At 69.3% G+C, this 57,671-nt stretch carries 48 protein-coding genes and 3 pseudogenes; 40 read left to right on the top strand and 11 right to left on the bottom strand.

Annotated elements, in window-relative coordinates:
* The first annotated feature begins 85 nt into the window (after window positions 1-85).
* From ABZ904_RS29030 to ABZ904_RS28985, 10 genes are read left to right on the top strand one after another with little or no spacing between them, the layout of a single operon-like run.
* Window positions 86-1,015 (top strand): conjugal transfer protein, encoded by a 930-nt coding sequence (locus tag ABZ904_RS29030; RefSeq protein ID WP_361826426.1) that lies wholly within the window; start codon window positions 86-88, stop codon window positions 1,013-1,015.
* Window positions 1,012-1,353, top strand: coding sequence for a hypothetical protein (locus tag ABZ904_RS29025; RefSeq protein WP_361826423.1), 342 nt, complete (start codon window positions 1,012-1,014; stop codon window positions 1,351-1,353). Before ABZ904_RS29030 ends, ABZ904_RS29025 begins: the two co-directional genes overlap by 4 nt.
* Window positions 1,350-1,904 carry a hypothetical protein gene (locus ABZ904_RS29020; protein WP_361826420.1) on the top strand — a complete coding sequence of 185 codons (555 nt, stop codon included), beginning with the start codon at window positions 1,350-1,352 and terminating at the stop codon, window positions 1,902-1,904. The genes ABZ904_RS29025 and ABZ904_RS29020 overlap by 4 nt, the downstream gene beginning before the upstream one ends.
* Entirely contained in the window at window positions 1,901-4,585 is a 2,685-nt protein-coding gene (locus ABZ904_RS29015; protein ID WP_361826417.1) for an ATP-binding protein, read from the top strand. Before ABZ904_RS29020 ends, ABZ904_RS29015 begins: the two co-directional genes overlap by 4 nt.
* Window positions 4,585-4,941, top strand: coding sequence for a hypothetical protein (locus tag ABZ904_RS29010; RefSeq protein ID WP_361826414.1), 357 nt, complete (start codon window positions 4,585-4,587; stop codon window positions 4,939-4,941). Before ABZ904_RS29015 ends, ABZ904_RS29010 begins: the two co-directional genes overlap by 1 nt.
* Window position 4,942: 1 nt before the next feature.
* A complete protein-coding gene (locus ABZ904_RS29005; protein ID WP_361826411.1) occupies window positions 4,943-7,621 on the top strand; it encodes a hypothetical protein in 2,679 nt (892 codons plus the stop codon).
* Window positions 7,622-7,656: 35 nt separating this feature from the next.
* Window positions 7,657-8,769 (top strand): NlpC/P60 family protein, encoded by a 1,113-nt coding sequence (locus ABZ904_RS29000; RefSeq protein WP_361826408.1) that lies wholly within the window; start codon window positions 7,657-7,659, stop codon window positions 8,767-8,769.
* Window positions 8,766-9,413 carry a hypothetical protein gene (locus tag ABZ904_RS28995; protein WP_361826406.1) on the top strand — a complete coding sequence of 216 codons (648 nt, stop codon included), beginning with the start codon at window positions 8,766-8,768 and terminating at the stop codon, window positions 9,411-9,413. Before ABZ904_RS29000 ends, ABZ904_RS28995 begins: the two co-directional genes overlap by 4 nt.
* On the top strand, window positions 9,389-12,010 hold the full coding sequence (locus ABZ904_RS28990; protein ID WP_361826403.1) for an ATP/GTP-binding protein: 2,622 nt from the start codon (window positions 9,389-9,391) through the stop codon (window positions 12,008-12,010). Before ABZ904_RS28995 ends, ABZ904_RS28990 begins: the two co-directional genes overlap by 25 nt.
* A gap of 17 nt (window positions 12,011-12,027) precedes the next feature.
* Window positions 12,028-12,921 (top strand): replication-relaxation family protein, encoded by an 894-nt coding sequence (locus ABZ904_RS28985; protein WP_361826544.1) that lies wholly within the window; start codon window positions 12,028-12,030, stop codon window positions 12,919-12,921.
* 110 nt (window positions 12,922-13,031) lie between these two features.
* Here ABZ904_RS28985 and ABZ904_RS28980 read toward each other — a convergent pair whose 3' ends face one another.
* Window positions 13,032-13,466, bottom strand: coding sequence for a DUF6415 family natural product biosynthesis protein (locus ABZ904_RS28980; RefSeq protein ID WP_361826400.1), 435 nt, complete (start codon window positions 13,464-13,466; stop codon window positions 13,032-13,034).
* A 151-nt stretch (window positions 13,467-13,617) separates the two neighbouring features.
* Complete coding sequence (locus tag ABZ904_RS28975; protein ID WP_361826397.1) at window positions 13,618-14,967, bottom strand: IS630 family transposase; 1,350 nt, start codon at window positions 14,965-14,967, stop codon at window positions 13,618-13,620.
* Between the two features lie 127 nt (window positions 14,968-15,094).
* Here ABZ904_RS28975 and ABZ904_RS28970 point away from each other — a divergent pair, with 127 nt between their 5' ends.
* Window positions 15,095-16,519, top strand: coding sequence for an IS701 family transposase (locus tag ABZ904_RS28970; RefSeq protein WP_361826394.1), 1,425 nt, complete (start codon window positions 15,095-15,097; stop codon window positions 16,517-16,519).
* A gap of 375 nt (window positions 16,520-16,894) precedes the next feature.
* A complete protein-coding gene (locus ABZ904_RS28965) occupies window positions 16,895-18,865 on the top strand; it encodes an AAA family ATPase (protein WP_361826391.1) in 1,971 nt (656 codons plus the stop codon).
* An 82-nt stretch (window positions 18,866-18,947) separates the two neighbouring features.
* Here ABZ904_RS28965 and ABZ904_RS28960 read toward each other — a convergent pair.
* Window positions 18,948-19,227, bottom strand: a pseudogene (locus ABZ904_RS28960) (helicase associated domain-containing protein); the annotation flags it as partial.
* Window positions 19,228-19,564: 337 nt separating this feature from the next.
* Between ABZ904_RS28960 and ABZ904_RS28955 the strand changes: the two are divergent.
* The 12 genes and pseudogenes from ABZ904_RS28955 (at window position 19,565) to ABZ904_RS28900 (ending at window position 30,939) form a co-directional block, all read left to right on the top strand.
* Window positions 19,565-20,167, top strand: coding sequence for a hypothetical protein (locus ABZ904_RS28955; RefSeq protein WP_361826388.1), 603 nt, complete (start codon window positions 19,565-19,567; stop codon window positions 20,165-20,167).
* A complete protein-coding gene (locus ABZ904_RS28950) occupies window positions 20,113-21,021 on the top strand; it encodes an ATP/GTP-binding protein (RefSeq protein WP_361826386.1) in 909 nt (302 codons plus the stop codon). The genes ABZ904_RS28955 and ABZ904_RS28950 overlap by 55 nt, the downstream gene beginning before the upstream one ends.
* A gap of 22 nt (window positions 21,022-21,043) precedes the next feature.
* The gene (locus tag ABZ904_RS28945) at window positions 21,044-21,751 is read left to right on the top strand and encodes an SAF domain-containing protein (RefSeq protein WP_361826383.1); all 708 of its coding nucleotides are present in this window, start codon (window positions 21,044-21,046) and stop codon (window positions 21,749-21,751) included.
* Window positions 21,751-22,578, top strand: a complete 828-nt coding sequence (locus ABZ904_RS28940; RefSeq protein ID WP_361826380.1) for a hypothetical protein — start codon at window positions 21,751-21,753, stop codon at window positions 22,576-22,578. Before ABZ904_RS28945 ends, ABZ904_RS28940 begins: the two co-directional genes overlap by 1 nt.
* Entirely contained in the window at window positions 22,568-24,055 is a 1,488-nt protein-coding gene (locus ABZ904_RS28935; protein WP_361826377.1) for a CpaF/VirB11 family protein, read from the top strand. Before ABZ904_RS28940 ends, ABZ904_RS28935 begins: the two co-directional genes overlap by 11 nt.
* Window positions 24,052-25,005, top strand: a complete 954-nt coding sequence (locus ABZ904_RS28930) for a type II secretion system F family protein (protein ID WP_361826374.1) — start codon at window positions 24,052-24,054, stop codon at window positions 25,003-25,005. The genes ABZ904_RS28935 and ABZ904_RS28930 overlap by 4 nt, the downstream gene beginning before the upstream one ends.
* On the top strand, window positions 25,002-25,886 hold the full coding sequence (locus ABZ904_RS28925; RefSeq protein ID WP_361826372.1) for a type II secretion system F family protein: 885 nt from the start codon (window positions 25,002-25,004) through the stop codon (window positions 25,884-25,886). The genes ABZ904_RS28930 and ABZ904_RS28925 overlap by 4 nt, the downstream gene beginning before the upstream one ends.
* A gap of 38 nt (window positions 25,887-25,924) precedes the next feature.
* Entirely contained in the window at window positions 25,925-26,152 is a 228-nt protein-coding gene (locus ABZ904_RS28920) for a hypothetical protein (RefSeq protein WP_361826369.1), read from the top strand.
* Window positions 26,152-26,580, top strand: a complete 429-nt coding sequence (locus ABZ904_RS28915; protein WP_361826366.1) for a TadE family protein — start codon at window positions 26,152-26,154, stop codon at window positions 26,578-26,580. The genes ABZ904_RS28920 and ABZ904_RS28915 overlap by 1 nt, the downstream gene beginning before the upstream one ends.
* Before the next feature lie 10 nt (window positions 26,581-26,590).
* Window positions 26,591-27,022: pseudogene (locus ABZ904_RS28910) on the top strand (TadE family protein); the annotation flags it as partial.
* Window positions 27,023-27,034: 12 nt separating this feature from the next.
* The gene (locus tag ABZ904_RS28905; RefSeq protein ID WP_361826541.1) at window positions 27,035-27,481 is read left to right on the top strand and encodes a Tad domain-containing protein; all 447 of its coding nucleotides are present in this window, start codon (window positions 27,035-27,037) and stop codon (window positions 27,479-27,481) included.
* Complete coding sequence (locus ABZ904_RS28900) at window positions 27,481-30,939, top strand: hypothetical protein (protein ID WP_361826363.1); 3,459 nt, start codon at window positions 27,481-27,483, stop codon at window positions 30,937-30,939. The genes ABZ904_RS28905 and ABZ904_RS28900 overlap by 1 nt, the downstream gene beginning before the upstream one ends.
* A 645-nt stretch (window positions 30,940-31,584) precedes the next feature.
* Here ABZ904_RS28900 and ABZ904_RS28895 read toward each other — a convergent pair.
* A complete protein-coding gene (locus tag ABZ904_RS28895; RefSeq protein WP_361826360.1) occupies window positions 31,585-33,444 on the bottom strand; it encodes a DUF2637 domain-containing protein in 1,860 nt (619 codons plus the stop codon).
* 464 nt (window positions 33,445-33,908) lie between these two features.
* Between ABZ904_RS28895 and ABZ904_RS28890 the strand changes: the two genes are divergently transcribed.
* The 8 genes from ABZ904_RS28890 (at window position 33,909) to ABZ904_RS28855 (ending at window position 42,060) form a co-directional block, all read left to right on the top strand.
* Window positions 33,909-34,685: a class I SAM-dependent methyltransferase gene (locus ABZ904_RS28890; protein ID WP_361826357.1), complete on the top strand. Its 777-nt coding sequence runs from the start codon at window positions 33,909-33,911 to the stop codon at window positions 34,683-34,685.
* Between the two features lie 5 nt (window positions 34,686-34,690).
* Window positions 34,691-37,336, top strand: a complete 2,646-nt coding sequence (locus ABZ904_RS28885) for an SUMF1/EgtB/PvdO family nonheme iron enzyme (RefSeq protein ID WP_361826538.1) — start codon at window positions 34,691-34,693, stop codon at window positions 37,334-37,336.
* Entirely contained in the window at window positions 37,333-37,599 is a 267-nt protein-coding gene (locus ABZ904_RS28880; protein WP_361826354.1) for a hypothetical protein, read from the top strand. Before ABZ904_RS28885 ends, ABZ904_RS28880 begins: the two co-directional genes overlap by 4 nt.
* Window positions 37,596-38,873 carry a hypothetical protein gene (locus ABZ904_RS28875; protein WP_361826352.1) on the top strand — a complete coding sequence of 426 codons (1,278 nt, stop codon included), beginning with the start codon at window positions 37,596-37,598 and terminating at the stop codon, window positions 38,871-38,873. The genes ABZ904_RS28880 and ABZ904_RS28875 overlap by 4 nt, the downstream gene beginning before the upstream one ends.
* A gap of 197 nt (window positions 38,874-39,070) precedes the next feature.
* Entirely contained in the window at window positions 39,071-40,321 is a 1,251-nt protein-coding gene (locus ABZ904_RS28870; RefSeq protein ID WP_361826349.1) for a helix-turn-helix transcriptional regulator, read from the top strand.
* 125 nt (window positions 40,322-40,446) lie between these two features.
* Window positions 40,447-40,653, top strand: a complete 207-nt coding sequence (locus tag ABZ904_RS28865) for a hypothetical protein (RefSeq protein ID WP_361826346.1) — start codon at window positions 40,447-40,449, stop codon at window positions 40,651-40,653.
* Window positions 40,650-41,147, top strand: coding sequence for a DUF6415 family natural product biosynthesis protein (locus tag ABZ904_RS28860; protein WP_361826344.1), 498 nt, complete (start codon window positions 40,650-40,652; stop codon window positions 41,145-41,147). The genes ABZ904_RS28865 and ABZ904_RS28860 overlap by 4 nt, the downstream gene beginning before the upstream one ends.
* A 244-nt stretch (window positions 41,148-41,391) precedes the next feature.
* Window positions 41,392-42,060, top strand: coding sequence for a hypothetical protein (locus tag ABZ904_RS28855; protein WP_361826341.1), 669 nt, complete (start codon window positions 41,392-41,394; stop codon window positions 42,058-42,060).
* Between the two features lie 154 nt (window positions 42,061-42,214).
* On the opposite strand, the gene ABZ904_RS28850 is transcribed toward ABZ904_RS28855, so the two are convergent.
* The 4 genes from ABZ904_RS28850 to ABZ904_RS28835 form a co-directional block, all read right to left on the bottom strand.
* Window positions 42,215-42,427, bottom strand: a complete 213-nt coding sequence (locus ABZ904_RS28850; protein WP_361826338.1) for a hypothetical protein — start codon at window positions 42,425-42,427, stop codon at window positions 42,215-42,217.
* Window positions 42,428-42,750: 323 nt separating this feature from the next.
* Complete coding sequence (locus ABZ904_RS28845) at window positions 42,751-44,190, bottom strand: ThiF family adenylyltransferase (RefSeq protein WP_361826335.1); 1,440 nt, start codon at window positions 44,188-44,190, stop codon at window positions 42,751-42,753.
* Window positions 44,187-44,570: a hypothetical protein gene (locus ABZ904_RS28840; protein ID WP_361826333.1), complete on the bottom strand. Its 384-nt coding sequence runs from the start codon at window positions 44,568-44,570 to the stop codon at window positions 44,187-44,189. Before ABZ904_RS28840 ends, ABZ904_RS28845 begins: the two co-directional genes overlap by 4 nt.
* Window positions 44,567-44,815 (bottom strand): hypothetical protein, encoded by a 249-nt coding sequence (locus ABZ904_RS28835; protein ID WP_361826330.1) that lies wholly within the window; start codon window positions 44,813-44,815, stop codon window positions 44,567-44,569. Before ABZ904_RS28835 ends, ABZ904_RS28840 begins: the two co-directional genes overlap by 4 nt.
* 171 nt (window positions 44,816-44,986) lie before the next feature.
* On the opposite strand from ABZ904_RS28835, the gene ABZ904_RS28830 reads away from it, so the two are divergent.
* The 3 genes from ABZ904_RS28830 to ABZ904_RS28820 all read left to right on the top strand — a co-directional run bounded on the left by ABZ904_RS28830 (window position 44,987) and on the right by ABZ904_RS28820 (window position 47,587).
* Window positions 44,987-45,352: a hypothetical protein gene (locus tag ABZ904_RS28830; protein WP_361826327.1), complete on the top strand. Its 366-nt coding sequence runs from the start codon at window positions 44,987-44,989 to the stop codon at window positions 45,350-45,352.
* Window positions 45,349-46,461, top strand: a complete 1,113-nt coding sequence (locus ABZ904_RS28825; RefSeq protein WP_361826324.1) for a HigA family addiction module antitoxin — start codon at window positions 45,349-45,351, stop codon at window positions 46,459-46,461. The genes ABZ904_RS28830 and ABZ904_RS28825 overlap by 4 nt, the downstream gene beginning before the upstream one ends.
* 85 nt (window positions 46,462-46,546) lie before the next feature.
* Entirely contained in the window at window positions 46,547-47,587 is a 1,041-nt protein-coding gene (locus tag ABZ904_RS28820; protein WP_361826321.1) for a hypothetical protein, read from the top strand.
* Window positions 47,588-47,595: 8 nt separating this feature from the next.
* On the opposite strand, the gene ABZ904_RS28815 is transcribed toward ABZ904_RS28820, so the two are convergent.
* The gene (locus ABZ904_RS28815) at window positions 47,596-47,961 is read right to left on the bottom strand and encodes a hypothetical protein (protein WP_361826318.1); all 366 of its coding nucleotides are present in this window, start codon (window positions 47,959-47,961) and stop codon (window positions 47,596-47,598) included.
* Window positions 47,962-48,131: 170 nt separating this feature from the next.
* On the opposite strand from ABZ904_RS28815, the gene ABZ904_RS28810 reads away from it, so the two are divergent.
* The 4 genes and pseudogenes from ABZ904_RS28810 (at window position 48,132) to ABZ904_RS28795 (ending at window position 50,409) form a co-directional block, all read left to right on the top strand.
* A complete protein-coding gene (locus ABZ904_RS28810; RefSeq protein ID WP_361826315.1) occupies window positions 48,132-48,347 on the top strand; it encodes a hypothetical protein in 216 nt (71 codons plus the stop codon).
* Between the two features lie 213 nt (window positions 48,348-48,560).
* A pseudogene (locus tag ABZ904_RS28805) lies at window positions 48,561-48,704 on the top strand (tetratricopeptide repeat protein); the annotation flags it as partial.
* 212 nt (window positions 48,705-48,916) lie between these two features.
* Window positions 48,917-49,282 (top strand): hypothetical protein, encoded by a 366-nt coding sequence (locus tag ABZ904_RS28800; RefSeq protein WP_361826312.1) that lies wholly within the window; start codon window positions 48,917-48,919, stop codon window positions 49,280-49,282.
* Window positions 49,279-50,409, top strand: coding sequence for a caspase family protein (locus ABZ904_RS28795; RefSeq protein ID WP_361826309.1), 1,131 nt, complete (start codon window positions 49,279-49,281; stop codon window positions 50,407-50,409). Before ABZ904_RS28800 ends, ABZ904_RS28795 begins: the two co-directional genes overlap by 4 nt.
* A 998-nt stretch (window positions 50,410-51,407) precedes the next feature.
* Here the strand turns inward: ABZ904_RS28795 and ABZ904_RS28790 are convergent.
* A complete protein-coding gene (locus tag ABZ904_RS28790) occupies window positions 51,408-53,027 on the bottom strand; it encodes a protein kinase (RefSeq protein WP_361826306.1) in 1,620 nt (539 codons plus the stop codon).
* A gap of 409 nt (window positions 53,028-53,436) precedes the next feature.
* Window positions 53,437-54,054, bottom strand: coding sequence for a hypothetical protein (locus tag ABZ904_RS28785; RefSeq protein WP_361826303.1), 618 nt, complete (start codon window positions 54,052-54,054; stop codon window positions 53,437-53,439).
* Window positions 54,055-54,832: 778 nt separating this feature from the next.
* Here ABZ904_RS28785 and drmD point away from each other — a divergent pair.
* On the top strand, window positions 54,833-57,598 hold the full coding sequence (gene drmD / locus ABZ904_RS28780; RefSeq protein WP_361826300.1) for a DISARM system SNF2-like helicase DrmD: 2,766 nt from the start codon (window positions 54,833-54,835) through the stop codon (window positions 57,596-57,598).
* Window positions 57,599-57,671 lie beyond the last annotated feature (73 nt).

The raw sequence follows: 57,671 nt of genomic DNA, 5'->3' as shown, positions 1-57,671 counted from the left end.
TCGGGGGTTCGTGGTCGGTGGTCGGGTCGGGGCCGACGGGTTTTCTCAAGGTCAGCAACATCCGTTCTGACCTGGGAGTTTCACCATGTCCCCTGGCAAGCAGGCCTCACGAAGCGAGGCCGCTGCTCCGATGGCGGCCGGCGCCCGGCTGGAGGCGATGCGCCACCGCGTACGCCTCTCCCGCGTGGCGGTCTGGACCGTCATCGCGGCCGGCCCCATGGCCCTCGTTGTCGCCGTCGCCTCTACCCCGGCCACGGTCGCGGCCGCCCCCTCGGCCAAGCCCACCGCCGTGCGCACCGCGTCCGCTGCCGACCCGGGCGGCTATGCGCAGGTGTTCCTCGGCGCGTGGCTGCGCAGCAGTGCCAACGACGCGACGACTGCGCAGGCGCGGCTTGCGCAGTCGATGGCGCCGGACGTCGAATTGCCCGACCCGGCCTCCGATGCGCAATCGGCACCGGAGTCTGTGACAGCGGTGCGCAGTGCGCAGCACGGCGTCGGCGCGTGGGCGGTGACAGTGGCTGCGCAATACGTCGACGGCTCGGTGCGGTACTACACGGTGCCGGTGGCCGCCGACAGCGCGAGCTCCTCGTTCACGGTGACCGGTGCGCCCGGCGTGGTGGCCGGCCCGGCCCGGGCCGAGGTGTCCAAGTCGGCGTACGGCGTGAGCGTCCCGGAGGGTGATCTGTCCTTGGCCATTGGGGAGTTCCTCGCCGCCTACCTGACAGGAGTCGGCGAGGTCGACCGCTACCTCGCGCCGGGGATGAAGCTCACCGCCGTCTCCCCCGCCCCGTATACGGCGGTCACCGTCCAGCAAGTGTCAGCAGTGGAGGAGGCCGCGGCCGCCGCCACGGTGCCCGGCGATGGCACGGCGGTGCGTGTCCTCGCCCGGGTGGAGGCCCAGGATGCCGGCGGTCGGTGGCCGCTGGCCTACGAGCTCACGCTCAAGGCCCGCTCTAGCCGGTGGGAAGTCGCGGCACTGGGGTTCGGAATTGCTCAGGACGGTGGCGTCCGATGAACACGGTGCACAGCCTGATGCTGGCCGGACAGCTGGACGACCTCGGCAACTCGTGGATCAACATGTTCAAGCAGTGGGCGACCAACGGCCTAAAGGCCGGTCTCGTCGTCCTCGTCGTCGTGATCATGATCCAGAAGTTCAGCCTCAGGGCCGGGATCGGCGCCCTGCTGCTGATGATCATCGCGCTCGGGCTGTACAACTCCCGCGAGAGCCTCGCGAACATGTTCGAGGACGAGGTGAAGAACCCGGCCAAGGGCGCATCCGCCACCCCGGGCATCGTCCAGTCCGACCCTCCGACTTCCCGTGACCACTCACCGGGCGCCGGAGGCCGGCTGTGACCGCGACCGCGGCACGGGTGAGCCGCTTCTACACCTCAGCCCGCCGCCACCCCTGGGTGCTGGGCAAGGTCGCCGACTGGAAGATCCCCCTCGGCCCCTACACCCCCGCACAGATCGCCCTCGCCGTCGGCGGCGGCTTCCTCCTGATCAAGACCATCGGCTGGTGGTCGTGGACGGGGCCGGTCCCCATCATCGCGTGGCTGCTGGCGATCTGGGCAGTGCGCCGGCCGAAGATCCGAGGCCGAGCCCCGATGCAGGCCGCGTTGGGCTGGGTGCTGCTCGGCCGGCAGCCGAGCGGAGGGCGGATCGGCGGGCGAGCCGCCCGCGACCACGCACCTCACCCGCTGCTCGGCAGCTTCACCATCGAGGGCGCGGCCACGCCCGAGCCTGCCCTGAAGGCCGCACCATCCCTCGCGGCTCGGCAGCGTGCGCCTCGGACGCCACACCCAAGCCCGGCTGGCCCGACCGCTGCTCCCGCGATGCCGGTGGGTCCGGTGTCGGGTGTGCAGCAGCTGCTCGCGCTCGCCCAGCGGGCCGGGGGTGCGCGGTGAGGGTTCCGATCCGTCACATCGCCGGGCACCTGGTGTGGTCGACGCAGGGCAGCGTGTGGGCCCTCTACCGCCTCCACCCCGGCCCAGACGCACAGGGACGCCGCGAGGAGACCGTCCAGGGCACCCACGTGCCCGCCGCCGTCCGCGACGAACAGCTCGCCAAGATCACCCGCTTGGTGCGCTCCCTGTCCGGAGCCCCGCGTCTGTTCGGGCTGTGCGCACAAGTCGACCCAGGTGAGATCGCCCTCAAGATGATCGAGGGCATCGAGCCCGCGGAACAGGCACCCGGCACGGGCCGGCACCCGTGGGTGGAAAACGTCGAGGCCACCCTGGACCTGCTGGACGACCAGGAGATGCACTGCCGCACCCTGTGGCTGGCCGTACCCCTGCAGGCCGAGGCAGGCGGCCTGCAGGTGTCGGCGTCCCTCGGCGCGGCGTGGGCCGAACTCGCGCCGATGCTGGGCATACGGCCGGCACCGGTGGCCCGGCGCGAGGTGAGCACGTATCGGGAGCAGGCCTTGCGGGTGGAGGCTGCGCTCGTCGGCGGTATCGCTTTCCGCCCCGCCCGTCCGGCGGAGATCGTGTGGATGATCCAGCATGCCCTCCACCGAGGTCTGGCGGAGCCGCTGCTGGCCGAGGCCGAGATCAGTGAGTTGTACGGCGGGCAGATCCAGGGCGGCGTGCTGCGCTCCCCCAGCTACGCCGACCTCGGCCAGGTCCGCTTGCAGGAAGGCGGCATCGACCCCGACGTCGACGACGTCGCTGACCTCAAGAGCGCGGGAGAGATCACGCGGTCGGGTCGCACGGCCTGGTGGCGGCTGAAGGCCGGCTCGCCGCTGGGGCGGCGCTGGCTGCAGGTCGAATCCGACACCGGGGTTGGCTACCAGGCGCAGTTGGCGCTGGCCGAGTGCCCGCCCGCGGTCAGCCAGGACGCCGCGGACCTGTTCGCTCAGCTGGAGATGCTCGACTTTCCCGTCGACTACACCGTCGACCTCACCTTGGTGCCGGCGGAGAAGGCCCGCGACCAGGTGCGGCGCAAGAAGAACGAGTTGGTCGACCAGGCCGACCAGTACGACGCCCGCCCCACCGGCATGCCCGCCTCGCTCGGCGAGGCCGCCCGCGACCTGGGCGAGTTGGATGCTCGCCTGTCTCGCACGTCGGTCGAGGTCGAGGTGCAGTCGGTGACCGTGCTGACGGTGTGGGGGCCGACCGCCGCCGTCTGCGACGCCCGGGCCCGGGCCCTTGCCGCGCTGCTCGGCGGCGCCGACTACCGGGCGGTACGCCCGGCCGGACTGCAGGAGGCCCTGTTCACCCTCGGCCTGCCCGGCACCGTACGGCCCGGCGTGGTACGGGAATTCACCCAGCACCAAGTCTCCGAAGACTGGGCGCTCGGCGGCGCCTTCACCACCGCGGAGGTCGGAGACCCGGGCGGGATGTTCCTCGGTATCGACCTGGACAGCGGCACCACCCGCCCCGTCATGATCAACGTGGCGGATGCGCCCAAGGTCGACGCCTCCGCGTCGATGGGCATCGTCGGGGATCTCGGGGCGGGCAAGAGCGTCCTGCAGAAGCTCATCGCGGAAGCAGTGTGGGCACGTGGTGGCTGCGCGATCTGCATCGACCGCACCCCGGTCCGCGAGTGGGCGACCTTCGCCCGCACTGCGGCCAAGGGCCGCGTCCAGATCATCGACGCCGCCCAGGCCGAGGTGTCCATCGACCCGCTGAGGATGTTCGACGGGCCCGAGGGCCGCCACTACGCCTTGTCCTATCTCACCCTGCAGCTCGGCATCGGCCCGATGAGCACCAGCGGCGAGGTCCTCCACCATGCTGTCGAGCAGGCCGCGGTTGGCCCACGGCCGTCCATGCACCGTGTGCTTGAGGTCCTCGAGGAGATGGCTACGCGCGAGGCGGGTAAGCGGCAGAATGCCGCGACCACCCTCGCCGGCCTCATCAGGGTCGTCGCCACCAACTCGCTGGCGAGGATGGTGTTCGACCCGACGCTGCCGCCGGTGCGGCTGGACGCGTCCAGCGCCTCCGACATGATCGTGATCACCACGACAGGGCTGAAGCTGCCGCCGAAGGCTGCGTTCGACAAGCCGGAGGTCCTGCAGCAGCAGCCACTGGAGGCGCTGATCGGACGCGCGGTGCTCTACCTGATCGCCGCACTCGCCCGGCAGACCGCGTTCGAGGACCCCGAGCGGTTCACCGCGGTGGTCCTGGACGAGCTGTACTGGCTCACCAGCTCAGCCGAAGGCACAGCCCTCGTCCACGAGATCCTCCACGACGGCCGCAAACACGGCGCCGGGCTCCTGGCGGGCTCGCACGACGCCGAGGAACTCGGCCCTGACCGCGGCCTGATGGCCTACCGGGCACTCGCCCGCACCACCGACCGCGAACGCGCCCGCCGCGGCCTGGAGTTCGTCGGACTCGACCCAAACGACCCAGAGCTTGTGCGGCTGGTGGCCACCGGCCTGTCCCCGGTCGGCCAGAAGGGCCGGGAGGGCGAGTTCCTGCTGACCTGCCCCAGGCAGAACACCGGCCGCATCAAGGTCTCCATCCCCCGCATTCCGCGCATCACCACCTCCATCACCACCACGCCAGGACGCCGCACGAGCGCTGCCCCGCCCTCCGCGCCCGTTGCCGATGAGGCCGTGGGTGCCGGTCGGAAGGAACCTGTCTGATGACCACGTCTTCCTGGGACCGCTCCCGGCGCGTCGCCGCCGCAGCGAGCGCCCTCGTCGTGATCGCCGTCGTGGCTGCCGCAGTCGTTCTCGCCCTCGGGGTGGGCGTGCCGGAAGCGTGGTGGCCGCACACCGGACGGGCCTTCGCCGCCGACGCCCGCCCCGCAGGCGATGATCCATGTGGCCTGATCGTGGGCCCGGCCAAGGCCTACTGCGAGCGCGGCGCCGCGAGCTCCGCATCCACCGGCCAGCAGGACCTGTCCGGTGCAGCGTGGAGGCTGGTGCCTGCCGGCGCAGGCGTGGGCGCTCTCGTGCTGTGGCGGCTGCGGCCCTCCGCTGGGCAAAGGCGGCACTGACGTGTTCCGTCCAGACCGCGCGACCCTGCATTCGGCCGGCTTCGTCGTACTCCTCACCGGCACCTTTCTCCTGGTCAACACCCAGGTCGTGTACGCGGCCGGCAGCAACAGCGAGACGTCAGACCTGCTCGCCCCGCTGAACATCGACTCGTCCGAGGGCGTGCCGATCGACGGGTACGACCTCAACGCCTCAGGCGGCTCCATCGTCGCCTTCAAGAGCCAGGCCCTGGCCTTCGCCCTGTCCGGACTGTTCACCCTGATCCGGCTGCTGGTCGGGCTGGCCGGGTGGACGATCGAGGTAGCCTTCCGGTTCCCACTGCTCAAGCTCCTCGCCCGCCCGGCGCAGAAGGTCGCCGACACCTACAACCATGTGGTCGTCGACACGCTCGGGATCAAGGGGCTGCTGCTGGCCTGGGCGTTCGTCTTCGCCTCCTTCATGATCGTGCGTGGCCGGGTCGGCCGCGGTCTGGGCGAGATCTTCCTCACCCTGCTCATCGGGGCGATCGCTGCCTCGGCTCTCATCCGTCCCGACACCCTGCTCTCCCAGGACGGGCCGCTGGGGCAGTCCCAGCAGGTGGCTGCCGAGGTCGCCCGGCAGAGCGTCAACTCCTACGACTGGGGCGGCAAGATCGCCAGCTATGACCCATGCGCGGGCATGGCCGGCAACGCCGAGATCAAGTGCGAGGAGCAGGAAGGCGAAGGACCGGTCTCCGCAACAGAGGTGGCCCGGCCCATCCAGGATTCGATCACCAACGCCCTGATCGTCAAGCCGTACATGCTCCTTCAGTACGGGCGGATTCTCGACCCGGCCAAGAGGGCCGACCGCAAGGCCTACGCCGTCCATCTGAAGTGGGTCACCGGCGGGTACATGCCCAGCTCGGCCCCGTCGGACAAGGCGAAGGACGCCTGCCACCTGGTCCAGGGGCCGGGCAAGAAGTACTGCGAGCGCGACGTCGACGGCACACCGAGCGGCAGCAATGATCTCCCGGAGTTCACGCCCGGGGGCGAACTCCTCGACGCCTCGAACGCGATCGTCACCGACGAGGACCGGGCGTTCGCCGCGTTCCTCGCCGACCTGAAGAAGGCCGGCCCCGTCGGCACCTCGTGCGCCGCCTACGCCGCACAGCCCACCTGGTGGCGGCTCGGCGGCGCGTTCCTGCTGCTGATCGCCGCGCTGTTCATCTGCGGCATGCTGCTGTCGTCCGCGATCGTTCTGCTCGGCACCCAGGGCGTGTGCGCGGCCGCGGCGGCCGTCGGCGGCGTCACCTTCGTCGCGGGCATGCTGCCCGGGCCCGCACGCCAGTCGGTGTGGAAGTGGCTGTCCCTGTGGGGCATCGCGGTCCTGGCCGGGGTCGGGATCTGCGCGTTCATCCCGTTCTTCGGGATCGCCATCGACGCCACCATCACCAACGGCCCCGACCTGATGGTGGAGCGGATCCTGCTCATCGACGTCCTCGCCATCGCCGGCGCGGCCGGGCACCGCCGCCTGCTGACGTCCATCACCTCCTTCGGCCGGCGCATGGCCATGCGGATGCGCTACGCCAAGGTCGGCGGCACCCACCTGCCCGGCGACACCCCCGAGCTCGGCGCCGCACTCGCCATGAACTCCCCCGCACTGATGGGCGGATACGGCGGAGGACTGCGCGCCGTCATGGGTGGAGGCGGTGGCAGGTTCGGGATACTCGGCACCCGGCAGCGACTGATGGGCGCGCTCACCTCGCTGTTCGACGGCGCGGGCATGCCGATGGACACCGGCAGAATCCTCGCCGATGCCACGACCGAAGCCGGGCGCGGTCTGGCCCCGCTGACCGCGGCCGCGGCTGTCGGCGGGCTGGGCGCCCGGCTCGGCGGGAAGGGGGCGCACTGGCTGCTGATCGGCCGCCGGCCGGATGCGGAGCAGCTGGCCACATGGCGCAAGCCCACCGCCGACGGCGACTTGGGTACGGGCGGCCCGTCGAACGGCGGGGACGGCGGAGAGGGAGGTCCAGGCGGCATGGGGCCGCATCGGCCCTCCGGCCCGCCTGACCGGTACCGCAACGAGCAGGGGCAGGTCATCGACCGCACCACCGGCCAGGTGCTGCACGACCAGAACAGCGACCGCACGCTGCTGTCGACCCGGGCCCACAACCGGCTGGTCCGCTTCCGCGGCTACCGCATCCTGGGCCGGGGCGGCCGAGCCGCCTACGGGGCGACGGCCGGCCTGCCCGCAGGCGTCCGCCGGGCCCGGGCGGGAGGCTCCCTCTACACCCAGGACGCCCGCCAGCAGCTGCGCGTGTGGGGCAACACCCTCCGCGAGGACGGCCGGGCCTGGACCGACACGGGACGCCACGCAGCCCAGGTCCTGCGGAACCACACGGATGCCCCCCGCCCAGCTGCGCCTGCGCCGTCCAGTCGTCCTTCGGGCCGTCCGACGTCAGCCCCCGCACGGCCGACCGCGTCGGCGGCCGGCTCCTTGGCAACTCCACCCCCGTCACCGCTCCCGCGCCGGGACGGGCCTGCGCCGCGGCCTCGGCCCGATCGCGGCGGGCCGGTTCTTCCCGGTGGGGGGAGCGCGCGTAGCCAGGCACGCGAGGAGGCGCGGGCCCGGATGCAGGAGCTGATGCGGCGGACCGGTCCCGACGCCGAACGCCTGCGCCAAGAGCAAGCCCAGCGGCGGGACGAGGACGGTGGGAACGAGTGAGGCTGCCGGGACGCCGCGTCCAGCGGTGGGGATGCATGGTGGCGCTGCTGATGTTCGCCGCCGTGTGCTGTGCCGCGCCGGTGGGGAACACGATCAGCGCGTATGTCGCGCTGGAGACGGGTGCCCAGGACGATGGCGGGATCGCCGAGGGCGGCAGTGCCGCGGACATCCCGCCGCGCATGCTGGCCGCCTACAAGACGGCCGCCGCGCAGGTCGGGACGTACGTGCCGAAATGTCGGGGCATGCGCTGGCCGATCCTCGCCGGGATTGCCAAGGTCGAGTCCAACCACGCCATCGGCCGCACCATCGCCGCAGGCGGGGACATCCGTCCGAAGATCTACGGGGTGCTCCTGGGCGGCTCCGGGACCGGCGGCAACGCCACGGCGTTTCCCGACACCGACGGCGGCACGTGGGACGGCACCGCGAACGGGGAGCGCGCCCTCGGCCCCTTCCAGTTCCTGCCCTCCACCTGGAAATCGATCGGCAAGGACGCAGGCAGCGACAAGATCGCCGATCCGCACAACGCCGACGATGCCGCGCTCGGCGCCGCGATCTACCTGTGTGGAGGTGGCCGTGACCTGACGAAGCGGTCGCAGTTGAAGTCCGCGATCTGGCAGTACAACCACTCCAATGAGTACGTGGCCAACGTGCTGGGCTGGATCGACCAGTACACGGCAGCCGCCAAGGACCCGGACCTGAAGAACCTCTCGAGGAAGGTCCGCACCGTGATCGAGGCGGCGCTGTCCCAGCGGGGAATGCCGTACTCATGGGGCGGGGGCAACGCGAGCGGCCCGTCGTACGGGATCTGCTGCTCGCCCAGCGGCAAGAGCGGCGCGACCATCAAAGGCTTCGACTGTTCCGGGCTGACCCAATACGCGTACGCGAAAGTCGGCATCAGTCTGCCGCGTGTTGCGGCCCCCCAGGCCGGTGCCGGCCAGCGCATCCCCGCCAGTCTCGGCACCGGTGCCCTCAAGCCGGGCGACCTCGTCTTCTACGGCTACGCCCCAGGACGCGACTCCACGATCTATCACGTCGGCATTTACACCGGCGGCGGCCAGATGGTCAACGCCGCCCGCCCGGGCACCGTCATCCGGCTGGACTCGGTCAACGCGATGTCCGGCTATGCGGGGGGTGCACGACTGCTGTGACCACCACCCCACGCTCACCACGTCTGCTGTTGCTGAGCACCGTCTTCTTCGCCGTCGCCGGCGTCGCACTGCTGGGCATGCCGCACGGTCAGGAGCCACCGGCCCCGGCGACGTCGTCGACCGCCCACGCGGTCGCGGATTCGTCGGCTGCAACTGCTGCGCCTATCGACAGCCCGCCGGCCGCCATCACGAAGCCCTCCACAGCATCCGTCGCATCGACACCGTCGGAGGTCCTCGAGTCCGCTCTGCCACCGCATGGCGAGGGTGTGGCCGGCGACCGGGCCATCCAGCGGTCCCTGGAGGCGGCCTGGCCCGCCGATCTTCCCTCCGCCGATGAGCGGGAGTTACTCACCGCCGGTCGCGCGCTGCTGCGCGCGGACGCCACCGGAGTCGGCCGCGCGAAGTGGCCGGACGTTTTCCCCAACGTCGGCGAGGCGGTGGCCCCGGCGTTCGCCACTGCTCGCTTTCGCATCCAGGCCGCGATCGCCCGCCGTGACGGCAGCCCGAACAAGGCGGTGGTCCATCTGGTGTGGGCTGGGATGGACCGCGGCGGCACCTTCACCGACCTCCGCGTCACCGACTGGCACTTCACCCGCACCATCAAGAAAGGAGCAGCCGCATGGACTCCGCACCCCCGCACCTGACCGGCCCGGCTGATCAAACAGCCTCAGGACAGGTAATCGGCCTCATGTCCGGCATCGTGCATGCCACCGGCTGCGTGATCGCCTACTGGTGGGTGGTGGCCGCGGCCGCCGTCATCGTCTGGCTGGCGAGCGAGATGGTGGTGCGCCACCTGGCTCGCAAGGCCTCAGCTGAGCGGATGGCGCTGGAACTCGTGCCATCGCGCCACTTCGACCCTGGCTTCGAGGAGATCTTCCGCCGGGGTGTTCAGCTCGCACGAGCCTCGACCTCCATGCCGTGGTGGGCGCCGCGCCGCTCCAAGATGGTGCAGGTCCGGCTGCGCGCCGACGGCTCCAGCCCACTCCGGTACCGGATCGAAGGGCCTGCGGGCGCCCAACGTCTCCTGTCCATCACCCCGTTCGGCCCTGGCGTGACCGTGAACCGGGCCCGGCCGATCGTCGACAAGCCCCGTGACCACGTGGTGCGGGCAGAGTTCATCCTGCGGGGCAAGCCGACCGCACCCCTGCGCGACGTCCCGCTGGCCCCGGACCCGCTGCAGCCGCTGATCGACGCCGTCTCCGACCTCCGCGCCGAGCTGGGTGACCTGGCCGAGATCCGGCTCGACATCCAGCGCGCCCCCAAATGGTCACTGCGGGCGCGCCGTCTGCAGTTGATGATGGACGCCCGCCGTGCAGAGAGGCGGGAGGCCCAGCGGGCCGCCCGATGGGTACGTCAGGACGCCACCAATATCGAAGACTCGCTGACCTGGCAGCTGCAGCAGCTGGTGGCGGGCAAGCAGGGCGGGGGCGGGCGCCGGCTGGTCATGCCGCCGATCCCCCGCCGGGTGACCCTAGAGGACGCGCTGGGCAAGCTCGCCGAGGACGACCACCTGGTGCGCGTGCAGTTGCTGGTGATGTGCGCGTCCAACGTTGAAGGGCGCGCCCATGCCCGTCTCGCTCAGCTCCAGGCCGCCCTCGACGTGTTCGGCGGCGGCTCACGCTGGGCGATGCGCGGCTGGCGGGTGGGTCCGTGGCGGTTCGGGGCGGATCGCTGGCCCAGCCGCCGTGGCTTCGAACGCCGCTGGGCTCTGGGGCACTGCCAGCCGCCTCGTCCGAACTGGGTCCGGTTGGACGAGCTGACCGGCCTGCTCAAGCCGCCCACGGTGCACTGCCGCCTCCCGCTATTTGCCGGAGACCTGCCGACGTTCGAGTACGGGAATCCCGACCTGCTGCTGCAGGGTATCTACCGTGGACCCGACGGCCGCCGGCGCCTGGTCGCCACCTATGCGCGCGAGACGCTGTTCGAGGTCGGGGTGGGCAAGGCGGGCGGCGGCAAGACCGAACGGGCCCTCGCCCAGGCCATCGGCTGGGCGCATGCCGGCGGCGGGCTGATGTTCGTCGACCCGCACCGCGACTCCTGGCCACGGGCCCTTCCGTTCCTCGCCCACGACCACCTGATGCAGCGGATCGCACTGATCGACCTCAACGCAAGCGGGCCTGCGCCGCAGCTCAGTTGCTGGAATCCGATCGGTATGCACCAGGGTCAGGTAGCCCACGAGGTTGTCGAGGCGACCGCAGACGCCTACGCATCCGTGCTCAGCTGGGACGACGCCACCGCTCCCCGCGCGCTCACCATCTTCACCGCCTCCCTGGCAGTGCTGGTGGCCGTCAACGAGGCCGCCTGCCACGCCGGGCGCCCGGAAGACCAGGCCACCATCTTCCACGTGCGGTCCCTGCTCACCGACCCGGACTTCCGTAGGGCGGCGCTCACCGCGGTGGAGGGGCGCCTGGACGAGGAGACCCGCTCCTGGTGGCGGACGGTGTTCCCGACGCTGCCCACCGACGCGTTCGCCGTCGTCCTCAACCCGATCGGCCGCCTCGCCGCCAACCCGGTAACCCGCGCATTCCTCGGGCAGCCGACCGGTGTCTACAACATCCGCGCGGCGATGGACTCGCGGATGATCGTGTGGGTGTGCCCGGGCGGGAACGGGCCAACCGACCGGCTGATCACCGCGCTGCTCGCCCGCGACCTGCTACGGGCCGTGCGCTCCCGCCGGGATACCCCAGAAGGCCAGCGTGTGCCGTTCCGCCCCTATTTCGACGAGCTGATCACCCTCACTGGCGCGGCCCCCGAGACGATCGCCGCGATGTTTGAGGACTTCCGCAAATACCGCGTGCACGTCCACGGCATGACCCAGCTGCTGGCCCGGCTTCCCATTCCGGTGCGGCTGTCGCTGGTGCAGAACGCCTCCACTCTCGCGTCGACCGCAGGCTCGCAGTCCGCCATCGCCCCCATTACCGCGGAATGGGGGGACCGTCCCGGCCCGGACGTCGTCGCCGCTCTGGACCGGTACGAGCACTACATGTCGCTGACCGTCGAAGGCCGTCGTGTCGGTCCTGTCCGGATCACCGGTCCTCACCTGGACGACGTCTTCGCCGACTACGCCCGCCCGCACCAGGCAGCGGCACTGGAGCGCGCCGCCCGGGCCACAGCCGCCGCCGCCCCGCTGGACCAGCTCACGGACCGGGCCGCGAAGCAGCTCACCCGCGTGAGCGCCTTCCTCGCCCAGCACGCCACCACCCCGTCGAACGTCCAAGTGAACAAGAAGGGATACAAGTGACCACCGCCTTCGAGACCATGTCGTCCGGCCGAACGCCAAGCCCCATCGAGCCGCTACCACATCAGCTGCTGGCCGTGCTCGGCCAGCACCGGATGGCGACCACGAACCAGCTCCACGAACTGCTACGGCCCGGCGCAGTACGGCAGACCGTCTCCGCGCCGCTGAACAAGCTGCGCCGCGACGGCCTGGTGGACTACACCGTGCTGCCGGCCTCCAACCGGTCCCGCGCCTGGTACCTGACGAGCGAGGGAGCCCGGCTGACGAAGGACTTCCCCGCCCTGCGCGGACGGCCTCCGTACCCGATCAACTCGGCCACGGCTGCCTCCCTGAAGACGCCGCACACCCTGACCGTGGTCCGCAGCCACCTCGCGTTCGTCACCGACGCCCGCCGCCGCGGCGACGAACACGGGCACCTGGACTGGACACCGGAGGTCTCCCACCCGCTCAGCGACGGCGAGCGGATCATCACGGACGCGGTGATGCACTACACCCTCATCGATGACGATGAGCGCACCAAGCTGCGGGCGTTCGTGGAGGTCGACCGGACGACCATGAGCAGCGAGCGACTCGCCTCCAAACTAATCGAGTACGCGCGACTGTGGTCATACGAGCCTCAGCCCATAGGCCGGCCCCGCTCACGGCAGGCCGCAGCGCCCGGAGCGGTATGGCTGCGCTGGTACCCCGTCTTCCCCCGAGTGCTGTTCGTACTGACCGGGGCCTCCCGGCACGTCCTGGACAACCGAATCAACGACCTCAAGGCCATGGCGGCCGAACACCCCCTCGTCGGCACGCTCGCCCGACACGTACCAATCGGCGCGGCAGTCTTGGACGACCTCGAAGAACAAGGCCCCACCGGTAACGTCTGGGTGCCACTTGCCAACGGCGACCCGCGGCCATGGACCCAGCTGTGACACCCCACCTGCCGTGGCCGAATGCCGCAGCCTTGAAGTGCACCGCGGCAATGGGAGCGCTCGAAATGGTTTTCCGGTCCACAGCGAGGCGGGGGTCTGAGGGGTGCCCGTCAGTGACGGCGCCCGGTGTTCTTGCAGCCGACGTGGATGTGGCCGGCTCTCGCCGCGCCGCCGGACGGGCTCACCTGGTCGTACGGCAGCGTCTCGTCGCAGAGCGCGTTCAGGACGCGGGCCAGGCGCCGAGCGTACCCGACGTCTCCGCCCGGGACCGGGGTTGGCGTGGCGTTGAGTTGCATGCGGGCCTCGCCAAGACAGGCGAGCGCGCAGTACCGGGGAATGTCATCGTCGGGCAACGCGCCGGCCACCGATGCGCCCTCAGGGATGAGCAGCGCCAAGTGGCCGCGCAGCAGCCTGGTCAGCGTCCCCAGGTCGCGGCCGGCGGGCGTCGGGGGCACGTCGGGCGGCAGCAACCGGCCCACGGCCACGCGCATCATCGCGATGTCCGGCGTCCGGGTGCCACTGCCCGTCTCCACGGTGCCAGCCACGGCTACCGACCGCCCGGCCCCGTCGGCATCGCTCAGCGGGTTCCCCACTTGGGGGACTTGTGTCGCGTAACGTGCATTTCCCGTAGTCACACCGCGATGATGGTCCCGCAGGGCGACGACCAACTAGTGTCCTGCGCCGGAACTCTTGGACTTAAGTCTCATGCTGGTTTTTGGTGGCCGGTGTAGCGATCTTGGTGAGGTAGTCGGCGAGGGATATGACGATCTCGTCGGCGGTCTTGGTCCACTTGAAGGGCCGGGGGTTCTCGTTCCAGGTTTCGATCCAGGCGCTGATGTCGTCTTCCAGCGCCTTAACGGAGGTGTGGACGCCGCGGCGGATGAGTTTGTCGGTCAGCAGGCCGAACCACCGCTCGACCTGGTTGATCCAGGACGACCCGGTGGGTGTGAAGTGGACGTGGAAGCGGGGGTGTTTGCCCAGCCACGCCTTGATCTCGGGGGTGTTGTGGGTGGCGTAGTTGTCACACACCAGGTGCACGTCGAGGCCGGAAGGGACCGCCTTGTCTATCGTGACCAGGAACTTCTTGAACTCGATGGCCCGGTGGCGGCGGTGGAGTTCGCCGATGACGGTGCCGTCGGCGATGTTGAACGCGGCGAACAGGCTGGTGATGCCGTGCCGCAGGTAGTCGTGGGTGCGGCGCTCGGGCATGCCCGGCATCATCGGCAGCACCGGCTGGGACCGATCCAGCGCCTGGATTTGGCTCTTCTCATCGACACACAGCACCACCGCCTTCTCGGGCGGGTTGTGGTACAGGCCGACGACATCGACGACCTTGTCAACGAACTGCGGGTCGGTAGACAGCTTGAACGCATCCTGCAAGTGCGGCTTGAGGTCGAACTTCTTCCAGATCCGCCCGATGGTGGACTTCGACAACCCGGTGCGCTTGGCCATCGAGGCCCGCGACCAGTGGGTGTCCTCGCCTGGAGTGGACTCCAGCGTCGCGATGACCACGTCCTCGACCTGGTCAAGCAGGATCGACGGCGGTCGGCCCGGGCGCGGCTCGTCCGCGAGCCCGTCCAGGCGAGCCGCGATGAACCGCGACCTCCAGCGGTTCACCGTCGCCTGCGCGATGCCGAGTTCGGCAGCGACCTGTTTGTTCGTCCCACCCTCCGCGCAGCGCAGCACGATCTTCGCGCGCAGCGCCAGGAACTGCGCGGTCTTCGCCCGTCGCGCCCAGCGCGTCAACTGCGCACGCTCGGCATCAGTGAGGACCAGGTCCGGCTTGCGCCGGCCCGGCCGCGGCTCGTCGGCCAGGCCCGCCAGCCGGTGAGCCGCGAACCGGGAGCGCCACTTGCGTACCGTCGCCACGTTCACGCCCAAGTCGGCCCCCACTTGGGAACTTGACGCACCATTTGCACAAGACAGGACTATCCGCGCCCGCTCGGCCAGACGAGATCCCGCCTCACCACCCGCCCAACGCAACAACTCGGCGCGTTCCTCCTCGGACAGCACGACCTCGACAGCACGCGGACCCCGATGCGACATGAAAACAGCTTACAGACTTACAGCTGCAATTTCCGGCGCATCACACTAGCGGTGGTTTGTTGACGGCGGGTCAGGGACGCAGTAGGCCGGTAGTAGAGGAACCTCGCCTCGCCGCCTGGGAGTTGTGATGACCCGCCGTGTGCCGTGTCCGCCCGCTCCGGGCCCGCTGGAAGCCTATGCCGCTCGCTTCGATGACCTCTTCTCCACGTTGGCACAGCGCCGTGGGTTCCGCGAGTACCTCGCGGGGCTGCTGCTGCCGCGGGACCGCAACAAGACGCTGACCTGCCTGGCAGGCACCGAACCCGTCGTCGGTGCCCAACACGCCTCGGTGCAGCGGCTGCAGTTCTTCCTGTCCGAGTCGACGTGGGACCACAAGCAGGTCAACGCCCGCAGGGTGGAACTACTGCTGGCCGACCCCGCGACCACTCCGCACCCGGGCGGCGTGCTGGTGATCGACGACTCCGGGGACCGCAAGGACGGGAAGGCGACCGCGCACATCGGCCGGCAGTGGCTGGGCCGGCTGGGCAAGACCGACAACGGCATCGTCACCGTGACCACCTGCTGGGCCGACGAGAACCTCTACTACCCGCTGCACGCCGTGCCCTACAGCCCCGCCCACCACTTCCCCAAGGGCAAGAGCGACCCTGACTTCCGCACGAAGCTGCAGATCGCCGCAGAACTGGCCCGCACGGCCAAGGCCGCCGGAGTGACCTTCCGAGCCGTGGCCGCCGACTGCGCGTACGGTGACCAAGACGGCTTCCGCAGGGACCTCGCCGCAGCCGGGCTGCCGTTCGTCATGGCCCTCAAACCGAGCCACGGCACCTGGGCCTACGGCAAGGACGCCTACACTCCCGTCGACGCCGCCCGCGCCTTGACCTGGACGGACGCGGAGCATCCAGGGGACTGGACCGCCGTCGAGCGGCCCTTCCGCGACGGGCACACCGAGACCTGGTGGGCCGCCGACGCGACCCTCGGCTGGTGGGGGCCCGACGGAAACGTCCGCCTGGTCGTGGCCACCACTGACCCGGCCACGCTGCCCGCGCAGGCCACCTGGTACCTGGCCACCGACCTGCCCCGCCCCGGCGGCCCCCGCGAGGCAGACAGCCCCGAACCGGCCGCCGACCTGGCAGAGGTCGTCCGGATCTACGGCGTCAGGCACTGGATCGAGCAGAGCTACAAGCAGGTGAAGGACGAACTCGGGTGGGCCGACTTCCAGGTTCGCTCCGACACCGCCATCCGCCGCCACCAGACCCTGGTCACCTGCGCGTTCTCGTTCTGCTGGGACACCTGGTTCGCTCAACCTCCGGGCCGGGAGCCCGCCGATGACCCCGCGGTCCCGCCGGCCGCCACACCGGCGGGACCGACTGAGAGGGGGCCCGGGCAGACCCCACCAGCCTCAACCGTCCAGCTGGCCCAAAGCGATCCGCGCCGTCCGGGCCTGGCTCGACCCCTGGACCAGCCTCCAACGCTGCTGGCGAGCCTGGACCAACGCACCCCCGCCACCCGACCTCCAAGCCCTGATCGACGCACTCGCCGCAGGCCACCCGCTTGATCTCTACTCCCCGGTTTAACAAACCACCGCTAGGACACGCCGTGGCCACGCGCGGCCACGGCCAGAGATGAACGGCCGGGCGGCTGGCTCACGGCCGGTGACGCCGGCTGTGGCCTGTACGTCCCCGTGACCCGGCGACCGGCACCGTCTTGGCGGAGATCTGGGCCACCGCGCAGCACCAGGGCCGCGGGAGATGCTGACGGGCTTGTTGTCGACTGCGCGGAGGAGGTGGGGACTTGAGCCTTTGTCAGTACTCGCCCGCATACTGGTGGATCAAGCTGGTGCCGAAACGGCTGTTGTCTCGTCTTGCGTGTGAGGCTCTTGGTCGTCGGCTGATCGATCAGGGTGACGTGGCCCTTGGGGAGGGGAGTGCCGATGCTGTTGCAGACGGTAGAGGTCGATGTGTTCCGGAATTTCACCAACAAGCAGAGCATGGCGGTTGATCACGCCGTGACGTGCCTGATCGGCAAGAACGAGTCGGGCAAGACGACGGTCCTGAAGGCTCTGCACCGGCTGAATCCTGCGAACGAGCCTGATCGATTCGACCTGACCAAGGACTATCCGCGCCGTCACCTGGCGCGTGACCGGCGAGCGAAGGACTTGGAGGAGGTTGAGCCCGTCACGGCGGTCTTCGCCCTGGAGGAGGCCGACCTGGATGTGCTTGAAGACCAGCTGGGTGTACGCCCGCCGGTCCAGACCCTCGTGGTGGCGTCGCGGTCATACGGCGGGGAACTGCGGGTCGGGGTTTCCTGCTCCCTGGAGCACGTGCTGGAGCTAGTGATCCAGGAGACCGGCATCGATGACCCCGAGGACCGCGAGCTGCTCACGGCGGAGCAGTCTGTGGCCGAGATCGTGGCCACCGCGAAGGCCCACGCCAAGTACCTGAAGGAGGAGAAGAAGACCGCCCGTGCCAAGGTGCTGGACAAGGTGCCTGCCGAGCTGAACAAGTACAAGCTGCTGCTGGACAACGCCCTGGACGACGACCAGACCGAGGAGCTGGCCAACCTCCTGCCGAAGTTCTTCTACTTCTCGACCTATGAACTCCTGCCGGGCGAGTGCGACCTGCACTCCCTCGCCGAACGCGCCAAGGCCGGAAGGCGGAAGAAGGGAGACGGGACGATCCTGTCGCTTCTCCGCCTCGCTGGCGAGGGCCCCGAGGACTTCCTCGACGAGGACTACGACAGCCGTAAGGCCGAACTCCAGGCCGCCAGCATGGAACTCAGCGACCAGGTCTTCGAGTACTGGAAGCAGAACGACGCGCTCACGGTCGCGTTCGACACGGACCTCATCCCCACGCCGGCCGACGCCAACGGCCAGCCGCAGCCGCACCACCGCATCCTGAAGATCGAACTGCGTGACGAGCGCCACGGAGTCGAGACGAACTTCGCCACCCGATCCACCGGCTTCCAGTGGTTCTTCTCCTTCCTCGCAGCGTTCAGCTCCTACCGCGACCGCAACGAACGCGTCGTTGTGCTCCTGGACGAACCCGGCACCAGCCTGCACGGCGAAGCGCAGGGCGACTTCCTGCGCTACATCTACGGAGAGCTCGGCACCAAGCAGCAGGTCCTCTACACCACGCACTCCCAGCACATGATCGACCCCACCCGGTACGAGACCATGCGCGCCATCCACGACCAGGCCACGCGCAAGGACCCCAGCCTCGGAGTCGTGATCACGCCGGTCAGCCTGTCGGCCGACCCCAAGACGATCCTCCCGGTAGAAGCCGCGCTCGGGTACTCCGTCGCCCAGCACCTCTTCCTCGGAGCCGGGCCACTCCTGGCGGTCGAAGGCAGCAGCGACTTCATCTTCCTTATGCGCATGTCCGACTACTTGATCAGCCAGGGCCGCACTGGCCTCGATCCCCGCCTGGCCATCATCCCGGTCGGCGGCATCGGCAACATGCCGGCCTTCATCGCCGTCATGGGACGGCGCCTGACCGTACGCGCCCTGATCGACGGAGCCGAGACCACCAAGGTGACCGCAAAGGTCCTCAGCGCCGCGCAGGCCGCCAACGTCGACGCTTCCCACGTCACCGTGATCGGCCAGATCGACGGCCTCCCCGAGACCGCCGACATCGAGGACCTGTTCTCCACCAAGGACTATCTCTGGCTCCACAACAGGGCTACCGAGGTCACCATCAACGAGTCAGACCTAATCCCCACCGACAGGCCCATCCCGATCCTCAAGCGCATCGGGATTGCCCGCGAGCAGCAGCACAAGCCCCGGGACTTTGACCACGTCGGACCCGCACACCAGCTCACCCGCGACAATGACGCCTTCTTCGAGCAGGTCGATGACGAGACCCTCGCCCGCTTCGAGACGGTCTTCGAGAAGCTCATGGCCTGAGCTCGCCAACCGTACGAGGCCCCGGGGCCATCGTGTCCCGGGGCCTCGTACGGTCCGGCTCATCGGCCGGACGGCGGCGGTGTCACGACCACTCGATGCCCAGCTCCCGCAGTGCGGCCAACTGCTCCGCCGTGAGCTTGCCGCACCTTGACTTGGTGTTCGAGACCCACACGCCCAGCTTCACGACCACCGGCTCCGCCTCGCCGTCAACCGCAACCTCTTCGCCGTAGCCCCTTGGCACCGGCCGGTGGGCGCCTTCTCGCTCCACCCACTGCGCGAGGGCCGCAAGACGCCGCTGGAACGCCTGCTGCGCCTTGCTCGGACCCTTCCGCCGCGCGGGTAGTCGCCGGGGCGGGAGACGGCCCGCGATGTCCCCCTCGGCGCCGCCATCCTCGAAGACCTCGAACACCACGGACCCGCCGCAGACGTGTGGACGCCGCTCGCCGGAGGCGAGGACCAGTGTGCCCGTGGTACGCCCTCTAAGTTGAACGTTTACCTAAGCAAAGAGGATCTGTGGCCGAGTTTGAGCCAAGTTACCTACGTGACGCCGAAGTTCGGTCAAACTCGATCAGGCATATGCGTAGCCTTCCACTAACGCAAACGCAGGACCACAGCTCCGCCAGCCGCGAACGGACTGCCACGCACCTGCGCAGCCCAAGCCAGCGGCCGTACTACACGGGATGGCCAGGGGGAGACCACGTGACACCAACACCAAGGCAGGCAGCAAAGTTCACCGATGTTCACGCCCGGAGGTACGCAACCGCGCTACTGCTCGCGGGCAGCCTGGCGGTGGTCTCCAGTTGCAGCGACCGGCAGAACAACGATGCCCGATCCCCCGACATCCCGAGCGCGCGCACCGTAGCGCCATCCAAGCTGCCCAGTTCGCCAGCTCATAGCGAGGAAGCCTTGGTAATCGCGGCGTACACCAGCTCGTGGACCGCGCAGACCGAGGCCTACAGCAAGGCCTCGACCGCAGGCACCGACTTGAGGAAGACCACCACCTTCAAGGCATTGGCCGACATCGAGAGCGACCTTTCGGTCATGCGAAAGGCCAGGCAGGTGACAACCGGAGAGCCGGCGATCAATCCAAAGGTCGTCAAGGTGACCGCCGGCAAGCTGCCCACAGCCACCATCGAGGACTGCGTCGATACCACGCACTGGACACTGATCGACAAGGCCTCAAAGAAGCCGGTTCCGCTGCCGACGACGCGACTCATCAAATACGTCAGCATCGCAACGCTTGAAAAGTGGGGGACGAAGTGGATGGTCACGAAGTTGACCGCTCAAGCGCAGTCCTGCTGACCCGACGGCTGGCCGTACTCGTCGGCGCTCTCGTACTGGCCTCGCCGGGTATCGCACACGCCGACGACGATCTCAACGTCGGTGCCGGCAATTGTCAGGTCATCAAGTTCTGCGTCGACGTCGGCGTCGGTGACGACACCCCCGGCAGTGGCGGTCAGGCAGGTGGCTCACAAGGCGGCACGGACGACAATCCCAGCAAGGTGAAGTGCACTTACACCAAGGTCGATCAGAAGCCTCCAGCCGACCACCCGGTCTGGGAGGGCAAAGACCCGAAGAAGAACGACCTGTACTTCAGGTCCTGCTCGGATGGTGGTCAGGACAATCCGGACGGCTTTGTCGTCGTCCCGACGGGCCAGCCTCCCGCTCCGCAGGTCGACCCACAGGAACTGGCCCAGCGCGCGGTCGACTCGATGACGCTGCTCGGCCCGGACGTCGCTAGCCCGCGAGCGACTGGACGATACATCGTGGGTGTGCCGATGTGGATGTGGGTGGACCAGAGTCCGACTACGTACGGTCCGAACTCGGCGAGTGCTACGGCGGGCGGTGTGACGGTCACCGCGACGGCGAAGGTATCGAAGATCGTCTGGAAGATGGGTGATGGCTCCGTTGTGACCTGTCATGGACCTGGCGAAAAGTATGCGGCGGCTTATGGGAGGCAGGAGTCGCCGACGTGCGGCCACACCTACACGGCCACGTCGGCTTCCCGGCCGGCCGGCACGTACACCGTGACCGCGACGTCGACGTGGACGGTCGACTGGCAGGTCGCCGGCGGCGGTGGAGCAAGCGGCCGGCTCCTCGAGACGCGGCAGTCCCAGATGCAGGTGGCGATCGGCGAACTGCAGGTCGTGCGGTGACGGCCCCTGGAAGGAACCAACGGTGAGCAAGACGAAAGAACGCGCAAGTGCAGCCGGCGCACACGGCATCCCCCCGCGGGGGCAGGTGGCCGGTCCGGTGGCGCCGCCTCGCGTCTCGGCCCGCAGGCGTCGGCCCGGGGTGATCGCCCTGTCGCTGGCGTTGATCGCCGCCGGGGGCGCGGGTGTTGCGGTCCTGCTGCTCCAGGTCGGCCACCGGACCCAGGTGGTGACCGTGGTCCGCGAGGTGCAGGTCGGTCAGGTGCTGACCGAACGGGATCTGGGCAGGGCGTCCGTCGCCTTGGACCCGGCGGTCAAGGCCGTGCGTGCCGACGATCTCGACTCGGTGGTGGGCAATCGGGCTGCGGTGGAGCTCAAGCCCGGCTCCCTGCTCGCCCCCTCGCAGGTGACGAAGGACTCGCTGGTGCGGGCCGGCGAGCAGTTGGTGCCGATCGGCTTGGAGCCCAAGCAGATCCCGGCCACCGCTCTGGTACCGGGCCAGAAGGTAGAGCTGGTGCACGTCCCGGCCCAGGGCACCACCGACACGGGCAAGACGTCCGACGCCGCGCCGCAGACCATCGACGGCCGGGTTGTGAAGGTGTCCGGCGCCGCCCCCGGTACGGGAATCGTGGTCGTCGACGTTGCCACCTCCGCCGCCGACGGTCCCACGGCCGCCGCCTGGGAGTCCGCCGGCACCCTTCGCCTGGTCCTCACCGCCCCGGACGGCAACTGATGGCGGTGATCGCGCTCGCAGGCTGCAGCGGTGCGCCCGGCGTGACCACGAGCGCGCTGGCCCTGCTGCTGTCGTGGCCGCTGGAGGCGGGCCGGCGGATGATCCTGGCCGAGTGCGACCCGGACGGCGGGGCCGTGCTGCACGGGCTGCTGCAGGCCTCGCTCGGCGACCGGTACGGGCTGCGCAACCTGTCGGTCGCTGCCCGCAAAGGCGAGTTCAGCGATGCGTTCTGGCGGCAGCTGATCGACCTGAGCAGTGAGGACGGCACGCGGGAGTCACCGCGCGACCGGCTGCTGCTGCCGGGCATCACCGACCCCGCGCAGGCGGCGAGCCTCGGCTCGGTGTGGAAGGTCCTCGCGCAGATGTTCCGCGGCATCGAGGCCGAGAGCGGCCACGACGTCCTGATCGACCTCGGCCGCCGTGGGGCGTACGGGCCCTCCGGGGTCCTGGCCGAGCAGGCCGACGCCACCTTCGTGGTGGTGCGCAACACCCTGCGCTGCCTGCAGGCGGCAGAGGGCCGGGTGCGCGCACTGGAGGAGAGCGTCGGTGACGTCAGCGTCATGCTGATCAACGAGGGTCCGTATCCCGCAGGTGAAGTTCAGCGCGTCCTGCAGGTGCCGGTGATCGCCACTTTGCCGTACGCGCCAAACGACGCCCGCGTGCTGTCCGACGGCGCCGAACAGCCCCGCCGGTTCACCAAGTCGCCGCTGATGAAGGCCGCCCGCACGAGCAGCACGCTGCTTCTCCAGCGGGCCGCCATGCGCCAAGCCCGCCTCGATCCACGTGGCCTGCGCACAGCGGGTGGGGAGGTGACCCATGCACGCTAGGCCCCTGCACCCGAACCCGATCGTGGCCCCGCTGCCCCAGGAGCGGGCGCACCGGGCCAACGGCGCACCCTCATCTGCCGGTGCTGCCTCCAGTACACGGGTGCTCGGCACGGCGACTCCCCCGATCACCGTCGACTACCGGGTGGCCCGGGACATTGCGTCCCAGGTCGCCAAGCAGCGCGAGGAACTGCTCAAGACCAAGCCCGGCATGGACCGGGCCGGCGAGGAGCAGCGCTGCCTGAACTGGATCGCCGAGGCCGTCGCGCTGTGGTCCAACGCCCAGGCGATGACGCCGCAGGAAGACGAGGCGCTGCGACGCGCCGTGTACGACCTGCTGTTCCGGGCCGGCCGGTTGCAGCCGTACCTGGACGACGAGCGGGTCGAGGACATCATCATCCAGGGCCCACACGAGGTGTGGCTGGACTACGGCGACGGCGAACGCCGCCGGGTCGGCCCGATCGCCGAGTCCGAGGAGGAACTGCTGGAGCTGTTGCGGGAGTTGGCCCGGGGATCGGGGCACAGTGAGCGCACCATCTCCACCGCGAACCCGACCCTCGCTCTGTCCTTGCAGGACGGCTCCCGTCTTCAGGCCATCACCGGGCTCGGCCCGATGACGTATGCGGTCATCCGCCGGCACCGGGTATCCCACTGCGATCTCGAGGACCTGGTACGGCTGGGCACCATCGACCCGATCCTGCGCGAGTTTCTCGGGGCTGCTGTGCGCGCCGAGAAGAACATCATGATCGCGGGGAAGCAGAAGGCCGGAAAGACCACGCTGATGCGGGCAATGCTCCGCGAGTTCGACCCGGAGTGCCGCTTCGCCACCGTCCAGAGTGAGGATGAGCTGTTCGCCCACACAGGCGGCTACCACCGGCAGGTCGTGTCCTTGGTGGGGCGGGAGTCCAACGGGGAGAAGGACGTCACCGGGCGCGGCGCCGGTGAGGTCACGCTCCTGGACCTGATGCATCCGGCACTGCGGATGTCGCTGGAGCGGATCGTGGTCGGCGAGGTCCGCGGCCCCGAAGTCGTCGCCATGATGCAGGCGTTGACCAACGGCTCGGGCGGCAACCTGTGCACCATCCACGCGCGTCGCCCGGACATCATCTTCGACCGGATCGCCGAGTTGTACGCGCTCGCCCAGGAGAACCTCTCCGAGCAGCTCGCCTACCGGCAGACCGCCAACGGTCTGGATTTCGTGGTGTTCGTCGACATGACGGACGAGACGCAGATCGGCGGCCGCCGCCACCGCTACGTCTCCCACGTCCTGGAGGTGACCGGGATCGGAGAGAACGGCCGACCCGCCACCAATGAGGTGTTCTCCCCCGGAGCTGAGTGGGGGGAGCTGCGGGCGGTACCGAGGATGGACCCTGCCTGCATCGACGACCTGCGCCGCGTCGGCTTCGACTCGGCCCTGCTGCAGGAGTCGTACGGGGCTTGGCCGGCACCGCTGCCGTTGAAGGTGGGGGTGAGCCGATGATTCTGCTGTTCGGGCTGCTGTCCGGCATGGCCGTCGCCGGCGGACTGATCGGTGTCGTCGCGGGTCTCGTGGGCACCACGGCGCCCCGCCGGGCCCCGCTGCGCCAGCGCTGGCAGGCAGCCCTGCGCGGCGGGAAGCACCAAAGCGAGGATGTCCGGATGCGGCGTTGGACCCTCATGGTCGCAGCCGTCGTCGTCTTCGCGGCGGTGTGGCTCATCTCGGGGAATTTCGTCGGCGGGGCACTGCTGGGCGCGGCCGTCATCGGCGTGCCCTGGCTGATCACCCCGGCGCAGATGGCGCAGGACCGCATCGGTCAGCTGGAGGGCTTAAGCGAGTGGACGCAGCGGCTGGCCGGCCTGTTGCGGCTGGGCATGGGCCTGGAACAGGCGATGATCACCAGCCGTCAGGGAGCACCGGACGAACTCGCCCCGCAGATCATCAACCTGTCCGACCGGCTGCGCCTGGGGTGGCGGCCGGAGGGGGCGCTGCGCGCGTTCGCTGATGAACTGGACGATGTCACCTCGGACAAGGTGGTCGCGGCGCTGATCCTGTCCGCGGGCGACCGCGGCCCGGGACTGGCCCAGGCGTTGGAGGACCTGGCGGGCACCGTCCGTGAGGAGGTCGCCAAGAAACGCGCCATCGAGGCGGACCGAGCGAAGCCGCGCACCACCTTGCGGTGGATGACCGTCATCACCGTGGGTGTCGTGGTGGGTGGGTTCTTCGTGCCGTCCTACACGAGGCCGTACTCCACGCTTCTGGGACAGCTCATGCTCGCGTTCCTGACGGCCGGGTTCGTCGGTGTGCTCGCCCTGATGCGGCAGCTGGGCACCTTCCGCCGCATCCCGCGGTTCCTCATTCCCGATCCGACCAGCACCGTCCGGCTGCCTGCGCCCGCGCCGGAGCCGGACCTGCCGCTCACCACCCGGGAGCCGGAAGGAGCCGCCTCGTGAACCTGATCCCTGCCGTTGTGTCCGGCGGCACGATCGGCGCCGGCCTGGCGCTGCTGATTCGGGAGCTCCTGCAGCCGCAGCCCGCGTTGGGGCCGGCCCTCAAGCGCAGTACCCCGGCTGCCTCGACGATGCCCGACCGGGAGCTGGACCGGGAGGAGGTGTGGGGCCGGTGGCTGCTGGCCCGCCTCGAGCGGCTTCCGGGCGTGAGGGTCCCCACCACCAACCTGGCCCTGCTCGGGCTGGGGCCGGGCGAGTTCATGCTCAAGAAGACCGCGCTCGCCGCGCTGGGGCTGCTGTGCCCGGTCATCGCGACCATCCCGTGGATCATCGCGGGCATGGGCCTGCCCTTCTACGTGCCCCCTGGCGTCGGACTTCTCGTCGCGGCCCTGCTGTTCATCACGCCCGATCTCTCCGTGCGAGACCAGGCCAAGCGGGCACGGGAGGAGTTCACGCACGCCCTGTCCGCCTACCTCGACCTGGTCGCGCTCAAGCGGGCCGCCGACGCCGGCCCCGCCGAGGCCCTGGAGAAAGCGGCCGAGGTCGGCGAGGGCTGGCCCTTCCTCTATCTGCAAAGCGCCCTGCGGCGCGCCCGGCTGGAGAAGATCCCGCCCTATCAAGCCCTAGCGGAACTGTCCGCCGAGTACGACCTGCCCGTCCTTACCGACGTCGCCGACATCATGCGCAGCTCAGCGACCGATGGTGCCGCCGTCTACAAGGCGCTGCGGGCTCGCACTTCGGCGCTGAATGCCGAACTGCTGGCCGATCAGGCCGCGGAGGCGAACGCGGCCAGCGAGAAGATGACCGCTCCGGGGGCCCTCTTGGCGATCTTGGTGATGCTGCTGATGGCGTTCCCCGCCGTGATCCGCATGCTCACCGTCTGAAAAACACCGACTCGTTCAGCTCCAGAGAGGTATGGAACATGAAGCACACCGCAGCCCGCACCTGGGCGCACGCGAATCGTGCGGTCCTCCGGTTGACCACCAGAGTTCAGGAGGGTCTTGAGGAGGCCGCCCACCGGCCGGACCGCGGTGACATCTCCACCACGACCGTCATCATCTGGGTGGCCGCTGTCACCGGTGCCGTCCTGATCGCAGGGACCATCGCCGTCGTGATCTCCAAGTACAACGGCATGCTCAACGGCCTGTGATGCGTCGTCCCAAGCGGCTGAAGGACTGGTGGCAGGGGCACAGATGGCGGGACGACCGCGGGGACACCAGCATCCAAATGGCGATCATCTTCCCGTTCGTGCTGCTCGCCACGGTGGCCGTCGTCCAGGCCTCCATGTGGTACTACGCCCGCCAGATCGCCTTGACCGCCGCCCGCGAAGGCGCCAGCGCGGCCCGCTCCTATCAGTCGAGCCCGGCCGCCGGTGAGTCCCAGGCGCGGGACGTGCTGGAGCGCACCGCGGGTGACAGTCTGCGCGGCTACAGCGTCTCCGCGAGCAGCAATGGGCAGCGTGTACGGGTCCAGGTATCCGGCACGGCCCTATCGATGATCCCCGGTGTGTCGGGACTGCACGTCAGCCAGTCGGCGTCCGGGCCGGTGGAACGTTGGACGCATGGGGGGAGTGAATGACGTGCGAGACATGGCCCGCTGGACTCGCAGGCTTCGTAGCGATGAGGGCAGTGCCGCGGTCGAGGCAGCCATCATCCTCCCGTCGCTGATCATGTTCCTGTGTCTGGCGATCGCCGGGGGCAGGATCGTCACCTCCGGCGCGAAGATCGACTCTGCCGCCGAGGACGCAGCGAGGGAAGCGTCCATCCACCGCACAGCGGCGGCCGCCCAGAGTGCCGCGCGGTCGGCGGCTGCCGACTCCCTCGACGACCAGGGCATCACCTGCGTGTCGACCAGCGTCACCATCAACACCGGCGGTCTCAATGTGCCGGTGGGGCAGGTCGGCACGGTCACCGCGACCGTGACCTGCACGGTCAATCTGTCCGACCTCCTGCTTCCGGGCGTGCCCGGCGCTAAGACGCTCACGTCGACGGCGACATCGGTGGTGGACCAGTACAGGCAGGCGGGGGGATGGATGATCTGGCGTCGGATCCTGCGGGCACGATGCGACGACCGGGGAGGCGTCACCGTGTTCGTCGCCGTGTGCGTCTTCGCGCTGATCGGCATCATCGGCCTCGCGGTAGACGGGGGCAGCAAGATGCGCGCCACCGAGCGCGCCGACTACGTCGCCGGCGAGGCCGCCCGGGCGGGCGGGCAGGCCATCGACCCCGCCGACGCCATCACCGGCACGGCAATCGTCGTCGATCCGCAGGCGGCGGCCGCTGCCGCGCAGGCCTACCTGAGCTCCGCCGGCGCCACCGGCACCGTCAGCGTGTCCGGGGACGGCAAGACCCTCAACGTCACGGTCACCGGCTCGTACGACACGAAGTTCCTGTCGGTGGTCGGGATCGGCTCGCTGCTGGTGTCCGGCCATGGCAAGGCCACCCTCCTGCATGGTGTCACCGCTCCCGAAGGATTCTGATGCGCACCACCACCCGCTCCCCCGCTGCAGCGGCCGGCCCCTCCGTGGTACGGGTCCTCAAGGCCGTGCTGAGCCTGCTCGTGCTGGCCGCCGCAGTCGGCGGGCTGCCGCTTCTGCTGGCCTGGGCAACCCCGGTCATCTGGGCTGCCACCCACGACGACCTGACCCACCTGCTGAACCGGCAGGACACGGGTGGGGCGTTTCTGCTGTTGCTCGCCTGCGTGGGATGGATCGGATGGGCCCAGTTCACGGTCTGTGCCATACGCGAGCTGCTCGCACAGCTGCGGGGCCGGACTTGGCACGCGCCTCGAGGGATGGTTGCCTCGCAACGCGCCGCGGCCCTGCTGATCGGCAGCATTCTGGTACTGCTGCCCACGACCTCGGCCCTGGCTTCCGATGCGCAGGCCGCCCCTGCCACCGCGGTTGCCCTCGCATCCGGCCAGGCGGCCCAGGCCTCGCAGTTCGCCGCTGACGCCGACCAGGCTTCCCCTACGTCCCCGAGCACAACGGCCTCGCGTACGTACACGGTGCGCGAGACGCGGCCGGCGGAGAGCCTGTGGAGCATCGCTGAGCGGGAGTTGGGGGACGGCGAGCGGTGGCGGGAGATCGCCGACCTGAACGAGGGCCGGACCATGGCCGACGGCACGGTCTTCCGCGCGAACAGCTTTCTGAAGTCCGGCTGGCAGCTTCAGATGCCTCATACGGCCGCGGCCGCAGCAGGCATCCGCACGCAGCTGGGTGCCGACGCGCCTGTTGCCGCCGAGACGGGTGAGCATGTCGTCACGGTGCGCTCGGGCGACTACCTGTCGAAGATCGCGGAGAGAGAACTCGGCGACGGCGACGCATGGCCAAAACTGTTTAAGGCCAGCCGGGGCGAGCCACAGCCCGAAGGCCTGCCCGAGATCACCAACCCGGACGTGATTTTCGCGGGGCAGCAGGTCACAGTGCCCGAGGCGCGACCCGTCCAGCATCCCCAAGGCTGCAACCAGGGTGAGGAGCCGAGTGGCCAGGCGACCACTCCCCCGGCCACCACCCCGAGTGCCGCCGGCGAGCAGCCGGGCGATGGCCACGGGGATGCACAGGCACCCGTGCCGAGCCGAACCACGGCGCCGGCACCAGAGTCGTCGGCTCCCGGCGCACCGTCCAGTCGCCCTGTCGAGCAGCCCGGGCAGGACCCATCCTCTCCATCCGCGTCCTCGAGGGCGGAGTCCAGCGCGAGCGCCTCTCCATCGATGTCGGAGTCGGCGTCGTCCGGCTCTCCTGCCTCCTCCCCCGCCCCCCTGGCGCCCGAGACCCCGGAGGCGGCCTCGGCCAGCAACAGCCTGCTGAACCTGCGGATCGTGCTCGGCGCCGGCGCACTGCTGGCAGCCGCCATCACCGGCGCCCTCGCCCTGCGCAGGACGTTGCAGCGCCGCCGCCGCCAGCCCGGCGAGAAGATCGCCATCGCGCCGGAGACCTCCACAGCCGAGGCCCAGCTTGCGGCGGCCGCTGAGCCCGGCGGCGCTGTCCGCCTTGACGCGGCGTTGCGGACTCTGGCCCACCAGGTGGCTCAGCAGCAGGAAGATGTGGCCCTGCCGCCGCTGCGCGCCGCGCGCGTCGGAACCCGCACGGTAAAGGTGCTTCCCGAGGACCTCGCCCAGGATCCAGTGCCGCCCTTCACCACCGGACAGGGCGGCTGGTGGGCCCTGCCCGCTGACGCTGCACTCCTGGACGAGGAGGCCGCGCGCGACGTGCCGGCCCCGTATCCGGGGCTGGTCACGATCGGCAGCACCGAGGCGGGCGACCTTCTGCTACTCAACCTCGTCGCACTGCCCGCGCTGCTCCTGGACGGCAACCCGGTCCACATCACCGAAGTGTGCACCTCGCTCGCCCTCGAACTCGGGATGAGTCCATGGGCGGCCGAAGTCGAAGTCATAACCGTCGGGTTCGGCGAGGACCTGCCGCAACTGCTGCCCACCGCGCGGATCGCCCACATGCGTCAGGCTGCGCACGCTCTGCGCGATCTGAGCGAACGCCTGCTGGAAGCGCACCAGATGCCCGAAACCCAGCATCAGCCGTATCTGCTGCTGTGCGCGTCCTCCTTGGACGAGGAGGCGGCCTGGCAGTTCGCCGACATCATCGACCGGGCAGGGGTGGTACCCGTCACGCTGATCGCCCCGGCGAGTACGGCAGCCGTTCACTTCCCTGCAGCGGAGGTCCTCAACGCTTCCCTCAGTGACCCGCAAACCCTCGACTACGCCGGCACCGACATCACAGTGCAGCGCCTGGAGCACGCGGCCTACCTGCAGATCACCACAGCGCTGAAGGTGTCCGGGCAGCCGTCCCACCCGGCCGAGGGCCCCTGGCAGGACGTCCCCGACGAACTCGACAGCATGCACCAGCCCGAACAGGCATCGCCGGAGGAGTCCATCGTGCCCGCGCCCCCCGCTGCCGCGATCCCGGCCACCGCACCGGACGCCAGCGGTGAGGCCTTCCCGGCCTTGCTCGCCGCTAACACCCATCCGTCCGGACTCCGTCTCCTCTCCCCCGCCTCGCCGTCAACCCCCCACGACAAGGAAGCCGGCCCCGTCACCGAGACAACGGTGCCCCCGGCCACAGCGCCATCTGACGCGGACTCCCCCGACATGGCAGAGGCTGCACAGGATGACGGACCGGCGACCGCCGAGCCCGAGGGGCCGGCGGCGGAAGAGGGCGAGGCACACGATCTGCACGCCCCGGAGATCCGAGTCCTCGGGCCGGTTGAGGTGACGGGCGTGGACAGTACCGGCCACGGCCCGAAGATGGCCCAGCTCGCCGCCCTGTTGTATTTCCGGCCCAGGCGCAGCGCCGATGTCCTGTGCGCCGACATGGATCCCGTCAGCCCCTGGTCGACGAGCACCCTCAACGCGCGGATGCAGGGCCTGCGCAGCTGTCTGGGCAGCGATACGTCCGGCAACCCCTACGTACCGCGCCGCAAGGCGGGCGAGGACCCCTACCGGCTCGCTGCCAGCGTCCGATGCGACTGGAGCCGCTTCCTACAGCTCGCCGAACACGCCCTGCCACTGGGCCCGTCCGGCCTGAACGACCTGGAGAAGGCGTTGATGCTGGTGCGGGGCAAACCGTTCGGCGGCCGACCGCTGCCCTGGGCCGAGCCCTACCAGCAGGAAATGACCACGCGGATCATCGACGTCGCACACACCGTTGCCACCCACCGCATCCCGCCGGGCCCTCACCACGACCTCAACGCCGCGCGCCAGGCCGTCGCGACCGGTCTCGACGTCGACGACACCGCAGAGCTGTTGTACCGGGACTGGATGCGTCTTGAAGCTGCGCGCGGGAACCGGTCGGGGCTGCACACCGCGATCACCCGCGTGCAACAGGTCAACCGGGCGATGGACTGCTCACTGGAGATGGAGACCACGCAGCTCATCAACGAGCTCCTGGGTGACTCGGGCACGCCGGTGCGCAAGGCCCTATAGACGTGGGTACGCAGGGTCACGTGCGACTTAGCTGGGGGCCACGTCCCGAGTCGCGTAGGCGAGCAGCCCGCTCAGGGCCGCCTCGTTGGACACAGGCGGCCGCGTACGCCACTCCCCCAGTGTTCCCCGTACGGTCTGCGTAACCGTGTGCGCGTGCTGGGCCAGGCTATCGTCCAGGGCAGTCGCTTCCGCGTCCTGAGGCGTTCAGTGACAACGACCGGCCCGTGGATCGGGTACAGGGCCATGCCTCGCCAGGGCCCAGACGGCGATGCTCTGCGCAAGTCCGCTCCCGTGTCCGTTTCCGTGGATGTGCAGGAGTGCCCGCGGGTGGTACACGCCTTGATCAACCGCGCTGGTCGCTCCGATGTGCTCCTGGATCGCGGATCCGCACCGGTCTCGGGCAGGTCGAGTTCCGTTGACTGTTGTGCGGAGGAGATGCGCAGCGCGCGCATGGGTCCTCCTCATCGGTTCGGGGGCGATGCTGCGCACTGCGCAAAGGCGCGGTGCGCAGGCCGTCGCGGGGTGCGCAGGTCCTGCGCAGTGATCACTGTGGCTGCACATTGGGTGTCTGATCAGAAGTTTTACTGATTGTGCATCCTGCCGGGGGCTGTCGGGGCTCCGATGCACAATCGGCCCGGACGATGCCTACTGCTGAGCCTCGGTGTGATATCGGGTGAGCGCGTGCCAGCGCCGCGCGAAGTCTTCGGTCTGTTCGCCGATCTGGGCCGGGGTGATCGGCTTGTTGTACTGGCCGGTGATCCCGCGATCCGTGCAGTCCTGCGCAACGGCATCCGCCGAAGGCGCTTCGGTGCGCACGCGGTGCTCCGCCCACACGTTGTAGATGCGGAACTGGAGGGGGTAGCGGCGCAGCGTGGACGGGGCGACGGGCTTGCCTCCCCGGCCGAACATGCCCTTCTTGGCCAGGAAGGCGGACAGCTCATCGGCACCAGGTTCGCCGCCGTGCTGAGCCTGATACTCCATCCACACGAGGTAGTAGCGGTCGACGACGGTCAGGTCGCCTCCCCCAGCAGGATCCTGCGGCGGGGGCTGCTCGTCGACCTTGGCGTCGATCCTCGGCCCGCGCTGCCCCTGGGCAGCCCGGGCGCCGGCGGCCGCCGTCTCCTGCTCACCCTCCCGATCCGGCAGGGGCTCACCCCGCGCCTGCTCGCTGGGATCGATGTCCGCTTCGTCCTCGGCAGGCGGAACGATCTCCGGGCCGCCGATGTCGTACTCGCGGTCATGAAATTCGGCGACGTAGTCCTGCAGTTCGGCTGCGGTGACCGGCTGGCCGCGGGCGCCCCTGATGCCGTCGCGCTGGTAGATGTACTGGGCAAGGGCGGCCGCATCGGGGTAGGAGCCCTTCTCCCGGGCGTACGCGAGCCAGGCGTTGTAGAAGTAGTCGCTCAACGTCAATCCGTCCGCATCTTGCCTGTCTTCGGGCTCGGTCCCAGCCTCGACCGACGGCGCGTTGCGTTGCCCCAGGACTTGCAGCAGGGGCTCCAGTTGCTCATCCGACAGTGGTCCGCCGGCTGCGGTGGCGATGCCGTACTGGTCCTGGAGCCAGAGAGCGAACTGCGCGCTTGTGGGCTCGGACCCGAAGGCGGCGCGCCAGGCCTGGTAGGCGTCGGCGAGGTGTCGGGCGTCCCCATCGTCTTCCACCTCTGGTTCGTGCGACCGGCTGCGTTCCGCGGGCGGCGCCTGGTTCGTCGGCTGAGGCTCGGCACTCAGCTGCGCAGGCCCCTTCTCTTGCTCGACGGCCTCGAGTTCGGGGCTTTGCCGCTGCGCCGGTACCGGGGTCCGCTCGACGGTGAACTGGATTGGCTGCTCGTCGATACCGGCGGCGGCCAGGCCGGCCGGGGCCGTCTGGGCCAGGGGTACGCCGTAGCGGGCCAGACGCAGAGGCATCAGCGACTCCACCGGGGCCTTGCGACGCCAGGCGCGGCCGAAGCGGGAGCGGAGACTGGCCTGGTAAACACGGCGTTCCTGTTCGAACTTGATGACCTGGTCGTAGGAGCGCAGCTCCCACAGCTTCATCCGCCGCCACAGCAGGAACGTCGGGATCGGGGAGAGCAGCCAGCGGGTGAGGCGGACGCCTTCCATGTGCTTGTCGGCGGTGATGTCGGCTATGCGGCCAATCGCATGGCGGGCGGCCTCGATGGCAACGACGAACAGGACCGGGATGATCGCGTGCATGCCGACGCCCAGCGGGTCGGGCCAGGCGGCCGCGCCGTTGAACGCGATCGTTGCCGTCGTCAGCAGCCAGGCCATCTGGCGCAGCAGGGGGAAGGGGATGCGGATCCAGGTCAGCAGCAGGTCCAGGGCCAGTAGGACGCAGATACCCGCGTCGATGCCGATCGGGAAGACGTAACTGAAATTCCCGAAGCCTTTCTTGACGGCTAGTTCACGGACGGCCGCGTACGAACCTACGAACCCGATCCCGGCGATGATGGCCGCACCGGTCACGACCACCGCGATCAAAATGCGGTGGGCGCGGGTGAACGTCACTGGAGCTTTCCTCGGTCCCCCGGCCACGCGTCGCAGCCCTCCCCAGATCTTGTCGATGAACTGTCATCACACTCTCACGAGCGGTTACCCAAAACAGCCGACCGGGCAAGGCAGACGACCAATCAGCAGCGAATACGGATGGTCTATCCGGTTCGTGGCCGAGGTGTGCGGACCACGTCACTGAAGGACTCGTGGCTATGCCGAGGTATCTCTACTCAAGAGCGGGCTGGCTTCCGTTGCCGCGGCAACCAATCGGACCTCGAACTCGCGACGCACCATCCGGCTGCATGGCGTGAAGTGGTGCACGCGTTCGTCTCATGTCCGCGTGTTCACACGCGCCTGCGGTGAGTCGATCAAGCCCAACGACCGTCCGGTTACAGACTGTTGCCGCGCAGGTACCCGCGATAGCCTGCACTGTGCCCTGTGCGGCACAAACGGCACAGGTGAGGGGTGCGAGGGGGATCGTGGAGCGGCGGGACGTGCGGGGGCACTACGAGGAGTTGGCGGCCGAGTACGACGAGCACTGGGTCTACGGCCCTAACTACGTTCCCTGGATGTCCGGCCGGATCGTCCAGGCTCTGCAGCTGGGCCCCATGGACCGGATCGCCGACGTCGGCTGCGGGACGGGCCTGTTCGCCAGGGAAGTGGCCCAGCAGCTTGGGCCCCGTCATCCCATTGTGTGCGTCGATCCTTCCGAGGCAATGCTGCGCCAGCTCGGGACGCCACCTCCGGCCCTGCTGACTCCGATCGTTGCGTCCGCCGAGGACATCGCCGAAGGACGCACCCGTCTGCCCTACGAGCAGCTCGATGCGATGTGGCTGAAAGAGTCGGTGCACCACGTGACCGATCCGACGCACACGCTGGGTGGTCTGGCCGGCCGGCTGGCGCCCGGGGGCCGGCTGCTGGTGGTGATGCTGCCGGCCAGCATCCAGTACCCGCTGTTCCAGGCGGCCCTGACGCGGTTCGAGGAGCTGCAGCCCGATCCGGCCGTTATGGAGGGGCACTTGCGAGCCGCCGGGCTGGAAGCCGGTCTCGACTATGTCGAGCATGAGCTGCGCATCGAGCGGGAGAAGTACTTCGGCATGGTGCGCGCCCGCTACATGTCGCTGCTGTCCACCTTCAGCGACAGCGAGATCGAGAAGGGGATCGAGGAGATGCGAGTCGCTCATCCGGAGCCCGTGTTGGTGTTTCCGGACCGGTTCGCGTTCGTCCTCGGCCGGCGACGAGGGGAGCCCGCGTGAGTACCATGGTCGACGAACGGCTGCGGCGCTTGCGGAGTGAACTCGACGACCATTCGCGGATCGCCGATCGGCTGGGGCTTGATCTGGAACGGCCGTTACGGTCCCTCAACGACGGCTATCCGGAGAACGCGGTTGCCCTGGTGGGGAAGCTGACCGAGAAGCTGCTCAAGGAGCTGTGGCGCCACCATGGCGTCGAAGGTGACCCGTCGACGAAGGCCCTGAACGATCTGGTCAAGCGGTGCCGCCCGTATATCCGCAGCAGCACGGTCGTGGATGGGCTCGAGGACATTCGACGGCTGCGCAACCGGTCGACACACGACGGGTACGACATCAGTGACGAGGACGGGCTGCTGGCGGTCCGCCGGCTCGTGGACGTGCTGGTCTGGTTCACCGGCACCGGGAGTGCGGCCCTTCTCGGTGGCGAGCCCGACTTGGCACCCGAGGTGGCGCGTCGCTGCGAGTTCCTTGCCGGGCTGTACGTCACTCTCGGCTACCGGCAGGCGAAGCGGTTCGTCCTCAGCCCGGACACCGTGTATCAGCTGTTTTGTCGCGAGTCGGGGATGCGGCTGGAGTACGTGGAGCTGATGCTCTCCCGTGATGCCGACGACCTGAGCACCGTCCTTGCCGCCAGCGGTGGAGAACTGTTACGCACCCGGCTGCCCAAGCTCACCCGGTTCGTCGTCCTGGACGACGACGGCGGTGCGGCGCCGGGCGCGCTCCACCAGATGCTGGGGTTGGACTTCCGGATCGTGCGGTACAACGGTTTCGTCGACACCATCGTCAATATCGACGCCCACCTCGCCGATCTCACCTCCAGTGCCACCCCGGCGGAGATGAGGGCCCCTGTCGCCGCGGCGGCACTGACCACCGACCCACGCACCGGCGAGTCGACGGTGGAGCAGTTTGGCGACGCGGCGGAGCTCGTGACGCGTCTGGCGCGGGGCAGTGCGAACGTGCTGGTCACCGGGCGTCCGGGGAGCGGAAAGAGCACGCTCCTGCGCTCGCTGGCCGCCGATGCGGAGATCCGGCGCTTTCGCTTCTACTTCGATCTCGGTCTCAAACCGAAGGACGAACCGTTCTCCGAGTACGCGGGCCGTCTCCTCGCGCCCGCCATGACGTCGGACCGCTCGCGCGCATACGACCTCTTCCTTTACCTGATCCGTTCGGGGACGGCTTTGTGCGTGTTGGATGCCGTCGACGAGGGCGTCGAGGAATCAAGCCCTGCCGGTTTCCTGCGGCTCTTCACCGATCTCGCGGCCGTCCTGTCCGCCGAGTCGGCGGTCGTCATGAGTTCTCGGGTGTCCTTCCTCGCGGACTCGCCGCAGGTACGTCAGCTGCTGGACAGCGGCGCGGGCCGCTCGGAGCAGTTGGTCGAGCAGATGTACGCGAACGGCGTCGACCCGTCACGGGTGCCGCACTTCCATGTCGTACGCCTGGCCGACCCCGAGGCAACCCCACTGGAGAAGCACCTCACCACAACCCTGAACCTCCCTGAGAACAAGCCACTCGCGGACATCCTCGGCGCTCACATCACGCGGACGCTGGCCGAGCGGGGGCGGGGCGATCTGGAGCAGCGGCTGCCCGCAGCGTTCGGACAGGCTTTCCTCACCGACCGCACCGTGTTCTCCCTGCTCGATGTGCACCGGCAGTTGGGGGCCGACGCCTTCACGGACGGCCGCCTCGCTCTCGACGCCTGTGTCCTGGCACCGCTGCTGCGCCCCGCCGGCCCCGATCACGTCGCCTTCGCGCACACGGCATACCAGGAACTACTGGCCGCCAGGTTTCTGGCCGATCCGGCGAACCGGGACCTGACAGCCGGCCTTCCCGGCGGAGCCTTCCTCACGGAGCAGGTGCGCGCCTTCCTCGCCGCAATGCCCGGCGGCGGGGACAGCGATGACTGCGTGCTGCCCGCCGGAGCGTACCTGATCGGTCCGGCTGAACGGCTGCTGATCCGCCGCATAGGGCGCCCCGTGCGCTTCGACCGCCATGCGGTGACCGTCGCCCGCTACCGCCGCTTCCTCGACACCCTCGACGCGGACGGCAGATCGCCGTGGGACCACCCCGACCAGCCGGCCGAGGTCACACACCGTCCCTGGACCGACCGGCTGACGCGGCCCGACTACTACGAGAATCCGCGCTACGCCGCCCACCCGGCGATCTGCGTCAACTGGTGGAGTGCGTACGCGTTTGCCGCGTTCGAAGGCAAGCGGCTGCCGACCTGTCTGGAATGGGAGGCCGCCGCGCGGGGCACCGACGGGCGGCTTTTCCCCTGGGGCGACACATCCGACAGCGCGCGGGTCAACTGCGCCGACACATGGGTCGGTCGGCCTGTCGTGACGTATCAGGCGTGGTATCGCCACTTCGCGGGCGACGCCATTCGGCGGGCCGGGGTGACCCGCATCGACGAACGGCCCGGCAACCGCTCTCCCTTCGGTGTCATCGACATGGTGGGCAACTGCTGGGAATGGACCTCCACCAGCCTGGACGATCCCGGCGAGGCCGTCATCTGCGGCGGCAGCTACGACAACCCGATGCGTGCGGTGCAGACCAGCACCAAAGGCATCTACCGCAAGCGCGGCGGGAGCAACGCGGTCGGCTTCCGGTGCGTGCAGGACATCGACACGTCCCAGGCCAAGGAGACGACAGCATGAGCGGCAGCGGGCCGCGTCACGGAACCATCGTCGACAGGCGCCCCAACGGCGGCGGGCCGAACGGTGCGATCGGCTCCTACGTCGTCCGGGACGACGAAGACGAGCGGTACTACACCTTCGACTACCGGCAGATCGTGACCGAGGGGTTCCGGACCATCCGCACGGGCGAACGCGTCCGCTTCCATGTCAGCGCCCAAAGCCCCGACCGGGCGGAGTTCGTCATTCGACTCGACCAGCCCGACCCGGCCGAGTACTACCGGTGACCGCCCACCAGGTTCCCCTGCTGGAGAACGTCACCGGGGCGCGCCAGGAGCTGACCGTCGTGCTGCCCGTGCGACTGCTGCGCCTGCCCAACTGGCCCGAAGGGCCCTTCCCGTTCGAACTGGGCAGTCGCCGCACCGATGCTCAGACACGGGCCACCTACTTTGCACCCGCCTCCGCCCGCGCGCTCTACGGGGCGCCGGGACGACCGCGGCGCTGGCACTTGCCCCTGGACGTCAAGCATGACGGGATGCACCTGCTCGGCATGGAACTTCTCCGAGCGGCCACCGCTCGCGATCCCGAACACGCCCTCGCCGTCCTCCACTTCAGCGTCGAAAGACCGCTGCTGCCCGTACTACGAGCCCTGCGACGACCCGACCCGGACAACGAACCGCTCTCCGGGCCCTTCGACCCGGTCGGCCTTCTCGCCGGCAACGCCGACGTCCGCGACCCGGACGCGCCCTTCGCCATAGCCCGGCCCTACACCATCGCCTTCATCACCCCGACGGCACAGCACTCCCCCGCCCTCCGCACAGGCCCCGAAAGGGCACTGCCCGCCACCGCGGACCGCTGGCTGTGGCAACTGGCCTCACGCTCCACACCGGAGGACTTCCCCCTCCCACCGGAGACGGCCAGCGAACAACTCAAGGACACGGTGAGAATCTCGGCGGACTGGAGCGCCCTGGTGCTGCGTCAAGGGGCCGCCTTCCTCGGCCACCGGACCGACACCGGTGCAGGCGACTTCTTCGAGTTCGGGGCACTGCACTCCCGTACCGTCTATCTCGACGCCCTGCTCCTTGGCTCCCTCCAGCGCGACCACATCGACGAACTCACCGACGAACTCTCCGAGGTATTCACCTCCTCACAGCTGGCACGCCGCGTCGCCACACTGGAGAGGAACATCGCCGTCTTCCGCAGCACCTACTGGCGACAACACCTCACCGCCCACGGCCCGGCAAACGATCTGCTCCTCGCCTTCCAAAACCAGCACCGGCTACCCGCCCGCTTCAACGAGATCCTGGCCGAAGCCGCCGACTACAGCAGGCTCGTCCAGACACAGGAAAGCCAGCAAATCAGCGGAGCCCTCGGCGTCCTCACCATCCTCGGCCTACCCCTCGGCACCGCGCTGAGCATCCTGCAGGTCCTCGGCGACAACTCCGCAACACACCTGCTCATCGCCCTCGGACTATCCATCGCCGCCACAGCAGCAGTCCTCACCACACGCTACGGCCGCCTGGTCCTGTCATCCCTGCGAGGCGGAAACGACAAGACCTAAGACCAGGAAAGGTGGCCCCCCTGGACGAACCGCTGGACGGCGCCGATCGAAACGAAGAGCGTCGTCGTGCAGGAAACGCGCCATCCGATCCGCGCGATGACGTGCAGGATGAGGGGCGCCCGTAGGGAATCTCACCCGAGACCGGACCTGCCGCCTACTCTGGCAGTGACAAAGGTGCTAGGAGGGGCCAAGCCGTGATGTCTCAAGATGCATCCCCGGACCCGTACGCTGACCCGTTGGTGTTCGGCCAACGCCTGCAGATCTTGCGCACGCGCAGGGGCATGACCCGAGAACAGCTCGGCGGGCTGGTCGGTAAGTCCGGCTCGTGGGTCAAGAGCGTCGAGACCGGGCGCCTGCGGACCCCGAAGCTCGAAATGATCCTCCGCATCGCCGAAGTGCTCCGCGTGCGGGATCTGGCGGATCTCACCGGCAGCCAATCCATGCACATCAGCCTGTTCACCGGCCCTGGCCACCCACGGCTCGCCCCAGTCAAGGCCGCGGTCGACGCCTTTCCGGTGACCACGCAGCGCGCGGCACCGCCGGCCGCGCACCTTCAAGCGCGCCTCGCACGGGCCTGGTCGGCGCGACACTCGGCGCCGAACCACCGCGAGGTGATCGGAGCGCTCCTGCCGGACCTGATTGCAGACGCACAGCTCGCCGTACGGCAGGCCGAGACCGGCGCGGACCGTAGAGCTGCGCAAGCCGTGCTGGCCGAGGTCTATTCGCTGACCCAGTTCTTCGTGGCCTACCAGCCCGATGCGCCCTTGTTGTGGCGGGTGGCCGAGCGCGGGCTGGTCGCCGCACAAGAATCCGAGAACCCGCACGCCATCGGTGTTGCCGCCTGGCTGGCGGCTCAAGCACACCGGGACGCCGGCCCTGGGCACTTCGATGCCGCGGACGCGGTGAACCTCGAAACGCTTGCCTATCTGGAACCGCTCCTGCCCGACGCCTGCGACGACGTTCTCGCGATCAGCGGTGCGCTGACCTTCGAGGCCGGATACACGGCGGCCCGGCGCGGTCAGACCGGTACGGCGTGGCGGTACTGGGACCGGGCACGTGAGATGGCGGCCCGGCTCCCGCAGGACTACTACCACCCTGTCACCTCCTTCTCCCGAGCCGTCATGGGCGCGCATGCCGTCACCGTGGCAGTGGAGCTCCACCAGGGCGGCGAGTCCGTACGGCAAGCCGCTGCAGCGGATGCCGTCACGATCCCGTCCCGGCCGCGGCGCGCCCGTCACCGCATCGAAGAGGCTCGCGGCTACCAGCTCGACGGACAACCGGACGTTGCGCTCGCCACGTTGAATCAAGCACACGAGGCCGCTCCCGAGACGATCAAGTACAACGGCTACGCAAAGCGGATCATCCTCGAAGAAGCCGAATCGAAGAGCCCGGCCCGGCGCCGACGGGCGTCCCAACTGGCGGTAAAGCTGGGCCTCTTGGCTGCATGACGGTAAGGGGCACAATCTGTGCCCCTACCCTCCTGTCGCCGCTTCTACGGTCGAAGACCACAAGAGACCCCGGCGACCGCTCACGACGGTCCCGGGGCGTGGCCAACGCTGCAAGGAGCGTCGACATGACGAACGGTACTGCCCGCCCCCAGCGCCCAGCGGGCGCCAAGATGGTGCTCCGCGTCTACACCATCACACGCGAAGGCCTCGTGACGCCGCCGCGCGCTACCGTGACCGTGCCCTACGGCTTCAAGCCCGCGCGCGAGTTACCCAGCACGCAACTACCGCCCTGCGCCTGCCCCGTCCACCGCTCGGCAGGTCCCGCCCGATGAACAGCCTCCTGGATACGCGAGCCGAAACGCCGCCGGTGGACATCGAGACGATGCGCCAGAGCGTCGGCCGACTGCTCGGACCGGACGCCACATCGCCAGAGAGCGACGGGCTGGCCGAGCTGACCGGCCTGCTGCGTGGCCACATGCAGTTGATCATCCCTGAGGTCGAGCAGGTGGCCGGGAAACTGCCCATGGATGACGTGCCCCGGTACTGCGCCCTCGCCTGCATCGGCGAGGCCCGCGCCAAGCTGCGAGCCACCGCCGGCGACGGGCCGGACCGGGCCGTGGCCTACGCCCGGAGGCTCGCGCGCTCCCTGGCGGCGTTGTGTGACCACTACGAGGCGCTGACCGGCGTGGAGATGTGCCTGGCCTGCGACAAGCCGATCAGAGACCGTGAGGACTCGGTGCCCTACGGGCATGTCAGTGCCTCCGGTGGAGCCGCCTGCGCAGGCCGCATCCACACCCGATGCGCCCACACGCTTCGCCGCCGCTGACGAAAAGCCCACCGTCCCGTTGAACACAGGCCGCAACCCGCGGCGAGGAAAGGCCGCACGGCACCCCCGCCCCGGCCGCAGGCCGCAGCACCGCCACTTCGGCCACTCCGCTGCCCCGTCTCAGCGGGGCCGCGGCGGGCGAAGCCCACACACGCCCGCCTCAGGCCCTTGTCCCTGGACAGGTCGAGCCCTGGGGCGGACACCTCACCTCTCTTCACACCCTCACCTCGATGGGAACCCCTCGATGAGCGTCAGCACGGCCAGCGCAGCGAACCCGGCCACGAGCCGGCTCGTGCCCTACATCACCAGCCGTGCCGGCGAGCGTCCCGACCTGCTGTTGTCGCTGCGCACCCAGCGCGGCCCCGACGGGCACCTGCAGTTGGGCTACTGGGACGAGTACAAGGCGGACCGTGACCTGCGGGGCGTGTTGTGGGGCCGCTGCTCCCAAACGATCGGCGCCGACGGCCTGCCCATCGGGCGGCCGCACTGGCGGATGGTCCACCCCTCCCGCCAGCGCGAGTGCATGGAGCAGCTGCGCTGCCAGGTGTGCGCCCAGAGTGCCCGTACCCGCCACGGCATCGTCTTCCTCGCCGGACCGGGTGAGGTGCGGCCGCAGGAGGCGGTGGTGCGTACCGCGCAGCCCCCGGTCTGCCCCCAGCACGCCCGAGCAGCGGCGGAGCAGTGCCCGCACCTCGACGGCCGGCCGACCGTGTTCCTCGTGCAGAGCGCACCGCTGTATGGGGTGATCGGCACCCCCTACCAGTACGGCGACGGCGGGCTCCAGGCGCTGACCGCCGCCGACGAACGGCTGCCGTACGGGCATCCAGGACTGCGTTGGTTCCTCGCCTCGCAGATGGTGCGCAGACTCCGCGCCTACACCGTCATCACCTTGGATGATCTCCCCGGCCCCTGACCGCGCAGCTTCCTCAAGCCCCCGCCCCCTTGCCCTGGCAGCCCCCGGCCGGACGCAGGGGGCGGGCCCCCACCCCGGTGCCGGGCCACTCCCCCTCCCCCCGGCCCGGCACCGGGGACTCCCCCATCCGACGCCCGGGGCTGCAGGGGTGCTTTCAGTGGTCGGCGGTGACGAGGTCTTCGAGCTGGCGGGCGAGCTCCGCGCTGGGCTGCGGGATGGTGCCAAGACCGTCGACCTGGTCGACATCCAGGTCCTCGACTGCCTCCCTGACGGCGTCCTCCGGCACGGCCGCAGCCGCAACTGGCAGGGCAAGGCGGACTTCCACTCCGCCGGGCCCGGGTGTGGCGTTGACGACCTCATGGGGCACCGGGGCGTACTGGGGCAGGGTTCGTCCTCGAGGGCTTCGACCTGTTTGGCCCAGTAGCGGGCGTCGCGCCATTCGCCGCGGCGTAGGTGCTTGAGGTAGAGGCAGATGGCACCGGTGGCCTGGCCGCCGCTGGCGGCGTACTGGAGCCAGAACTGGGCGCCTTCCTCCCGGTCGGCCAGCATGAGCAGGCATGCGAAGGCGAGGGCGTCGCCGGGGTCGCGGTACGCCGACGGCGGCCTCCGGGACGTCCTGAGCAACCAGGACCTCTGCCCCGCCTGTTGGCACGTGGACGGAGGAGGCTGCATGTAGCCGCGTGGCATGCCCTACACGACCTGCTGGCGGCCCCGGGCAGCGCGGGCTTGCTCGGCCGCCGGGTGGGATCCGACGGCGGCGGGCGCGGCGTCGCCGAGAATATGCATCTCCCCGCTGTAGGGGCAGTTCGGGTTGCACCCCTGCTCCTCGTGGTCGATGGTGCCGGTGGTCAGGTGGTACAGATGGGCCCCCGTGTCCGCGATGCCCGCGGGGGCGCTGACCATGGTGATGAACTGGGTCAGTTGTGCTGCCGCCGCGGCCAGGGAGAACACGAAGACGTTCTCCTTGCGGCGCAGTTCATGGTCGGTGGGCAGCCCGGTGATGTACTCGGGGTCGTCGAGCAGCCCGCTGCGCTCCAGCGCGACGTGGCCGGGGTCGTACTGGCCGAGGCATTCGATGCAGGCTCGGCCCGGGGCCGCGACGTGGCCGCGCCACTCGGCGCCGCGCATGCGGCCGTTGCTCGTGGTAACGCTGACACCGCCGTCGATGACGGGGATGAGGTGGGCGTAGGCCAGCAGGTTGAGGATCTGGCGGGGCCAGGGACGGTCGACGCAGGAGAAGAGCACGTCGCAGTCGGCCGCGGCGGCGAAGCCGTCGGGCTCGACCACGCTCGCCTCGAGTGCGACGACGCGGAATGCCGGGTTCGTTGCGGCGCGGCGGGCGGCCTCGGCCGCCAGGTCGACCTTGGCCCGGTGGAGCTGGGCATCGCTCCGGGTCGCGTGCAGGAGCCGGTCGAGGTTGACGGATTCGACGGCGTCGAAGTCGAGCAAGGTCAGCTGCCCGATACCGGTGCGGGCGAGCGCCTCGACGATCGGCATGCCGACGGAGCCCGTGCCGATGACGCCGATGTTGAGGCGGGCCAGGGTCTCCTGGACGGTTGCTCCCCATGCGGAGACGGTCCGCAGCTGGGTGTCGGGGGCGGGCGGGGCCGGCATGAGCCGGGGGTTGAAGGTGGCGGTGAACTGTCGGCCGACGACGCGGACGTTTCCCGCGTGCAGGGGCTCGTACTGGCGGCGGCCGTGGCGTTGCCAGATCCGGGCACTGTGAGCGTGGTCGGCACCGCTGAACGTCATGCCGAGCAGCGGCAGGCCGGTCAGGGCCATGGCCTGGGCGGCGAAGCCTTCCTCGGCGGCATGGTCGACCGGGTTGAGCCCCTGCCAGCCGTGGCCGCGGGGGTGCGAGTGGATCAGCCCGACACCGCAGTTCTGGGCGGCGGCGAGCTGCGCGGCGCGCCGGAAGTAGGCGCTGGTGAAGTCGACGGTGCCGTGGACGATGCGGTCGCTTTCAGCAGGCAGAACGGCGTCGACGACGAGCGCGGAGGTGCGGTGCGCGCCGGTGGAGGGCCGCCACAGTACGAAGCAGCAGTCCTCCTGGCCGTCGGCACGGGTCAGGTGGTCGGTGAGGCGGCGGGCCATGTCCGTGGGCATCGCCGCGCCGAATCGGGTGATCACGAGGTTCCCCCGGGGGCGAGCTGGGCGAACAGGGTCCGCAGGTGACGCAGGTAGCCGCGGACGCTGCGGTCGGCGGCCCAGTTGGTGGCGGGACGGCTCCAGTACTCCCATTCGCCGCCCAGCGGTGAGGGGTGGACGGCGCCGTGGGGGTGGCCGAGCCGGGGGCTGACCTGAGGGCCGCCGGGCGGCGTGACGGGGAAGTCCTGCATGGCCTGCAGGCCGATCTGGACCGTGGTGCCTGCCCGGGGGCCGGCCTCGATGGTGTACTCGAAGACGACGAACTCGCCGACGGGGGTGGTGGTCTGCTGCGGCGTGTAGCCGGCGGCGAGGAGGCCCGCGTGCAGCGCGGCGGGCCCCCACAGCGGCTGGCCGGTGGTCACGAGGTGGGGGTCGGGCCGGTGAACAGGGACACGAACTTCTGGTCCGGGTGGACGGTGATCGGCTCGTCGCCCTTGTCCTTGAAGGACTTGAGGTGGCGGCCCTCGACGCGCTCGAGGTAGTGCGTGGCCGGGTCGATGCCGTCCAGGCGCAGGATTTCGTTCGGGGTCGTGTGCTGCGGGACTCCCGGGAGCGGCTCGTTATCGACTTCGATCGTGACGGTGTGGGTGTGGGTGGTCGCCGTCATGGCGCCGCCTCCTCTTCTCCCGGCACTTGGCCGGGCTGGGGCTGGAAGTGCATGGGCACTACCAGCAAGAATGAAGTTTGATGAACCCAATAGGTGCATATAACTTCTCGATCTTGGCCAGATGCTAGCATGCACCTACTGGGTAAACGCAAGTGATTCTTGGGGCGATAGGTGGAGATCTTCTTCGTCGACGGTGAGCTGGCCCGGTCCTGCAACGACGGCGTCATACGCACGCGCCGCTTCGGTACCGTCGTCGCGCCAGTGCTGCGGCGCCGCCTGGCGGAGATCGCCGCGGCTGCCCACCTCGCAGAACTGCGCCGCCTGCCCCAGGCTCGGCTGCGCGGGCATGCGGACGGCCGACTGCTGGTAGCCCTCGGCCCGACCGCGGACCTGCACCTGCGTCCTCGCGACGACCCCCCACCCATGGCCGACGGCCACCTCGTCGAGTGGGCCGTCCGCTCCCTGCTCGTCACCGGCGTCCAACTCGCCCCGCAGCCTGAGCTCCCTCCCCTCATCCGAAGAGAGGCTTCTCGATGAACCCCGGCGCCGACCCACTCGCGTACGCACCCGACTCGATCCCCCACCCCGGGGAGACCCTCAAGGACACCCTGGACGAACTCGGCATCCCCCAAGCCGACCTCGCCCGTCGCACCGGCCTGTCCACCAAGCACATCAACCAGGTCATCAAGGGCACCGCACCGCTCAGCCCCGACACCGCGCTCCTGCTCGAGCGCACCACCGGCGTGCCTGCCACCCTGTGGAACTCCTTGGAGGCGGCCTACCGCACCCAGCAGGCCCGCGAGGAAGAGAGCAAAGCACTCGCCTCACGGGTCGACTGGCTCAGCCGTTTCCCCCTGGCCGAGCTCGTGAAGCTCAAGATCCTCCCCAACCGTGAGAAGACCCCCGCCAACCTGCTCAGGCTGCTGGACTGGTTCGGCGTCGCCGACCCCGATACAGCCGAGGACGTCTGGCGCAGCTACCGCACGGCGTTCCGCCGATCCACCGTGCTGGAACCCAACGAGTACACCACGGCCACCTGGCTGCGCCTGGCCGAGCTCCGCGCCCGGGAACTGGACACCCACCCCTTCGACAAGAGCCGTCTCACCGCGCTGCTCCCGAAGCTGCGCGCCCTGACCCTGGCCGAGCAGGACACCTGGATCGAGGATCTCCCACGGCTATGCGCCGAGGTCGGCGTCGCGGTGGTCTTCGTCCCAGCGCTACCCAAGACCAGGGTGTCCGGTGCGACCCGCTGGCTCACCCCGGAGAAGGTGCTCGTGGCACTCAGCGACCGCTTCAAGAAGGACGACCAGTTCTGGTTCAGCTTCTTCCACGAGCTGGGTCACGTCCTCCTACACGGCAAGCGCCTGACCTTCATGGACGACAGCGACAATTTCTCTTCCTCCAAGGTCCACGAGGATCCCGACGAAGACGAGGCCAACGAGTTCGCCGCGAACACCCTGATCCCCCTCCCCTACACCGCCGACTACCAGCAACTACGTGCCAAGCCCATGCCGTTCAGCCGGATCGAAGCCTTCGCACGCAGAGTCGGCATCGCTCCCGGCATCGTCGTCGGCCGACTGCAGCACGACGACGCGCTCGACTGGAAGTATGGCAACAACCTCAAACGCACCGTGACCCTGATCTGAAAAGCCATCAGCAGACAGATCCCTTAGGGCGGGCCGATCCGACACACCACGCCGCCCAGGCCGCGCAGGAAGGCGCAACACGAGCATGCCGCTCCCCGGCACCGCATTCAGCCACCCCTCCCCTACCACCGACACCGATGAGGCGCGGTGGATCGCATGCGACGAGTCCGGGTGGGACGGGGAGCAGCTCCTCAACGGCAACCGCTACCTGGTCTACGCGTCCGTGGCCATCGATGACGCGCAGGCCGGCCCCGTGGTCAAGCAGTTGCGGGAGAGAGCAGGTGCCCGCCAGGCCCCGGAGTTGAAGTTCCGCCCCTTCAAGGACCGGCCCGACCGCCGGGAAGCGCTCCGCGAGCTGTGGGGGCCGGGCGGGGCACTGGCCGGCCGGTGCTCGGTGTACCTCGTCGACAAGGAGTACGCGGTCGTGGCGAAGGTCATCGACCTACTCCTCGAGGAACAGGCTCATGCTGCCGGGGTCGACCTCTACGCCGGAGGCCAGGTGCAGCGGATGGCCCGCACGCTCGCCACGCAAGGACGACGCGCGCTGCGGGGCCCAGGCTTCACACGGCTGCTGAGCGCCTTCGTCGCGCTGGCCTCGGCTCGGGGGCGCAAGGATCCGGAAACTGCGGTGGATCGGTTCTATGAGGAGTTGGAGGCAGCCTGGGCCGCCTCCACTCGCCGGGAGGTTACCGAGATCCTCTTCCAACTGCGCGGCACCCGCGGTCACGCCGATCTGCTGCACGACGATGACCTGCCGTTCGGCATGCTGGAGATGCTGGTCCCGGCTCTGGGGCAAGCCGCCCGCTACTGGGCTGGTCGCCTGGGACCGGTCCATGTCCTTGCCGACGAGCAACGCTCCCTCACCGACGAGGCGCTGGAGGTTCTGGGCCGCCAACTGCGTCGGACCTGGGGGGCGACACCTTCCTCCCTCATTCCCGGTCGGCCTATCCGCTCCCTGGCCCGCGGAGAGTCCATCACTCACCCCTCAATCCAGCTCGCCGACCTCCTCGCTGGTGCCACAGCCGCAGCCGTAACCAGCGCCCTCGAGAATCAGCACAGCGAAGCCGGCGACGACCTGTCGGCCGTGATTCTCCCCCTGATCGACCCGGACTCCCTATTGCCTTGAGCAGTTCGTCAGGAACGGGGAAGGAGGGGAAAGCGGTCGTAGTCCCGTTGGCCAGGGAAGGCGATGTTTTCGACGTGGTTGCCGGGCACGGAGGCTCGATAGAAGACTTCCGCGTCGGCGGGAGCGTATCCCAGGGCCTTGCCGACGAAGGCGTGGAGCAGTGACGGGAAGATGCGGTGGTCGGCGGTGGGATCGGACAGGTCGAGCAGGGCGGTCACCAGCGCCAGTCGTCCGATGGTGGACAGCACTGCGGCAAGTTCGGGGTGGGTTTCGTGGTAGCGCCAGTAGACGGCCTCGCCGCCCCAGAAGCTGAAGAAGCGGCGAACGCCTGGCAGGTTGTGCTCCAGCGGCGCCGTCGACAGGACGAGGCACACCTGTCCGTCACGGCCGCACCCACCTGCCGTGCGTGAGGGAGTTCTCCCGGGCCAGCAGCGCGTACTGTTCCACGGTGAGCAGCCCCGCACTCGAGGGCCTGGTCGAGACGCTCATGGACCAGGGCGAGGTCGAGCGGCCGTAGGCCCTGTGAGCGGATCATCTCGGCTTCGTGGTCGAGAAGGCGTGTGCAGTGCCGGGCCGGGACCAGATGCCCAGCCAGCATTCGATGCGCCTCGTCCTCGTGCTCGTGGAGGGGGAGGTCGACGTAAAGGTCCAGCTCTTCCAGATCGGCTTCCGTCGCTCGCTGCTGGACGAAGGCAGCGAAGGGCTTGGGCAAGTCGTCAGATCGTCTGCGTCGACAACGAGCGCGTTCCCTGCAGCATGAGCGGTCATAGCCGCTCAGTGTCGCGGCTCCGGCGCTGCCCGCGCCAACCACCCGCTCATCGCCAGTTCCCTTCAGCGGCGGGGCGGTTACGATCACTACGGTCGGCCGACGGCTGCCGCGTCCCCCGCCCCCGCAGTACCTGGAAGAGAGCCGGATCGAGCGACTCTCCCTATCGCTGGGCGGCTGCCTGCGCGGCCCACAGGAAATCCTGGAGGCGCCCTCACTCACGGCCTCGGCCATGTCGACGGCCAGGCCGAGGCCCCCCTCCACATCGCCCACGACCGCGCCTACGCCGCCGCCGGCGCAAAGACCTCGGCGGCCCGAGCTCTGCTCGCCGCCGAAAACGCTCTGCTGCGCGCTTGAAGACGACTGCGCATATCGTTACGCAAAACCGTTCAGGGAAACCACCGACCATGACGGGTCAGACGCCGGCTGCCTGCGCCCACAGGCTGCTGCCGCTGCCGGGCGGCAAGAGGCTGACGAATTGTCTTCACAGTGCAGGTGCCCGGGCCTGCCGGTGTGGGCAGGATGCAACGAGTCCAGCCGCCAGGTGGGTTGAGGGGGAGCGGGTGCGAATTCAGGTACGGGTCGATGGAGTGCGGCAACAAGAAGCCGAGCTGCGCTCTTTGCAGGGCTGGTTGCGGCGCGAGCCAGCGGCGCGCGGGGAGAATCTCTCGTTGGCCGGCAAGGCCCCCGAGCCGGGTTCCATGGGGCAGTTGATTGATGCCCTGGAGTTGGTGACCGGCAACGGCTGGAGCGCGGCGTCGTTCGTGTTGTCGCTGGTCACATGGCGGCAGACCCGGCCCCGGCCGACTCGGGTGGTGATTCGACATGGTGCTGTCGAGGTGAGTCTGACAGAGGGGACGGTCGAGGAAGTGCGGCGAATCGTGGCCGCACTAGAGCAGGCAGACAGCACGCCACGGTCCACGTCGTGAGCGCGCTACCCAATCCGGTTATATCCTGGGCCGTGCTCGTCGGTGTCAGCCACTACACCCGGCTCGAGTCACTGCCAGCCGTGGCCAACAACCTGCCCGAGCTAGCAGCCGTGCTGACGAGCCCGCTCTCATGGGGTCTGCCGGCCGACCACTGCACGGTGGTCGCCGAACCGGCCACCGCACCAGCCATGCTGGATGCCGTACAACACGCCGCGGAGCTCACCGAGGACACCCTGCTCATCTACTTTGCCGGGCATGGCCTCCTCGACAGCCGCGGTGACCTCTTCTTCGGCCTACCCGATGCGGTCTCTGGTCGCAGCCACACCGGCGTCACCTACCAGGCCCTGCGCGAAATCCTGACGGACTCACCGGCACAGCGGTTCGTCATCGTCCTGGACTGCTGCATGAGTGGACGGGCCCTGGGACTGATGGCTGGCAGCGATCAGCTGGCGGACCAGGCCGAGATCGAAGGCAGCTACCTGCTGGCGGCAGCACCCGACAACGGCCGAGCCTTGGCCCCGCCCGGGGCCACGTACACCGCATTTACCGGCGAGTTGCTGCGCATCCTGCGCCAGGGCATCCCCGGCCAGGCCCGAGACCTGGACTTGGACCTGGTCTACCGACAGCTGCGCACGACGCTGGCGGCGCAAAGTCTGCCACAGCCGCAAAAACGTGTCCGCAACACCGCCGGACGGCTCATCCTCGCCCACAATCAGGCCTACCTGCCCACACCGGCCGACACTCTCGCTGACGCTACAGGAGCGGAGTGGCCCGACCCGGAACAGTGCCACACACCGCGCGCCTTCCTCGACGCCCTCGGCGAAGTGCGCGCAGTCAGCGGCCAGACCATCAAAACCGTCAGCCAGCGGGTCGACCCGCCCATGTCCCCCGCCACCATCAGCACCCTCCTCAACCGCACAACCCTCCCCCGGACCTGGAAGACCATGGCCCTCTACCTCGCCGCCTGCGGCCTGCCCTCGGACCGGATCGAGGCGTGGAAAGTCACCTGGCACAACTTGCGCACCACCGAACAACTAGCACCCGCTTCCCCGCCGACCGGCGACACCCCAATCCGTTCGCGTGGATGGCGGCCGCGCCTGCCGGGAAGGCAGCGCAACAGACCATGAGCGCGCCTTGCCACGCGTGGGGCGTCACCGCCGTAGGACGACAGGACGGCGGTGCGATGTCACCGCCCCGCCGAGGACGAGGAGGTGGGCGAGGGCTGAGGCGTCGTGCCGCTGGCGTCCGACCCGTGCGAAAACAAACCCAACCAGGCCCCTACCACGAGCAGTCCGACCACCACCACACCCGTAGCGGACTTCTTCGCCTGCGTCGTCTTACTTGACGACCGGTTCACCCAGTGCCCTGCGCGGTAGTACCGACCCGAACGCCCCGCCACGTCCAACACCCCCGAAGCCCACGTCATATGACGGCGGACCACCCGTCATCCAGCCACAGAGTGTTGCAGCCACGCGGCCAACCGAGCAGTGGATGAACCAGAATTGGCCGATACACGCCATTACCTACCGTGGCATCATCGGCACGGCCGTCCAACCCGTGGGGCACACTGATGGTTCTGGTGCCACTGCGACGCAGGAGACCCGGAAGGCCCGCGTCCGCCCCGTACCATGCAGACCCGACCCGCCTGACCCGTGCCCTGCAACGTCACGCCTTCCGCCACACACGGAGGAGCAGGACATGACCGAAGAAATCCGGAGCGCCCTCGCCACCGCTCTCTCCGCCCTGACCGCACTGATCAACAGTCGGCGCCGCCCTGGCACGTCAAAGACGCGGTGGACGTCTCCAACGCACGGTACCGGCAGACCTTCGACGAGCTCGAGTTGGGCCGGCCGCAAACCTGGCATCAACGGCGCACGCCGCCGAAGTCAAAATCCCGGCTCGCGTTGACGGGTCGCCAACGGTCCGTCTCGAAGAGACGTTGGGTGTGTTCCACTGGTGCGAGGTTGAGCTGCGTAGCCGGAGCGAGCGCAGCGACGGGCCCGGTACGGCCTGTCGAGACACGCGGACGTACCCGGCGTCCTGGCAGGCCCAGTGGCTGATGTGGTCCTTGGGCATCGCTGCGTCCATCACCTGGTCCCGTCGGCCCGTGCAGGCCGCGGGGTGCTTACTGATAGACCACGGCGATGTCCGTGGGATGGAAACTGCTGGCGCCGGTGGGACGGTAGTCGATGGTCCAGGTGCTGCTGGCGGGATCGGGCCCGCCGAAGAGATCACCGTGGGGGCATCCGAAGGACATGGTTTTGCCAGCGATGGCGACGCCGGACCCCTGATAGGAATCGCAGACCTGTCCATCGGCAAGCACGATCTTGAAGGGGAAGGGCTGCTGTTCATCCATGCCGCTGGTATCAGGGAGTGCCTCGGTAAGTTTGATCTTGAAAACCTTGCCTATGGCGCCGGAGGTGGGGCATAGCACGGCTGGACTGAGGTCATTGGGCGGGCTGAAGCAGGGGTCCTTCAGTTCGCTGCCGACGATGCACCGGTAGGCGTCGGAGCGGAAGGCCGCCTGGGAGGAGGCGAAGCAGCTGCCGTCAGCGCTCGCGACGACGCGGACGTCGTCAGCGGGCTCGCCGAACGTCCAGGGCGTGTAGGTGTTGACCTGGGTGACAGGGCGCGAAGACGGCGTGGGGGCGGACCCGGCCAGCGAACTGGTTGCTGCGTGCGGCTTCCTTGATGGCGAAGTGGGTGTGGTGGAGGCGGCCGCCTGAGCCTGCGCGGTGGAGCCAGCAGCACTGTGGCGGACGGGGGGTGCAGACGGTGTCAAGGCATGGCCGGCTGCGGGCGACTGACGGGAGAGGGCGTAGGCGACCAGCGTCGCCGAGAGAGCGCCTGAGAGGGCGGCGGTGATAGCGGCCTTGTGCCACCAGCGCATGCCGCGGCCGGCTGGCGTGGCAGTGCCTGGATGGGTGTAGGGCGCGGTGAGCGGGGCCGGCTCCCGCAGCAGGCGGGGCAGGTCCCTGCTCAGGGGTCGCTGGCGTGGATCGGAGCGAAGGGTTGCGCTGACCGCGCGCACAAGGTGGGTCGGAAGTCCGCTCAGATCCGGTGTGGTGTGCTGGATGCGGTAGGCGAGCGCTTCGGCAGGCCCAGTACCGAAGGGGTGACGTCCTAGGGCGGCAGAGGCGACCACGAGCCCCCATGTGAACACATCGGCCGCAGGACCCGCGGTTCCGGTGGCCAGCTGCTCGGGCGCCAGGTACCCAGGGGTGCCCAGCCTCCAGCCGGTGCGGGTCACCGCGGTGGCGTCGGCGAGCTGTGCAATGCCGAAGTCGATCACTTTCGGGCCGTCCGCGCCCAGCAGCACGTTCGACGGCTTCAGGTCGCGGTGGACGATTCCGGCCGCGTGAATCGTCTCCAATGCCTGCGCCAAGGCCTCCGCAAGCCGCGCGACATCCGCTGCGGGCAGGGGGCCGGCCTCCAGGCGCTCGGCGAGGGAGCCTCCGGGAACGTACTCCGTGACCAGGTACGGCATCTCCCCTGCTGTGGGCAGGTGCACTACCTCGACCACGTGGGGGCTGCTGACTGCGGCAAGAGCCCGGGCTTCACGATGAAAACGCTCCCTGAACACCGCGTCATCCGCATACTCCGAGCGCATGATCTTCACGGCAGCTTGCCGGCCCGCATCGTCCTCGCCTAGATACACCACACCCATCCCACCGGCTCCCAACCGGCCCAACAGCCGGAAACCACCGCAGGTACGCGGATCCTTCTCCCCCAACTCCTGCAACACGCTGCACCCCCACTACAGCGCCACCCGCACGGCAGCGCTCCCCACGCACATCATGGCCCACACAGCGCACCGTTGAGTCACCCGGAGCCCAACTCTGTGAGCAGTCCGCTGCGCCCCCCTGGATGGGTCACGCTCATCTGGCAGCGCAACAGGCCCGGGGCCTTGCGTAGCCGGGTGCGCGAGCTCTGGAGCGGGCAGCTTTTCGGTCAAGGGCAGCAAAAACAAAGAAGGCTCTGCGGCCTTGGTGGACGCGGGGTTAACCGCACGGTTCCACCGCCGCCACCTCGAGCTGGGCGGGTCCACCGGAATATCGCCGAAGTGGCGAAGCTCTGGCGCCGCAGCGGACGTGCAGCGCGCTGTCGGTGGCGGCGAACCCGACCCTGAACCCCGGCCTGGTCGGGGTTTGGTGTCAGGAGACCTGCTGCTTCTCTCCCATGGGCTCCTCCGCGGCCCCTTCCAGATACTGCCGTCGTTCCACGTCGGCGCTCGACAGGTAAGCGTCCAGTCCAGCGGCCGCCGACGGGGAGAGGACCTCCGTGTCAGGCCGACCGTGGAGGCGGAGCAAGACGTGGTCGTCGGCGACGAGGCAGTCGGTGTAGGGCAGGGTGTGTGACAGCAGCCGGGCGAAGTCCTCGCAGGCCGACCGCACATGGACCCGGTCAAGGCCGAGCCAGACGTGCAGCGTGTCATTCTGAACGGTCAGTTCGACGGCGATCCGAGCGTCGGCTGCCTCGGCCGCCTCACCGCACCACCTCAGCGTCTCGTGCAGCGCGCCGAGATGGAGGGGCAGCGGGAGGAAGTCCTCCTGGCGCATGTCGTCGCCCACCGTCACAGTGGTACGCGGCGCCTGTTCGGGCCACCAGTCCTGCACGACGTCGCGGATCAATGCGGCCCACGATCCACTGTTCATCGCGCGCCGCACGGCGTCCGCCGAGTGGCGCCGGATCATACTCGCGGCGTCGGTCCCCTGGTCGGCCGCCATCCGGCGCAGCAGGGACCGGTGCCCCAGGCGGGTGTCGTCGAGCACCCGCCGGTACAGCTCGCGCAGTGTGTCGGGGACGGCCTCGGTGTCCGGCTCGAGTAGAGGGCGGACGCGTTCGGTCCAGGCGCGGAACGCGTCGGGGTCGCCGGTGGTGAGGAGGTCGGTGCCGAGGTCGCCGCGGGCGAGGATGCGGGCGCGCTGGCGTTCCGATGCCGGGCCGAGGCCGTCGAGTTGGGCACGGAGGCGGAGCGGCAGACTCCGTGGGTCTGACGGTCGCCGTCCGGGCTACCGCGCGCGGGCCAGCCGTCGCTCTCGCTGGTGTTCCTGTCGCGATTGACCGCAGCACGCCGCTTCTCTTCGACAGCGCCGATTGCTTGGGCCACTCCGATTGCTCTCCCACGGGGAAGCGCTTGATCCTCGTCCGACGCTCCAGGTCTGCGGCCGACAAGGCGTCCTCAGCCGGGTACGGAGCCGCGCTCTCCGGGGTGCGCTCCCAGCCCTCGTCGCCCTGGCAGCGAACGGCCCGCGCGGAAGGCCTTGCCTCGGGTCGCGGCCTGGTTCTTGAGGCGGGCGTGGAGGACAGTGGTCAGATGGCACAGACCGCGTCCGCAACGACCACAGGGTGGAGACGATGACGCGCACACCGCGGCGGTGAGAGCCGTGTCGAGAGTGCGGACGCCCGCACCGGCACATCTCCAGGCAGACCCCCTGCCCTGGGCTACACAAATCCACTACGATCTTCACACTACTGCCCTGTTGGGGAGACTCGGTGAGGTTCTCTTACCGGGATTCGGGGCGTCTTTCAGGGGTGGGGTTTCGAAGCATGCCTGATCTCGTTGAGGTCAACAGCGCCGGTGCGCCTGCACCGGGACAGCTTGTGACGGTCCGCAATCGTCAGTGGATCGCCTCGGATGTCGTGGCCAGCACGGTGGCCTCCAGCGACGCGACCGCATCGTTCACCACGCCGCCCCAGCACGTCGTCACTTTGGTGTCAATTGAGGACGATGCCCGCGATGAGGAACTGCGGGTGGTTTGGGAACTGGAGTACGGGGCGGTCGCCCATGACCAGCACGTCCTGCCCTCCCCCAAGCGGGGCTTCGACGAGCCCGAACGGCTGGATGCGTTCTTGGACGCGGTGCGCTGGGGTGCCATCGCCTCGGCGGACCGCACCGCGTTGCAGGCGCCGTTCCGTTCCGGCATTCAGATCGAGGACTACCAGTTGGACCCGGTGGTGCGGGCGCTGTCGATGCCCCGCACCAATCTCCTCGTCGCCGACGACGTGGGTCTCGGTAAGACCGTCGAGGCAGGCCTGGTGATGCAGGAGCTGATGCTTCGCCACCGGGCCCGGACGATGCTCGTGGTGTGTCCAGCCGGCCTGACCGTGCAGTGGCGGGATGAGATGCGCGACAAGTTCGGCCTGGACTTCCGCATCGTCGACACCGGCATGCTCAAGGAACTGCGCCGCTCCCGCGGCCTGTACGCGAACCCGTGGACGCATTACCCGCGGCTGATCGTCAGCATCGACTGGCTCAAACGGGAGCGTCCGATGCGGTTGCTGCGCGAGGTGCTCCCGCCGGTGCCGAACTATCCGCGGGCCTTCGATCTGCTGGTGGTCGACGAGGTGCACACTTGTGTGCCGTCCGGCACCGGCCGATACGCGGTGGATTCTCAGCGGACCCGGGCGATCCGGGAGCTGGCTCCGCACTGCGAGCACCGGCTGTTCTTGTCGGCCACCCCACACAACGGCTATCTGGAGTCGTTCACCGCACTGTTGGAGCTGCTGGACGACCAGCGGTTCGCTCGCGGCGTCAAGCCGAATCCCGAGCAGCTCGCGCAGGTCATGGTGCGCCGGCTCAAGCGTGATCTGCCGCCGCGCTGGGACGGCACTCCCCGCTTCCCTGAACGTGTCCTCGAAGTGCTGCCAGTCCGATACGACGACGCCGAACGTGAAGCACACGGCATGCTCGCCTCCTACGCGGCCAGCCGCAGGCAGGCGGCCTCGGGCGCGGCGCAGCGTACCGCCGCGGACTTCGTCACCACGCTGCTGAAGAAGCGGCTGTTCTCCTCCCCCAAGGCGTTCGCCGAGACGGTGGACGCGCACCTGGCGACGATGAACGCCCGCGAGCACGGGCCCCTCGGACTGGCTACGCGCCCGTCGTTGGCCGAGGAGGCGGGCACGCGGGTGCTGCGGCCTCTGATCGACCGGCTGGAGGAGACCGCCGAGGACGATGCGGCGTTCGCCTCCGCGGCCACGGAAGCGTTCAGTGCGGTGCGTGAGGTCGCTGCGCCGCTGTCGGCCGAGGAGCGAAAACTGCTGGAGCGCCTGCGCTCGTGGGCGCGGAGCGCGCAGGACCGGGCGGATGGGAAGTTCCGCGCGTTCACGACCTGGCTCGACCCGATCGTCCGCCCCGGCGGCCAGTGGTCCGACCAGCGGGTCATCGTGTTCACCGAGTACCGCGACACCCAGCGGTGGCTGTATGAGCGGCTGATTGCCGCCGGGGTTCCGGCCGAGCGGATCGCCCAGCTTCACGGCGGTCAGGACGAGAAGGAGCGCGAGCACGTCAAGAACGTCTTCCAGGAGTCCCCGCACCTGCCTGGTGGTGAGGTGAGGATCCTGCTGGCCACGGACGCGGCCAGCGAGGGCATCAACCTGCAGCGGTACTGCCACCGGCTGCTGCACTGGGAGATTCCGTGGAACCCCAACCGGCTCGAGCAACGCAACGGCCGCATCGACCGGCACGGCCAGCGCGCCTCGCGCGTGGAGGTGTTCCACTTCGTGCCCGCCGGCTGGGAACGCGCGGAGGCCGACCCGGGTGCCTTCGCCGAGGGCTCGCTGGAGAACGAGCTGTACTTCCTGCACCACGCCGCGCGCAAGGTCGACCAGATCCGCGAGGACCTCGGCAGCGCCGGCGAAGTGATCGCCACTCAGGTCGAGCAGAAAATGCTCGGGAAGCGCGCCGACTGGCAGACCGCTGATGCAGAGATCACCCGCCGATCCGGGCGGGCGGTGCTGAAGATCGAACGTGACCTGGCCCGGGACCTGCAGCGGCTCACCGAGGCGCTGGCCGACAGCCGCAGCGAACTGAACCTCTCCCCCGCCACCGTCGAGCGGGTCGTCCGTACCGGGCTGGCCCTCGCCCACCGCAAGGACCTCATACCGACCAAGGCGCCCGAGGGAGTCCGCGCCGCGTGCTTCCGCCTGCCCGAGCTTCCCGGGGCCTGGGCCGATGCCCGCAACGACGGCCTGCACCACCCGGTCACCGGCGCCGAGCGGCCCATCACCTTCGATGCCGACGCGGTCGCCGACCGCACCGACCTGGTCCTGCTCTACCTGGGCCACCGGCTGGTGCAGATGTGCCTGCGCCTGCTGCGCGCCGAGATCTGGGCCGGCGGCAACAGCGCGAAGCTCTCCCGGGTCACTGCCCGCGTCGTCCCCAGCGCGACCCTGCGCACCCCGGCTGTCATCGCCCACGGCCGGGAGGTGGTCACCGGCTCGGAAGGCACCCGCCTTCACGAGGAGATCGTGACCGCCGGCGGTCTGATCGAGGGCGGCAAGCTGGTCCGCGCTAACGACTTGGTGCGCGATTGAGGGTGGGGCGTGCTGGCCTGGAGGGTTGGCTGGTGGGTGATTACCGCATGGCTGTGCGGTCGGAGACCAGACC

This window comes from Streptomyces sp. NPDC046900, from assembly GCF_040644975.1.
In the GTDB taxonomy this organism is placed as follows: Bacteria; Actinomycetota; Actinomycetes; order Streptomycetales; family Streptomycetaceae; genus Streptomyces.
The sequence above is the reverse complement of the archived record's forward strand: the minus strand, read 5'-3'. Positions and strand labels throughout refer to the sequence as shown.

Bases quoted from the DNA above. Each gene is read 5' to 3' on its own strand.
- ABZ904_RS28975 (WP_361826397.1), bottom strand. From the start codon at position 14,967: ATGTCGCATCGGGGTCCGCGTGCTGTCGAGGTCGTGCTGTCCGAGGAG.
- ABZ904_RS28965 (WP_361826391.1), top strand. From the start codon at position 16,895: ATGCTGTTGCAGACGGTAGAGGTCGATGTGTTCCGGAATTTCACCAAC.
- ABZ904_RS29030 (WP_361826426.1), top strand. From the start codon at position 86: ATGTCCCCTGGCAAGCAGGCCTCACGAAGCGAGGCCGCTGCTCCGATG.
- ABZ904_RS28820 (WP_361826321.1), top strand. From the start codon at position 46,547: ATGCCGCTCCCCGGCACCGCATTCAGCCACCCCTCCCCTACCACCGAC.
- ABZ904_RS28985 (WP_361826544.1), top strand. From the start codon at position 12,028: ATGTCGTCCGGCCGAACGCCAAGCCCCATCGAGCCGCTACCACATCAG.
- ABZ904_RS29025 (WP_361826423.1), top strand. From the start codon at position 1,012: ATGAACACGGTGCACAGCCTGATGCTGGCCGGACAGCTGGACGACCTC.
- ABZ904_RS28865 (WP_361826346.1), top strand. From the start codon at position 40,447: ATGACGAACGGTACTGCCCGCCCCCAGCGCCCAGCGGGCGCCAAGATG.
- ABZ904_RS29010 (WP_361826414.1), top strand. From the start codon at position 4,585: ATGACCACGTCTTCCTGGGACCGCTCCCGGCGCGTCGCCGCCGCAGCG.
- ABZ904_RS28920 (WP_361826369.1), top strand. From the start codon at position 25,925: ATGAAGCACACCGCAGCCCGCACCTGGGCGCACGCGAATCGTGCGGTC.
- ABZ904_RS28860 (WP_361826344.1), top strand. From the start codon at position 40,650: ATGAACAGCCTCCTGGATACGCGAGCCGAAACGCCGCCGGTGGACATC.
- ABZ904_RS28900 (WP_361826363.1), top strand. From the start codon at position 27,481: ATGCGCACCACCACCCGCTCCCCCGCTGCAGCGGCCGGCCCCTCCGTG.
- ABZ904_RS28905 (WP_361826541.1), top strand. From the start codon at position 27,035: ATGATCTGGCGTCGGATCCTGCGGGCACGATGCGACGACCGGGGAGGC.
- ABZ904_RS28880 (WP_361826354.1), top strand. From the start codon at position 37,333: ATGAGCGGCAGCGGGCCGCGTCACGGAACCATCGTCGACAGGCGCCCC.
- ABZ904_RS28855 (WP_361826341.1), top strand. From the start codon at position 41,392: ATGAGCGTCAGCACGGCCAGCGCAGCGAACCCGGCCACGAGCCGGCTC.
- ABZ904_RS28990 (WP_361826403.1), top strand. From the start codon at position 9,389: ATGGACTCCGCACCCCCGCACCTGACCGGCCCGGCTGATCAAACAGCC.
- ABZ904_RS28915 (WP_361826366.1), top strand. From the start codon at position 26,152: ATGCGTCGTCCCAAGCGGCTGAAGGACTGGTGGCAGGGGCACAGATGG.
- ABZ904_RS28885 (WP_361826538.1), top strand. From the start codon at position 34,691: ATGGTCGACGAACGGCTGCGGCGCTTGCGGAGTGAACTCGACGACCAT.
- ABZ904_RS28825 (WP_361826324.1), top strand. From the start codon at position 45,349: ATGAACCCCGGCGCCGACCCACTCGCGTACGCACCCGACTCGATCCCC.
- ABZ904_RS29000 (WP_361826408.1), top strand. From the start codon at position 7,657: ATGGTGGCGCTGCTGATGTTCGCCGCCGTGTGCTGTGCCGCGCCGGTG.
- ABZ904_RS28970 (WP_361826394.1), top strand. From the start codon at position 15,095: ATGACCCGCCGTGTGCCGTGTCCGCCCGCTCCGGGCCCGCTGGAAGCC.
- ABZ904_RS28930 (WP_361826374.1), top strand. From the start codon at position 24,052: ATGATTCTGCTGTTCGGGCTGCTGTCCGGCATGGCCGTCGCCGGCGGA.
- ABZ904_RS28870 (WP_361826349.1), top strand. From the start codon at position 39,071: ATGTCTCAAGATGCATCCCCGGACCCGTACGCTGACCCGTTGGTGTTC.
- ABZ904_RS28835 (WP_361826330.1), bottom strand. From the start codon at position 44,815: ATGACGGCGACCACCCACACCCACACCGTCACGATCGAAGTCGATAAC.
- ABZ904_RS28940 (WP_361826380.1), top strand. From the start codon at position 21,751: ATGGCGGTGATCGCGCTCGCAGGCTGCAGCGGTGCGCCCGGCGTGACC.
- ABZ904_RS28935 (WP_361826377.1), top strand. From the start codon at position 22,568: ATGCACGCTAGGCCCCTGCACCCGAACCCGATCGTGGCCCCGCTGCCC.
- drmD (WP_361826300.1), top strand. From the start codon at position 54,833: ATGCCTGATCTCGTTGAGGTCAACAGCGCCGGTGCGCCTGCACCGGGA.